This is a genomic window from Agrobacterium sp. MCAB5 (genome assembly GCF_052114365.1).
GTDB classification, from domain to species: Bacteria; Pseudomonadota; Alphaproteobacteria; order Rhizobiales; family Rhizobiaceae; genus Agrobacterium; species Agrobacterium tumefaciens.
Window position 1 is genome coordinate 1 of the sequence record NZ_JBFREP010000014.1, and the last position, 57671, is coordinate 57671.

Here is a 57671-nt window from a genome sequence, read left to right on the forward strand (position 1 = left end):
TGTCTGCGGTTTTTCCAGGGGGTGCCGCCGCATCCTGCCAATGAACCGCGCGCTTCTCAAATCGCCGCGAAGGTCGCGCATTTCACCTTTTACGCGCTGTTTTTTGCCCTGCCATTGTCGGGCATTGCGGCCTATTATTTCGGCGCGCGGGTAGCAGGAGAATTGCATTCCGGGCCGCTCAAGGGGCTGATGTGGGTGTTGATCGCTGGCCACGTCGCCGCAGTTCTGGTCCACCAGTTCTACTGGCGCACCAATGTTCTGAAGCGTATGACGCACGGCTAACGCACTCCCGCTTTTCCAAAAGCGAAGACGCTCTATCTCTCTGTCTCTTCGTATTTTCTGAAGCTAGACCCGCTCGAATTGCCATTAGCGGCGGTTTGTCACGTTCCCGGATGATTGGAAATAGTGATGATGAGCCTCGCCACACAAGGCGGCAACGAGGTTATGGGATGCGGGATAGCGAAGACATATTGCCGGGCGCGGACTGGCGGGATTGCTTTGAAGGAGAGATGGTGACGGCCGCATCGAGTTCACTCGACGTGAGCAGACTACTCCTCGATCATCCTCCGGCATGGATCAGCGGCCTTATGGCGCTTCGAAACCGTCTCGTATCGCTTTTTGGTCTCAGAACGGTCGAGCTGGCGGCGGGTACTTCGGCGGGCGGATTTCCAGTGCTGTCGTCTACTGCGGACCGGACCGTGCTCGGCTTTGACGACAACCATCTCGATTTCCGTATCGTCGTCGATGTGGAACAGGAGCTTGGTCGGCAGATCGTGAAGGTCACGACTATCGTCCGGCGCAAGAACCTGTTTGGGCGTCTCTATCTTTTCGTCGTCGGGCCGTTTCATCGTCGCATCGTGCCGGCGACGATGCGGCCGTTTTGCGCCAATGTCCGCCCCGTCAAGACCGGAGACGAGTGGATCAGTCGACCCGTGTGAGGGTAAAGCCCTGCGCACGCAGGAGTTCAATTACGCCTTCTTSGCCCGGCAGGTGCAAAGCGCCGACGGCCATGAAGACATTGCCTTTGGCAAGCTCAGGAGCCGATCGCTCCGCCATGACGTGGTTGCGATCGGTGATGATGCGTTGCTCGAAGGCGGCGTAGCCCTGGTCATTTTCAGACGCTTTCTTGGGATCGATGCTCTTCAGCATGGGCATGGTCATGCCGATATCACCGCTGACATAAAGATCGGTCATGGTCGTCATAATGTCGTCCATGCGGTCGCCCAATTCGAGCGTTTCGATCAGCGCCTGCAGATGAAATTCCATTGGCAGCTCAGACATGGCCGCAAGCTGCTCCACCATGGTCTCCAGCCCGACAAGATGCTTTCCGTCCGCGACYGCATCTTCAGCGAGCTTCTTATCAAGGAAAGACAGGCCAGTGGCCTTGCGGGCAAATTCGCAGGCGGGAAGGGCGACGAAACTCGACAGCATCCATGGCTTCATGCGCGAAACGGCACTCAGCGGAATGCCGCGCTCCTTAAGACCCTTTTCAAGGCGTGCGACATTTTCGGGTGACAGGATGTCGGTGATCGACTTGCCGTCCAGAAACATGGTGAGGTCGGGTCTTGTCAGCAGCGATGCCGCAATTTTCTTGTCATCGACGATTTCGTCCGATTCCACGATGACCGTCGCGGCTTTTTCAAACGCGGGTGTTGCGGCCGCTGGCATGCCAAGAACACGTGGATCGGTGACATGCATGGTGCCGAGAAGAAAGGACGGTGCCGTTCCAGCTTTTTCGATGCGCCAGAAGTTGCCCTTGCCGTTCGGGATAGCTGCCGCTTCCTGTTCGATCTTCGCGAAGTCCTGCGGGTCGCTCTTGCGCATCTCCACGAGAATATCGCTGCCCGTGCAGCTTATCTCCTGTTCGGCGGCTTGCGCCTCACCCAACGATAGCAACGTCGCGAAGAGGATTGCGACAGCAGTGACGTGCAGCGCGGCGAGCAACCAGAGCAGGGTGTCGCCGGTCTTGCCCATCAGGGTGGCGGTGAGATTTTGTGGCTTTATCAGGCTTTGCATAGGTACYATCCGGTTCTAGTCCACTTATAGAACGGCGGCTTGGACGTCTGATTAATGACTATGGTTAAGCATTTCCTGCTTCATGCGCGCGGGTGGGCATTATCGTAGATTTCCAGCAATCTTGCGGKATCGACGCCGGTATAGATCTGCGTGGTGGAGAGGCTGGCATGGCCGAGCAGTTCCTGAATGGTGCGCAGGTCGCCGCCGCCGGCCAGCAGATGGGTGGCGAATGAGTGGCGCAGCGCATGCGGTGTGGCGTTTTCCGGCAGGCCGAAAGCGCCACGCAACTTCTGCATCTCGCGCTGGATGATGGCAGGTTGCAGCTTGCCGCCGCGCGCGCCGAGGAATAGCGGCTGGTCGGCAGCTAGATGATAGGGGCAGAGCTTTTTGTAGGCCTCAACCGCTTCCGTTACCACCGCCAGCAAAGGCACCACCCGGGTCTTGTTGCCTTTGCCGGTGATGCGAAGGCTGCGGGCGTCGCGCGTGAAATCGGCCGGAGCCAGCCCGAGCGCCTCGGAGATGCGAAGACCGCAGCCATAAAGAAGCGAGAGAACCGCAGCGTTACGGGCGGCAATCCACGGCTCTTCATTCAATTGTGCCTCGGTGGTGGTTATTTTCAGCGCCTGCCGGTCCGTCAGCGGTTTCGGCAGAGATTTCGGCTGTTTCGGCGAGCGCATGGCGGTGGCCCCGGCCGCATTCACCAGACCTTTCTTTTGCAGATAGTGGAGAAAGGAACGCAGGCCCGCCAGATGCCGCCCCAGCGAGCGTGCGCCGGCGCCTTCCCTGCGACGACTGGCCAGAAAGGCGCGAAGATCGACCGGGCGCAGATCGGCGATATCGGCGATTGAAGCTGGCTTGCCGATGTAACCGGTGAGAAATGTCAAAAACTGGCGAGTGTCGCGCTCGTAGGCGTCGACGGTATTGTCCGCAAGGCGGCGTTCACCGGCAATCGCGGCAAGCCAGGATTGGCGCTCGTTCAAGAGATCGGGTGTGGCAAAAGTCAGAATTTCGGTCACGGGGCGCTCCATTCCTCTYCCAACGCTATGCCCTTATGGTCAGTATTTGGTTAAGGCTYGCGCCTGRGCTTCGCATCTGGCGTGGACTTTACCGGGGTCAGCCATTACATCCGGGCGGTTTCCTTTTTCATTCCGCCGGGGCATGTTCGCCACATCATGGCAAAAGATTCGTCCGATCTGTTTGGGGCTCTGTTCGACCCGCCGTCGCTCACGCGCACGGTGCCCGTTCTCGTGCCGATGCCGGCGCCGGGACCCTACAGTTATGCCGTGCCTGACGATATGGTGGTGGAGACCGGCTCCATCGTTCAGGTGCCGCTTGGACCACGGCAGGTCTTCGGCGTGGTGTGGGACGATGCAGGAGAGAAGAGCGTCGATCCGAAAAAGCTGCGGCCCATCAGCAAGAGTTTCGAGTGCCCGCCGCTGAAAGCGGAAATGCGGCGCTTCATCGACTGGGTTGCCGCCTACACGCTTTCTCCGCCCGGCCTTGTGGCGCGCATGGCCCTACGCGCSCCCGCCGCCTTCGATCCCGAGCCYATGATCGAGGGGCTGCGGCTGACCGAAGGCAGGCCGGAGCGGCTTACTCCCGCCCGCGAGAGAGTGATGGARCTGGCGGCCGAGGGCCATGGCTGGACGAAGAGTGGCCTTGCCCATGCCGCCGGCGTTTCTACCAGCGTTGTCGATGGTCTGGTCAAGCAGGGCGTATTCGAGACGGTTTTTCTGCCCGCGCCGCCCGTTGTGGCCGAGCCTGATCCTGACTATGCCGAGCCGCGACTGGAAGGCCCGCAGAAACAGGCGGCATCGGAAATTCTCGAGGATGTGCGCAAGGGTGGTTTCCATGTTTCACTGATTGATGGTGTAACCGGCTCCGGCAAAACCGAGGTCTATTTCGAGGCGGTGGCGGAAACGCTGCGACAAGGCAAGCAGGTCCTCATCCTGTTGCCGGAAATCGCGCTGACGGCGGCCTTCCTAGATCGCTTTCACGACCGCTTCGGCGCCAAGCCGGCGGAATGGCATTCTGACCTGTCGCCGCGCATGCGCGAAAAGGTCTGGCGACAGGCGGTGACAGGTGAGGTGAAGGTGGTGGCCGGCGCGCGCTCGGCGCTGTTCCTTCCCTTCGACAATCTCGGCCTCATCATCGTCGATGAGGAGCATGACCCGGCCTACAAGCAGGAAGACCGCGTCTTTTACAATGCCCGCGACATGGCGGTCGTCAGAGCCCGGATCGGGGATTTCCCGGTGGTACTGGTCTCCGCCACGCCGTCAGTGGAAAGCCAGGTCAACGGCAGTTCTGGCCGCTATAAYACCATCCATCTGCATACGCGCTTCGGCGATGCGGCGATGCCCGATCTGCATCTGATCGATATGCGTCGCCATCCGCCGGAAAGGGGAGGGTTTCTTTCGCCGGTTCTCCTGCGCGGCATCGGCAAAACCATCGAAAAGGGCGAGCAGTCCCTGCTCTTTCTCAATCGTCGCGGTTACGCGCCGCTGACGCTCTGCCGGGTCTGCGGTCACCGTTTCCAGTGCCCGCAATGTTCGAGCTGGCTGGTGGAGCACCGGTTCCGCAATCAACTGCAATGCCACCAGTGCGGTCACAACGAGCCGACGCCGGACCATTGCCCGGAATGCGGCACCTTCGATCATCTGGTGGCCTGCGGGCCGGGGGTAGAGCGGATCGCCGAGGAGGTGGAGAAACATTTTCCCGAAGCCCGCACCATCGTGCTGTCCTCTGACCTGATGGGCGTCAAGCGGCTGCGTCTGGAGTTGGAGGCGATCGTCAAGGGAGAGGCGGACATCGTCATCGGCACGCAGCTGGTTGCCAAGGGGCACAACTTCCCCCTTATGACGCTTGTCGGTATTGTCGACGCCGATCTCGGGCTTGCCAATGGCGATCCGCGCGCAGCGGAGCGAACGTTTCAGCTGCTCTCGCAGGTGACCGGTCGCGCCGGGCGAACCGGGCTGAAAAGCCACGGCCTGTTGCAAACCTACCAGCCGCAACACCCTGTCATGCAGGCAATCGTKTCCGGCGATGCATCTGCCTTTTACGAAAGGGAGATCGTGGAGCGGGAAAAAGCCGTTCTTCCGCCTTTCGGACGGCTTGCCTCAATCATCGTTTCCGCCGATACGCGTGCGGAGGCCGAAACCCATGCGCGGGGTTTAAGGGCAGCAGCACCGCAGGTTACGGGCATCATGCTGCTCGGCCCGGCGGAAGCGCCGCTGGCGCTTATCCGTGGCCGGCACCGTTTTCGCCTGCTGGTGCATGGGCGGCGCAATTCCGACATGCAATCCTTCCTTCGAACGCTTCTGGCCAATGGCCCGAAGGAACGGGGCAGCGTGCATGTGCAACTCGATATCGATCCGCAAAGTTTCCTTTGAACTTTATCAATGGGGACGTTTTCCCGCTGTCATGACCGTGTCATAACGCAGCAGGCAAAAATGATTTGGGGAACGAGATGGAGTTTTATTTTCCCGCCGAATTCGGCGAGCAGCTGGCCTTCGGCGCTGCGGTGGTGTCGGTCGTGATCGGCCTGTTTTTCATGTTTGCACCAGGCGCTACTCTGCGTGCCTTCGGTCTGCAGGCGATCGGCGAGCGCCGGGATGGTTACGCGCTTGTGCGCTCGTCGCTTGCCGGTTTTTATCTCGGCCTCGGTGCTTCCGCGCTGCTTCTGGCGCAGCCCATGGTCTATCTCGCCTTCGGTGCGGCTTTCGGTCTMAGCGTGTTCGGYGGCATTCTCTCCATTCTTTCGGATGGAGGCGCAACAGTGCGGAATTTCATACTTCTGGTTGTACACCTTCTGTTGTCTGCACTGTCGTTGAGCTACGTGTTCGGACTGGTCTGAGACGGGCTTTTTGGCTTTTGTGCCGCACCTGCGGCGCATCCTGGGCGGAATCGGAAAATTTAAACGCATTCCCCCTTGCCCAAACGGCGCTTTCCGCTATTACGCGTGTTGCGAGTCCCGGCGTCCTATGCTAGACGGACCGCGAAATTGGGAAAAGGCAGGGGGGAATTCCGGTCTTTTTCGGGGAAATTGAAACGATTTCAAGAATTTGATGCGGAGGATCCCCCTCGCTGATGTTCTTGGACGATTAGCAGGGAAAAAGTGCCCGTGGCAGATACCTCCCATGGAACATCCGGTGTAGCCGAAAGGTATGCATCGTCGCTTTTCGAGCTTGCTTTGGAAGCGGGTGCGGTCGAGGCAGTTGGAGCCGATCTGGACAGGTTCGGCGCACTTCTCGATGGAAGTGACGATTTGAAGCGTCTGGTTGCGAGCCCGGTGTTTTCCGCCGAGGATCAGTTCAAGGCAATCACCGCAATCTGCGAGAAGGCCGGTCTTGCCGGTCTTGCTGTCAATTTCCTCAAGGTCGTTGCGAATAACCGCCGTCTGTTTGCCGTTCCCGGCATGATCCGCGCCTATCGCTCCATTGCTGCTGCCCATCGCGGCGAAATTACCGCCGAGGTCACCTCGGCACATGCGCTCGACGAAGCGCAAGAAACTGAACTGAAGGCGGCGCTGAAGAGCGTTACCGGCAAGGATGTGACGGTTTCCGTTACCGTTGATCCTTCGATCCTCGGTGGCCTGATCGTCAAGGTTGGTTCTCGCCAGATCGATACGTCTCTTCGCACCAAACTTTCCACCCTTAAGCTTGCACTGAAAGAGGTTGGCTGATGGATATCCGCGCCGCGGAAATTTCCGCAATTCTGAAAGATCAAATCAAAAATTTCGGCAACGAGGCGGAAGTCTCGGAAGTCGGTCAGGTGCTTTCCGTCGGTGACGGTATCGCCCGCGTCTACGGTCTCGACAATGTTCAGGCCGGCGAAATGGTCGAGTTTCCTGGCGGCGTTCGCGGCATGGCGCTCAACCTCGAAGCCGACAACGTCGGTGTGGTTATCTTCGGTTCCGACCGTGCCATCAAGGAAGGCGACACCGTAAAGCGGACTGGCGCTATCGTTGACGTTCCGGTTGGTCCGGAACTGCTCGGCCGCGTCGTTGACGCCCTCGGCAACCCGATCGACGGCAAAGGCCCGATCAACGCCGCCAAGCGTTCGCGCGTTGACGTCAAGGCTCCCGGCATCATTCCGCGTAAGTCGGTTCATGAGCCGATGTCGACCGGCCTCAAGGCTATCGACGCCCTCATCCCGGTTGGCCGCGGCCAGCGCGAGCTCGTCATCGGCGACCGCCAGACCGGCAAGACCGCGATCATTCTCGACGCGATCCTGAACCAGAAGGCCATTCACGACAATGGTCCGGAAGGCGACAAGCTTTATTGCGTCTACGTTGCTATCGGCCAGAAGCGTTCGACCGTTGCCCAGTTCGTAAAGGTTCTGGAAGAGCGCGGCGCCCTGCAGTATTCGATCATCATTGCTGCCACGGCTTCCGACCCGGCTCCGATGCAGTACCTGGCACCGTTTGCCGGTTGCGCCATGGGCGAATACTTCCGTGATAACGGCAAGCACGCCCTCATCGGTTATGACGACCTTTCCAAGCAGGCCGTTGCTTACCGTCAGATGTCGCTTCTGCTGCGCCGTCCTCCGGGCCGCGAAGCTTATCCGGGCGACGTCTTCTATCTTCACTCCCGTCTTCTGGAGCGCGCTGCAAAACTCTCCGACGAAATGGGTGCTGGCTCTCTGACGGCTCTGCCTGTCATCGAAACCCAGGGCAACGACGTTTCKGCCTTCATTCCGACCAACGTGATCTCGATCACCGACGGCCAGATCTTCCTYGAAACCGACCTGTTCTACCAGGGTATCCGTCCGGCCGTTAACGTCGGCCTGTCGGTTTCGCGCGTTGGCTCTGCCGCCCAGATCAAGGCGATGAAGCAGGTCGCCGGTTCGATCAAGGGTGAACTTGCCCAGTATCGCGAAATGGCCGCCTTCGCCCAGTTCGGCTCGGACCTTGACGCTTCCACGCAGCGCCTGCTTAACCGCGGTGCCCGCCTGACCGAGCTTCTGAAGCAGCCGCAGTTCTCTCCGCTCAAGACGGAAGAGCAGGTCGCGGTGATCTTCGCAGGTGTCAACGGTTATCTCGACAAGATCCCGGTCGCGCAGGTCGGCAAGTTCGAGCAGGGTCTGCTCTCCTACCTCCGCTCGGAAGGCAAGGCGATCCTCGACACCATCCGCACGGAAAAGGCAATCAGCGACGATACCAAGAGCAAGCTCAAGGGCGCTCTTGATAGCTTCGCGAAGTCTTTCTCGTAATTAGGGCTCTTTTACTCGGACGGATAACGGATGCCTTCACTAAAGGATCTGAAAAACCGCATTGCCTCCGTAAAGGCGACGCAGAAGATTACCAAGGCGATGAAAATGGTCGCCGCGGCGAAGCTTCGGCGCGCCCAGGAAGCTGCGGAGGCCGCCCGGCCTTATTCGCAGCGCATGGGCGCCGTTCTTGCCAACATCGCCAAGGCGGTCGAGGCGGACGTCGCTCCGGCGCTGATGACCGGCACCGGCAAGGACAACGTGCATCTGCTCGTTGTCTGCACGGCTGAACGTGGTCTTTGCGGCGGTTTCAACTCGCAGATTTCCCGTTTTGCCCGCGATCAAGCCCGCAAGCTGATTTCCGAAGGCAAAACGGTCAAGATCATCACGGTCGGCAAGAAGGGTTACGACAGCCTTCGTCGCGAATTCGCAGCTAATATCATCGAGCGCATCGAACTGCGCGAAGTGAAGAAGGTCGGTTTCGAAAACGCCGACCAGATCGCCAAGAAGGTGATCTCCCTGTTTAATGCGGGTGAATTTGACGTCTGCACGCTGATCTACTCGGAATTCAAGTCCGTCATCAGCCAGATCCCGACCGGTCTGCAGCTTATTCCTGCCGCAGTCCCTGTTGTGGAAGAGGTTGAGGCAACGCAGAGCGCCGTCTACGAATATGAGCCTGATGCGGCTTCTATTCTGGAAGACCTTATTCCGCGCAACATTTCGGTTCAGGTTTTCCGGGCTCTGCTCGAAAACGTTGCCGGTGAAATGGGCGCCAAGATGAGCGCGATGGACAACGCAACGCGCAATGCCGGTGATATGATCAACAAGCTGACGCTTTCCTACAACCGTCAGCGTCAGGCTCAGATCACCAAGGAACTCATTGAAATCATTTCGGGCGCGGAAGCGCTCTGAGGTAAGGAAAGAGGGTAAGGATAATGGCTAAGGCAGCTACCCCCAAGAAAACCGCAGCGGTGAACGGCGCGGGCAAGGTTACCCAGGTTATCGGCGCTGTTGTCGACGTGGCGTTCGAAGGCGAACTGCCTCCGATCCTCAACGCGCTCGAAACCGATAACAACGGCAACCGCCTGGTTCTGGAAGTCGCTCAGCATCTCGGCGAAAACGTCGTACGCACGATCGCCATGGACTCGACCGAAGGTCTCGTCCGCGGTCAGGTCGTCGCTGATACGGGCGCCCCGATCGAGGTTCCTGTCGGTCTGGAAACGCTCGGCCGCATCATGAACGTCATCGGTGAGCCGGTTGACGAAGCAGGTCCGATCGTAACGGCCAAGAAGCGCGCCATCCACCAGGACGCACCGTCTTACGTCGAGCAGTCGACGGAAGGCCAGATCCTCGTTACCGGCATCAAGGTCGTTGACCTTCTGGCTCCTTACGCCAAGGGCGGCAAGATCGGCCTGTTCGGCGGCGCTGGCGTTGGCAAGACGGTTCTCATCATGGAACTGATCAACAACGTCGCCAAGGCGCACGGTGGTTACTCGGTATTCGCCGGCGTGGGTGAGCGTACCCGCGAAGGTAACGACCTCTATCACGAAATGATCGAGTCGAACGTCAACAAGCTTGGCGGCGGCGAAGGTTCCAAGGCWGCTCTCGTTTACGGCCAGATGAAYGAACCGCCGGGCGCCCGCGCTCGCGTCGCTCTGACCGGTCTGACGATCGCTGAAAACTTCCGCGACGAAGGCCAGGACGTTCTGTTCTTCGTGGACAACATCTTCCGCTTCACGCAGGCTGGTTCGGAAGTTTCGGCTCTTCTCGGCCGTATTCCTTCGGCTGTGGGCTATCAGCCAACGCTCGCAACCGACATGGGCCAGATGCAGGAACGCATCACCACCACGAACAAGGGTTCGATCACCTCGGTTCAGGCGATTTACGTTCCCGCCGACGACTTGACCGACCCTGCGCCGGCCACTTCGTTCGCGCACCTTGACGCAACGACGGTTCTGTCGCGTTCGATCGCAGAAAAGGGTATTTACCCGGCTGTTGACCCGCTCGACTCCACCTCGCGCATGCTCGACCCGATGATCGTCGGTGAAGAACACTACGAGGTTGCCCGTAAGGTTCAGTCGACCCTGCAGCGCTACAAGTCCCTTCAGGACATCATCGCMATCCTYGGCATGGACGAACTGTCGGAAGAAGACAAGCTGACGGTTGCCCGCGCCCGCAAGATCGAGCGCTTCCTGTCGCAGCCGTTCTTCGTTGCCGAAGTCTTCACCGGTTCTCCGGGCAAGCTCGTCGCACTCGAAGACACGATCAAGGGCTTCAAGGGCYTGGTCAACGGCGAATACGACAGCCTGCCGGAAGCAGCTTTCTACATGGTCGGTTCGATGGAAGAAGCCATCGAAAAGGCAAAGAAGCTGACTGCTGAAGCTGCCTGATTATGAATTGGCGGGCGCGTGGTTCGACCACGCGCCTTGCACACGATGACGGTGAAACCGGAACGGCTTTGCCGGCGTTTTAATAAACAAGTCCGTGACGCCCGCGTAATTGAAAAGAAGTGAATAGCCATGGCTGACAGTTTCAAATTCGATCTCGTTTCCCCGGAACGTCTGCTCGTTTCCGAAACGGTTACGGAAGTCGTCATTCCGGCTACGCTGGGTGAGATGACGGTTCTGGCCAATCACGCGCCCACCATGACGACGATCAAGCCGGGCCTGGTGACGGTGAAATTCGCCTCTGGCGAAACCCATAAATACGTCGTTTTTGGTGGTTTTGCCGATATTCTTCCGACAGGTTGCACGCTTCTCGCCGAATCCGCTGTTTCGGCTGACGATATGTCCCCTGACACGCTGCAGAAGCGCATCGATTTGGCCAAGGCCGAAATTCAGGAAGGCAATCATCACCACGARCATCTGACCAAGCTTGAAAAGCATCTCTACGAACTGACGAACCTGCATGAGGTTCTCGTCGCCGCTTGAAAGCACCGGGCGGGTTCGAAAGAATGACTGTCCACACAATATCCAAAACAAAAAAGCGGCCGTTTCGGTCGCTTTTTTGTTTTCGGCCACTGCCTGTTTTCTTAAGCAGGCAGAAAAATCTGAGTTCTCGTTCCAGTAAAAGCGCCTCGGTCCGCTCATTACGTTTGCGGAAATCGATTCCGATTTTCAGGGCGATAGGCTAGACATGATGGTGAAAAGTAACGTGCTGCTGCCGGTCGGGAGTAGGCGAGAAGGCGTGTTTCTTGTCATGGAGGGATGATCGCCGTGTCGATAGAAGCCAGTTATCGAAGGGTCGCAAGATCCGCGCTGCGACAGGGCGCCCTTAGCACGGGKGAGCGCGCCGTGCCGGAGGAGGTGCCGGTTGCCTTTTCTTACGGCGGCAGCACCCATGCCGTGATGATGGCTAGTCCCGCTGATCTTGTCGATTTCGCCGTCGGCTTCAGCCTGACAGAGGGCATCATTTCGGCACGCAGCGAAATCCGGGCGATAGAGGTCATTGAAGCCGGGCAGGGTTATGATGTCCAGGTGGATCTGATGGATGCCGAGGCTGATGCCCTGCGGGCGAGACGGCGGCATATGGCAGGTCCGGTTGGTTGTGGTCTGTGCGGGATCGAATCCATAGAACAGGCGGTTCGCGTGGTCCCCGATCTCAGCGGCGTGAGAATGTCGATCCACGGTGATGACATCGTTGCTGCGGTGAAAGCACTGAGCGACGCACAAAGCCTCAACCGCGAAACGAGGGCCGTTCACGGTGCGGGTTTTTATAGTCCTCAAGATGGTTTGCTTGCGGTGCGCGAAGATGTCGGTCGCCACAATGCGCTCGACAAGTTGGCCGGTGCTGTCGTGAATGCCGGTATTTCCGCCAAGACAGGCATTGTTGCCGTCACCAGTCGCCTGTCGGTGGAGATGGTTCAGAAGACAGCGATCCTTGGTAGTCCGGTTATGGCAGCAATTTCGGCTCCTACCGCGCTTGCCATCGAAACCGCCGAGAGTGCRGGCATCACGCTTGTTGCGCTGGTGCGGGGTGAAGACTTCGAAATCTTCACCCGTGCGGACCGCGTCATTTTATAATGCCAGTTGCCTGCCGGCATTGGCATCCGAGCTTCGAAGCATACTAAAACTCCGCCCATTCGGGCGCAGCATTTCCGTGAGACCTTGCCGTTGTGTATCGCGGCTGTGGTGTTGTCAGCCTCGTTATTGCAGCGGGTCTTTTATTGATCGGCTGAGCGGATGATATCTGTCCTTCGCGCGATATTYTGAACTGCCGSAGCAATTCGTGCAGGTTGTCCGCTTCATTGGCGAGGCCGTGGCTGGCGGCAGTGGTTTCTTCCACCATGGCGGCGTTTTTCTGGGTCGCCTGATCCATAACGTTGACGGCCTGGTTGATTTCTCTCAGACCGTTGGCCTGTTCGCGCGAGGCCTCGACGATGGCCGAGACGTTGGCATCGATTTCGCCCATTTGCGATTGAATATCCCGCAGCGCACCGCCGGTTCTGCCAACCAGATCGACGCCATTGGCGACCTGTTCGCGGGAGGTGTTGATGAGGGACTTGATTTCCTTGGCAGCAACTGCGGATCGTTGCGCGAGTTCCCGTACCTCTTGAGCGACCACCGCGAAACCCTTGCCCGCTTCACCGGCACGGGCAGCTTCCACGCCCGCATTCAGCGCCAGTAGATTGGTCTGGAATGCGATGTCGTCAATGACGCCGATGATGTTGGTGATTTCACCGGAGGAGCGCGAAATCGCGTCCATGGCGGAAATTGCCTGCTGAACGACTTCACCGGAATGTTCGGCATGTTCTCTCGTGCGCAACACCAGTTTCCCGGCCTCGCCGGCGCGCTGGCTGGCATCGGTCACGGTGGTGGTGATTTGCTCCAGCGCCGCTGCGGTTTCTTCCAGCGAGGCCGCCTGCTGTTCGGTTCGCTGCGAGAGTTGATCGGCGGCTATGCGGATTTCACCCGAGCCGGATGCGATTGTCGAGGCATTGTGAGCGATCGTCTGCATGGTGGACTGAAGTTTGCCGACCACGTCGTTGAAGTCCTGGCGCAATTTCTCCATGCTGGGCACGAAGCTGCTATCGAGACGCTGCACCAGGTCACCCTCGGCCAGTGCCTGCAAGGCATCGGCGAGAAGGGTGATGGCGCTCATACGCGGCGTCACGTCGGTTGCGAATTTCACAACCTTCACCACTTTGCCTGTCTCATCCAATACCGGGTTGTAAGCGGCCTGGATCCATATCTCCTTGCCGTTCTTTCCATAACGAACAAATTCGTCYGAGATGAATTCTCCGGATGCCAGCCGCGGCCAGAAATTGGCATAGGCTGGCGATGCTGCATAGGCCGGATCGCAGAACATACGGTGGTGCCGGCCTTCGATTTCCTTGAGGTCGTAGTTGACAGTGGCGCAAAAATTCGGATTGGCGGTAATGATCGTRCCATCCGGCAAAAATTCGATGGTGGCCTGGGAGCGTGAAAGCGCTTCGAGTTTGCCAGCATCTTCTACAGCCTTGATCTTCTTGGCTGTGATGTCGGTCGCTATCTTGACAACCTTATAGGGTTTGCCTGACCTGAAGACGGGGTTGTAGGAGGCCTCGATCCATATGGTCGATCCATCCTTGCGTATGCGGCGATATTCCTTGCCCTGAAATTCGCCGTGCGCAAGAGATTCCCAGAATTCCTGGTATGCGTGCGATGCGACAAATTCCCGGTCGCAGAAAATACGATGATGCTTGCCGACGATCTCCGCGAGATCATAGCCCAGCGTCACACAGAAATTGCTGTTTGCTGTAAGAATATTGCCTTTAAGGTCGAATTCTATGACTGCCTGCGATCTGGATATCGCATCGAGCATATTTCGATTGTCTGCGCTTTTCCCTAACCCCAGCATTAACGTCCCCCAAATAGCGGCCTCGGCGCGCGCTGCCGCACAGGAGGTGTGGTCGGCGCCGTATCATGTTGAACAACGAACAGGTTCTGCCGCCAAAGGCAGCAATGCAGGCACTTGCGACTTGTCAGCCTCGGTCAGGTATCGGACCCCGCGTGATGTGATGTAGGCGCGGTACTGTTCGTCGGCTTTTAATATTAGATATCTATAATATTAAAATGTTCTTATTTAATAAAAGAGACGGTCATGAAAACAAAAACCGCCGGGCAGGTGCTCCGGCGGTTTGGTTCAATGGTCAATAGTCTCGTATTTGAGCCTTTGTTCTTAGGTTGCCTAAGAACGCGAACCGGCCGTCATGCAAAGGAATTGCAACGATCAGGCGGCGAGATCTTCCGCTTCGGTTCCCTTGAACATCTTTGCAAGGTTCAGGAAGCAGATCATGCCATGTTCGTTGGCAATGATGCCTTCGGAGTAGGACTTGTCGAAAGAGGCCGAGATTTCCGGAACCGGCTGGACCTGATTTGCCGGGATCGTCAGAATGTCCGAAACGCGATCGACGAGCATGCCGATGACCATGTTGTGCACTTCGGCCACCACGATGGCGCTTCTTTCATTTGCGACGGTGCTTTTCATTCCGAGTTTGTGTGCGAGATCGATGATCGGAATAACCGAACCGCGCAGGTTCATGACGCCGATGACGTCTTTCGGCGCGTGGGGAATGGGCGTTGAAGGCGCCCAGCCGCGAATTTCGCGGATAGTCGTCGTCTTCACGCAGAATTCCTGATCATGCAGGCGGAATGCGATGATTTCGAGCGTCTCGCCGCCAAAGTTGGTAGAGTTTATCATTGCCATCAGAATTCTTCCCAATGCTCGCTGTGGAGGCCAGCGCAAGTGCACCGACACTTGCATATGCGAATTTGGCGTTCTGCCTGGTGCCTGAACAGCCGGAAACAATATTTTCCGCCTTCAATGGAAGATTCGTAGCATGAGATGGTTTCGCAAACCTAAATGCGAAGACTTCAATATTCTTTCTCGTAAAATATACCGGCTGCACCTTCGCCATTACCGCCCGCTTCACCGCGCAGCTTCACGCCGCGCCCGACATCGAGGTTGATGATGGCCTTTGCGCCGGAATCGCCGCTTTGCTGCAGTTCGAGATAGGTTCGCTCGTTGAGATATTTGCCGGCGGAAACGCGGGCCTGGCCTTCCGAATCCGTCGAGATGTCGAGATCGTCGACRCCGAGATTGCTTCGSAGCTTGTCGAACAACGATGTGGAGCGCCCGCCGGCAAGCTGGGCTGCCGCATCCGCCAGCCGCGCGATCTGCAAGGCCGAGAGCTTGGACATGGATTGGCCGAAGATCAGCTGTGCCATAACCTCATCCTGCGGCAGAGCCGGGGTTGAGGAGAAGGCGAATGTCGGGTCGTTGGCATTGCCGGAAACCGCAACGGTGATGGTGGCGGAACCAGCGGTGGACTGCGCCTCCATATCCAGAACCGGCACGAGGCCGCCGCCGAAGGTTATCTTGCCCGTATTGAAATCGAGACGGCGGGTGAGAATTTCGAGCCGTCCACGGCGCATTTCAAAACCGCCGGAGATGACGGGAACAGCTGCCGTACCGCGAATGGTCAGATTGCCGGTCAATTCTGCGTCGATGCCGCGTCCGCGCACGAAGATGCCGCTTGGTGCGTTTACCTGCAGATCAAGATTGATAGTGGATGAACTGCCACTACCACCCTGATCGTTGCCGAGTGCCTTTACCTGCGCCCGCACCTGCGGCGGGGCGTTCTTGTGCTTGACGTCGATTTCCGTCAGCGAGGCCGGAAGTTTCTCCGGGATGGTGATGGCGCTTCTGTCCAGCGTCAGCTTGCCGCCAAGCACGGGCGAATTCAGAAGCGGACCCTTCAGCGTCAGCGTGCCGCTTACGATGGTCGTCACCAGCGTGCCATCATTGTAACCGGCGCGGTCCAACGTGATCGTGATGTCGGCTGGAAAGCCCGAACCGCCCGTTATACCGACGCTACCCGTTCCCGAGATCGTTCCGCCGCCAGCAAGCTTTCCCGTCAGCCGGGAGATGATGGCGCGATCACGATCGAAGGTGACCGTTGCAGCCAGCCCGTTGACCGTGAGGTTACGGCGCACATCGGTCAGGCGCGTACCATCGGTGGTGATGCTGCCGGTAACGACAGGCGCGGAAGCGCTGCCGGAAATCTTCACATCGATGGCGGCGGTGCCGTCCACATCGAGGCCCTGTGCTGCGGTTTGTGCGGCAACGGCGGAGAAGGGCAACCTCCCGGAAAAGGCCATGGAAAGCGGACGGTTACCGGCRATGCCGAGGGAGCCGCCGCCCGAAAGCGACATGCCGCCCTGACCGGTYACATTCGTATCGATCTGCARGGTGCCGCCGGCGAAACGGCCGTTTGCCTTGATGCCGAGCGCTGCAAGCCCTGCCGCACGCGTCTGGGCAACCTCGGCATTCGTCCAGTTCAGATTATAATCGACCGCTGGGTCTGAAGCCGTGCCCTTGGCGCTGACTGTCCCGGATATACTCCCCGCCGCATCCAGCCCGGTGGCGAAGGCATTTGCGAGGTTCGCGGGAAGCGAGCGGATATTGGCGTTGATGTCGAGTGTCGAACCCGCCTTGCCGTTTACCTCGACGCGCCCGTCGCCGGTGATGATAGTCAGACCGGAGATGCGGGCCGTGCCGTTTTCGATCGCAATTGTACTCGGCTTTTCAAGCCGTACGGCAATGCCCTTGGGGGCGGCCGAGAAGGCATCGAGCCGCACGGTCATCGGCGATCCTGCGGTATTGGCACTGCCCTTTACCACGAGCGGCGCATTGTCGTAGCGTCCGTTGACATCGAAGTTGGTGGTCGTGCCGGAATGGCCAATGGTTGCATTCAGCGCCGAAATCGCCGCAGTGCCAGCATTGACGCTGTCGGCGCTGACCTTGCCGTTGATGGCGAGCGCCTGAAGGTCGTCAATGGAGATATCGGCAGTGAGCTTCGAAATAACCGTTGTGCCCTGGCGGATGCTGCCGCCATTCGCCTTTATCGTCGCGGCAATCCGGCCGTTATCGTTACTGAGTACGATGTCGCCGGCAATATCGCCATCTGCCTGTTGCGCGGCAAGTGCCGCCAGCAGGGCCAAGTCCGGGAAATTGAACGAAAGATTGCCAGATGGCAGGAATTGTTGCGAGAATTGCAGCTTCCCGTTCAAGATGTTGCGACCCACTGCCACATGAAGCTCGGGTATTGCCGTGCCGTTTTCTGTCTGCACCACATTGGCGTTGGCGTCGATCTTCTGCCGGTCGAGGCTGCCGCTGGCGGTCAGTTTTGCCTGCGGTGCGGCCGGATCGGCCTTGCCTGCGGCATTGACCTTCAGGGCTTCAAGCTTCCGTCCGGCAAGAGTGGCACTTTCGGAGCTTAAGGTGACATTGAAGTCGGGCGCGGCAAGCGCGCCGCTGGCTTCAATTGCAAAATCGGCAACGCCCTTTGCCTGTGGCGTCAGTTTTTCGAGAGCGGGAAACTTGCCCGTCAGATTGGCGCTCAACGCGTCGTCTTCGAGACTGACATCACCTGTCGCTTCAATTGTTCCGGATTTGACCACGAGGTTCTGAACGCTTGTGCGCCCGCCAATGATCAGGTCGATATCGCCCTGCAAAGCTATGGTGGTATCGAATTTTTCCGCCAGCGCTGGCGGCAGGGTGGCGGGCAACGCGAAGAGCTGCACGCTGGATGTCAGGCGATTGTTCGCGAGGTCGAAACTGCCGTTCAGCGTTCCGCCGACGCTGGCGCTCTCCAGCGTCGCGCCGTCAAAGCCGAGCGTCGAGGAGGTRAGGCTGACCGGCGCCTTGATGGTGACCGGCGCACGCACCAGCCGGTCGATATCCGGGCTGACGAAGGACGATTGTGCCACGGAGAGAATGGTGTCGATGGTGCCGCTGCGATCGGCAATGTTGAGATTGCCGCTCCTGGCCGCCAGCTTGACATCATCAAGCCTACCCTGTGGGAGGGAAAGGCTGCGCAACGATGCCGTGGTGTTGAGATGAGCGGCATCAGCGTTGCCTTTCAGGGAAAGATCAATGCCATTGATGAGGGCCTGGATCTCGCCATTGTTCAGCGGCCAGCGGAAATCCACTGRCCCGGCGGTGCCGATGAGGTTGGCACTAAGATCGTTCTGGCCGTTCGGATCCACGGTGCCCGAGGCAGTCAGCAGCAATGTGCCGGTTTCCAGCGTGCTGCTGCCGATTTCGATGCGGCCCTGTGGTGAGAGCGTGGCGTTTGCATCAAGTTTCGTCTCGCCGGCAAAAAGCTGCCGGAAAGCGGGGGGCAGAAGCAGATCGGGCTGGCCGCCGCCTGCGACCTCGATACGCCGCGTGYCGTCGTCTCCAAGTAGATGGTGGCCGGTGACGTTGAGCACGGGGTTGCCGGCGACGTTGCCGCGCAGAGTGCCGGTCCAGTCAGAAAGCGGACCTTCACCGTTCACATCGATCGCCACGGCGGGTGTGCCCGGAAGCGAGAGCAGCGTGGCCAGAAGCCCGCCCTCGGGCTCCTTCATCTCCGCTTTCAACTTCAAGACATTTTCATTCGGCAGAAACGCGATGTCCGCATTGATGGCAGCGTCCGGCGTGCTCTGCCGGTGGGCGGTGAGCGATAGCCTGATATCGTCCTGCGCGGCCTTGAGATTGCCCTCGGCGGTCAGCTCGAAGTCGCGGCCAAGAAGGGATTGTCCGAGGCTAATATCGGGGAAATCGAAACTGTCGATGTCGATTTCAATCGGCAGGGACGAACTGCCGGAGCTTTTGGTCGATGTTTGCTCAGCGGGAAGCGGTTTGCGATCGACATCAATCGATCCGGCCGACACCCGGTCGGCGTGGAAGGTTCCGGCAAGAAGCGAGAGCGGCGACCAGTCAACGGCGATCTGGTTCACGCGGGCGTAAGGTCCCTGCCGATCCGAAAGGGTGACATTGTCGAGCCGCAGGCGACCGGTCAAAAGACCGCTGGGTGGAGAGATTTCGATTGTCTGGTCGGGCGTGGAAACGAGCGATGAAATCTGCTTTGCGGCAATTCTTGCACCCATCGGGGTAAGACCGACGAACAGAACCGCAAGCAACACCAGCACCACGCCGCAAAGAGCAGCGTAGCCCAGCCATTTCAGCAATCGAATCAACGTTGTCATCAAGCGTAATCTACACTCTGTTGCTAGGGTGTTCGATGGCGGCGTTTAAAAAGACTGGCCGATGCCAGCATAAATGCCGAAATTGTTGCCACCATCATATTTTTCAAGCGGCATGGCGACATCAAGACGCAAAGGCCCAAAGGGCGTTGCGTAACGCAAACCAATACCGGCGCCAGCCCGGATATCGGAGAAATCGGGGGTTACGCTGTCGGATACCACACCCGCATCGATAAAGGGCACGATTCCGATCGTATCGGTGACCTTGATACGGGCTTCGATGGAGCCAACCACGTAAGAGCGGCCGCCAGTTGCATCACCGGCTGCATTATAGGGCGATATTTCCTGGTAGCTATAGCCGCGGACGGATCCGCCGCCGCCGGCATAAAAGCGCCTTGTGGTCGGTATGTCCTGCAGATTGCTGCCGCCGACGAGCACGCCGCCGGAAAGCTTTCCGGCCATGATCAAGCGATCTTCGGCGCCGAGTCCCTTATAACCCGAAATAGAGCCTTCAAAGGAGGAAAAGAAAGTGCCGTTCAGCGCTTCATAGCTGGGCTTGGCGGCCACCGATGCACGAAAGCCTTCAGTGGGGTTGAGCTTGTCGTCGCGCGTATCGCGAACGAATTCCAGCGGTATGGAGGTGGTCAGATATTTGTTCTTGCCGAATGCGTCTTCGGTATCTGCCCACTGCACCTCGAGACCGGCTGCTGCGGTATCGGTGTCGTTCAGCTCATAACTGAAACCGGCGGCTCCMGTTATGGTCTTGGCCTCATAGGTATCGGGATGTTCGGTCTTGGCGATCAGGCTGGTCTTGAATGTGGTGCGCGGGTTGAACATGCCGGGCTTTGTGAAGGTGATGCCCGCCGAATAGTCCATGCCTTCAACGCTCGATGCTTCGGCGATGCGTGAAACCGAACCCTCGATCCGCAGCGATTCCGCCTGCCCGAACAGGTTCCTGTGGCCCCAATACCCCTGGAGGCCAATGCCTTCCGTGGTGGAATATTGTGCGCCGACGCCGAAATAACGATGCTTGCCCTCTGACACCTCGATGGTGAGCGGAATGGAGCCATCGCGTGACAGYGTTMCTGCTTCCTTGATTGTCAGGCTGGAAAAGACGCCGAGCTGGCGTAGCCGGTCTGCGGCCTTTCGCAGTTTTTCCGGTGAGTAGGGTTCGCCGCCATTGAGGCGCGAATAACGGCGGATGAAGTCGCCGTCGACGGTTTTTTCGCCGGTGACGGTGACCGCGCCGAGCGGTGCCACGGGGCCACCTTCGGCAGCCATGGTAATATCGACCGTGTTCGTCGCGTGGTTTGCAACGGCCTCGCGTTTCGTCAGCTTCGCAAGCGGGCGGCCTTCGGCTTTCAGATCATCGATCAGCTTGTTGCCGGCGCGGATAATTGCCAGAGATCCGGCATCGCCGCCGGTGACGAGACCGTATTCTTCAAGGTTGCGGCCCGTCACATCACCCTCGAGCCTGATATTGCCGAGCGTGAAGACCGGGCCGGGGGTGACGGTTATGACCACGGGCACCGGAGCGGAGTGATCGAACACCGGATTGGGYGGCAGATCGTCCACATCCTTGCCGGCGACCGTGACCTTGACGATGCCGCCATATCGGGCGTTTTCGTAAAGCGCTGCGATCAGCCTGTCCCTGTCATCACGTGCCTTGATCAGAAGGCCGAGATCGCCGGAGGCCGGTTTGTCCTTGTCGGCCAGAAGAAGCGAGCTGTTTTCCAGGCTGCCTTTGAGAGATTTGTCTGCATCGGCAGCATTCAGCGTCACGGCATATTTGACCGGATTTATAACTTCGATCTCCGGTTCTTCCGAACCCCAGAGACGCACGCCGAACAGCTTGAAAGCAAAGGCATCGCGAGTAAACGCCGGGTACAGGGCGAACGTAACGGCAACCGCAAGAGCGGTGCCAGCTTTCCGATACGCAATACCTGTCTTCGGGTTAGTCCGTGTTCTTCGCATAAGCTGCTTTATGGTTGAGCATTTATTATGGCTCTGACCCGTTTCCTGTCCGTTAACAGTGCAGTTTAATCATAAATAAACGGCGTTGAGGACCCTTCGGACTGTGTTTTGCCCGCCTTAACGCAAAAAGCCCCGGATGACCGGGGCTTCTGTGCAACGGTATTTCGTGCAGCTATTAACGGCAACGCGCCGTGTAACGCTGACCGTACTGGTCGCGATAATAGCAATAGCCCGGTTCGGATGCATTGCCGATCAACGCGCCGCCAACGCCACCGATCGCCGCGCCCACTGCCGCACCACGAACGTTGCCCGTGATAGCGCCGCCCAGGACCGCACCGGAAACGGCACCGATCGAAGCACCCTTTTCAGTCTGCGTGCAGCTTGCAAGCGACAGGCCGACCAGCGCAAATATGATTGCCTTTTTCATGAAACTCTCTCCAACGTTACAATGAGCTCTTCGGCTCGGTAGGCGTCCCATATTTATCTGCGGCGACTGCTACCTCCGACCGCCACAGATAACTAACAATTCGATACCGTTTAGGGAAGCCTCCTCTTTCAGGCGTTCTTCCGCGCGTAAATCGATTGCGTCCCAAACAACGGCGCCGTTTGAAAAAGGTTCCAAATTTCCGGGTTTTTTGATGTGAATCAATTTTGTACTTTTCATCGGCGTCTATAAACGGTTTATTGGAATGGTTCAAAACAACGGCGAATTGACGCAGACGTGGTTAAAGCAGCTCGCAAGGGTTGACGGTCCCGGTGTCGAGGCAGAAAACGATCTGGTCAATTCTGGAGCATGGCATGGACTTCGAGGCATTTTTTACGACGGAACTGCAGAGCCTGCATTCTGAGGGACGCTATCGCGTTTTTGCGGATATCGAACGCCAGCAGGGCAATTTTCCCCGCGCGACACGGTACAACGCCAATGGCGAGCGCAAAGACGTAACCGTCTGGTGTTCCAACGATTATCTGGGCATGGGCCAGAACCCCAAAGTCATCGAAGCCATGAAAGCCGCCATCGATCACTGTGGCGCGGGTGCGGGAGGCACCCGGAACATTTCTGGGACCAACCATCATCACGTCCTGCTGGAACAGGAACTTGCCGATCTGCACGGCAAGGAATCCGCGCTGATCTTCACGTCGGGTTACGTTTCCAACTGGGCGACACTCGGCACACTTGGCCAGAAAATTCCAGGCCTCGTCATTTTCTCCGATGCGCTCAACCATGCCTCGATGATCGAAGGCATCCGTTACGGCCGTTGCGAGCGGGTGATCTGGAAACACAATGATCTCGAAGATCTCGAGGCAAAGCTCAAGGCAGCCGATCCAAGCGCGCCGAAGCTCATCGCCTTTGAATCCGTCTATTCAATGGATGGCGATATCGCCCCGATCAAGGAAATCTGCGATCTTGCCGATCGTTATGGCGCCATGACCTATCTCGACGAAGTCCATGCCGTTGGCATGTACGGACCGCGCGGCGGCGGTATTGCCGAGCGCGAAGGCCTGATGGATCGCCTGACGATCATCGAGGGAACGCTCGGCAAGGCTTTCGGCGTGATGGGCGGTTATATTGCCGGGTCCACSGCGGTCTGTGATTTTATCCGTTCTTTTGCYTCCGGTTTCATCTTCACGACGGCCCTGCCGCCGTCGCTCGCTGCCGGYGCAATCGCMTCGATCCAGCATTTGAAGGCAAGCCCCTTTGAGCGCGCCCGTCATCAGGACCGGGTGCGCAAGCTGCGGGGGCTTCTGGATGCACGCGGCATTCCGCATATGGACAATCCCAGCCATATCGTACCGGTCATGGTGGGCGATGCCGCCAAGTGCAAATGGATTTCGGATATCCTGCTCGACAATCACGGCGTCTATGTGCAGCCGATCAATTATCCAACCGTGCCGCGCAAGACCGAGCGTCTGCGTATCACGCCGACACCGCTGCACACCGATGCCGACATCGAACAGTTGGTCGGCGCGTTGCACCAGCTCTGGTCGCATTGTGCGCTGGCGCGTGCCGTGGCTTAAGGCCGCAGTTCAAACAAGAGAAAATCTGGCCGCGTTTACGCGGCCTTTTCTTTGCTGGCGATCAGTTCCCGCGCGTGATTGCGGGCTTCCCCGTCCGCCGAAAATACGTCTTCGATGCTGTTGGCTGATCGGCCGTCATGCATGCGGTCCATGACCGTTTCGACGATTTCGGCCATATCGAGAAAACCGATGCCGCCTTCGACGAAGGCGTGAAAGGCGGTTTCTTCGGCGGCATTCAGGGCCGCGCCCTGCAAGCCTCCGCGCTCCAGCGCCGTGCGCGCCAGTCGGAGTGCTGGAAACCGGGTTTCATCAGGCGCTTCGAAATCGAGCCGCGCCAGCTTGGCAAAATCCAGGCGCTCGACATTGAGATTGCCGCGCTCAGGATAGGTGAGGGCATAGGAGATGGCGGTGCGCATATCGGGCGAGCCGAGCTGGGCGATATAGGAGCCATCCGTGTAACCCACCATCGAATGTATGATCGACTGCGGATGGACGATCACTTCGACCTGCTCGGGCCTGAGATCGAAGAGATATTTCGCCTCGATCATTTCCAGCCCCTTATTGAACATCGAGGCGCTGCCGATCGATACCTTCAACCCCATCGACCAGTTGGGATGTGCGCGGGCGATATCTGCCGTGACATTGGCCATCTGCTCACGCGACCAGGTGCGAAAGGGTCCGCCGGATGCGGTGAGTACGATGCGCTCCACGGCCTGTTTGTGATCGCCCGTCAGGCACTGGAAGATCGCGCTATGTTCGCTATCGACCGGGATCAACCTGCCGCCGCCCTGTTTGACCGTGCGCAGGAAAACGTCGCCTGCGGAAACGAGGCATTCCTTGTTGGCAAGCGCTATGTCTGCGCCGCGCCGTGCGGCTGTCAATGTCGGGGCAAGACCAGGTGTTCCGGCAATCGCTGCCATTACCCAGCCGGCCTCCATAGAGGCCGCTTCTTCGAGGCCGGATTTGCCCGCCGCAACTTCAATGCCGGTGCCGGCAAGGGCCGCTTTCAGCGCTTCGTATTTGCCATCCTCGGCGGTTACCGCAAGCTGCGCGCCGAATTCACGCGCCTGTTGCGCCAGAAGATCGATGTTTCCGGCGCCGGTGAGCGCCAAAACCTCGAATTGTCTGCGACCACCCAGCTGACGGACGACATCCAGTGTGTTCGTACCGATCGAACCCGTCGAACCCAATATCGTCAGCCTGCGTGGCATTTCACTGGTATCTGTCATCTTCCGTCCGTCGGTCGTTTCCGGTTGCCCGAAACCGATGCATAGTTTCTGGCGACATGCACTAGCCTCTACTCGTGAAAACCGGTCATAACAAGGACACAGCCGGGCTATTGTTTTTGCGTATGGCAAAGCCATATGCAAGAAAAAGGATGAGAGAATATTGATGCGACGTTTTCTGGTTTCCAGCGGTTGGATTTTTGCGGCAAGCCTTGTGCTGGTTCTGGTCTTTATTCCTTTCGACCCACGCCTTTCGGAACATGCTCAAGCCCTGCCGGGAAGGATAGTTTCCTTCAATCGCTCCATTACCGATTTCGGTACGTTCAGCTGGATGCTTTATTCCACCGGCGCTCTTGCCATCCTCGCCTATGTCGGCGCGCGGGTCCTGCAGGCGCGGACCTATGCCGGCCGGCTGAGAACGGCATGGCGGCTTCTCGCTTACTTCTTTCTGACGATCGGAACGGCGAGCATATTGGTCCACACACTGAAATTCCTGATCGGGAGGGCGCGGCCGGAGCTTTTTCTGGAAATGGGTGCCTATAGCCTCACGCCTTTTACCGGTGACAATCTTTATGAGAGCTTCCCGTCAGGCCATTCGACGGCTGCCGGAGCGTTTTTCGGTGTTTTCGCCATGCTGATGCCGCGCTTCCGCTGGGCGTTCCTGCTGCTTGCGCTTGTCATTGGTGTTTCACGCGTCATCGTCGGCGCGCATTATCCAAGCGATGTGGCCGCCGGGCTGTTGCTTGGCATGTGGACGGCCATGGCCTTCGCCTTTATCTTTGCCCGGTCCGAAATGCTTTTCCGTTTCGATGCACATGGTTGGCCACAGCCGAAAAATGCAAATCTGCTGGCGGCGGATGCACGGTAGAGACGTTTAACGGACAGGGGGCGGTGATGGAAGAAGCGAAAGTCGTGCCGGAGAATGACGGCAGGGCCGTTCAGCACATCCGCACGTCCGTTGTCGTGGCCGGTGGCGGGCCRGCCGGCCTGATGCTYGGCCTTTTGCTTGCCCGCAGCGGTATAGACGTAACGGTTGTCGAGAAACATGGAGATTTTCTGCGCGATTTTCGCGGCGACACCATTCACCCMTCCACGCTTGAACTGATGGAGCAGCTGGGTTTTGCCGAGGAGTTCCTGAGCCTCCCGCATACGCGTGCGCCACGGCTGAACGCAGTCATCGGCGGCGAGCGTATCACGATCGCRGATTTTTCGCGGCTGCCGGTCCATCATCGTTTCATTGCCTTCATGCCGCAATGGGATTTTCTCAATTTCATCGTCGGCAAGGCCGGGCAATATGAGAATTTCCGGCTGCTGATGAATGCGCCGGTAACCGGCCTGATCGAACGCGACGGGCGTGTTGGTGGCCTCATGGTCAATACGCCGGAAGGCGCAATCGAGATCGCCGCTGATCTGGTGGTAGGCGCGGATGGCCGCAACTCCATCGTCCGCGAGGCGGCGGGGCTTGAAGTACAGCGCTTCGGCATCCCGACCGAGGTGCTTTGGATGCGCCTTTCGAGACAGCCGGGTGATCCGGCCGACACAATGGGCCATGCGGGTTCGCGGCAGGGTTTCGTGATGATCAACCGCGGTGACTACTGGCAATGCGGGTACGTGGTGCGCAAGGGCTTTTTCGCTGACATGAAGATTGAGGGACTTGAAGCCTTCAGGAACCGGGTTGCGGAAATCTGCCCTTTCCCGCGCGAGAGGCTCGACGAAGTTACGAGCTGGGATGACGTGCATCTGCTCACCGTCCGTATCGATCGGTTGAAGCGCTGGTGGAAGTCCGGCCTGATCTGCATCGGCGATGCGGCCCATGCCATGTCGCCCGTCGGCGGTGTCGGCATCAATCTTGCCATTCAGGATGCGGTTGCTGCGGCCAATGTTCTGGTGCCGGTATTCACATCCGGCCGGACCATTGCCGATGACGACCTTGCCGCCATAGAGAAACGGCGATCCTTTCCAACCAAGGCCACGCAATTCTTGCAGCGGATGATGCGTGTCGGTCGCAAGAAAGAGCAGGCGGAAACGGCGGAAAAGCCGAAAGGCCCACCCGCCATCGTGCGGGCGATCATGCGGTTTCCACTTTTTGCCCATCTGACTGGCAGGCTGGTGGGGTTGGGCTTTCGTCGGGAAAAGATCGAGACGGTGTGACGCGGCTTAAGCCGCGTTTACGATTTCCTTGGCATATTTCAGCCCGATAACGGCGGAACCGATCAGCCCCGGCTCGATCCGGCAAATGGCAGGCACGACGAGCGGCCTGTCGAAGCGCCTGAGAATGCGGCCCCTGACGGCTTCGTCCAGAGCTGTCACGAGTTCCCTTGAATTCGAAAGCCCGCCGCCGACGGGCACGATGGTTGCGCCGGTGACATTGATCACCATCGCCAGCGGTGAGGCGAGAATATCGATGAGTACATCGATGGTTCTTGCGGCTTGCGCATCGCCTGCCTGCCAGGCGGCAATAATATCCTCACTGGTCATATCCTGCCCGTGAAGATGCAGATGCAGCTTTTCCATGCCGCGCGCGCTGCCGATCGCGTCGACACAGCCGGTGAGGCCGCAACCGCATTCGAATCGCGGCAGCGATACCGGTGGATTGCCGGCCAATGTCGCGGCCACTGGCCCATGTCCCCATTCGCCGGCAAAACCGCCGTCGCTGTTGATGAGCTTGCCGTCAATCACCAGCCCGCCGCCGACACCTGTTCCAAGGATAACGCCGAAGACGACGCGATGTCCTTGTCCGGAGCCGATTTCCGATTCGGCGATCACGAAACAATCCGCATCGTTCGAAACGATAACGGGAAGGTTCAGGGCTTTTTCCAGATCGTCTTTTAACGTTCTGCGGTGAATGCTGGGAATATTGGCGACTGTCGCCTTTCCCGTATCAAGATCGATGACGCCCGCGATCGACAGTGATACGCAGTCGGGTGTGCCGCCGCTGTTGTCGATGACGGATTTCAGGCCGGCAGCGAAGTCTTCGAAGCTGGTTTTGGGCGTTGGTATACGCGGTACGGGGCGAATATCGTCCGGGGCATGGGCAATCGCGCCCTTGATGGTCGTTCCGCCGATATCGAAACAAACGATCATGGTTCAGACTCCGGAACGTGTGGCATCGTAGATTTTTTCTCCGCCAATCCATGTTGAATGCATCTGGAGGTCTGGTGTCAGCATCACGAAATCAGCATCGAAACCGGACAGGAGTTTTCCCTTGCCGGAGGCGCCGATTGCCTGCGCCGGATAGGCGGATGCCATTCGCAAAGCTTCTTCCAGCGGCATTTCCATCTTCTCACGCATGAAGCGGATGCAGGAGAGCATGTCTATATCCGCTCCCGCCAGCGTGCCGTCGGCCAATGTTAGCCGTCCACCGTTGCGATAGACGCGCCGGCCGTTCAGTTCGAAACCGTCATCATCCGTGCCGATGGTGGACATGGCGTCGGTGACAAGGAAGATGCGGGCCGGGCCATTCTTGGCGCGCARCGCAATGCCGATTGCGGCCGGATCGACATGGAATCCGTCGGCTATAAGCCCGCAATGCAACTTGCCGTTCGAAAGTGCGGCCCCGACCAGCCCCGGCTCGCGGTGGCCAAGCGGGCTCATGGCATTGAAGAGATGCGTTACCATGGATGCGCCTGCATCAGCATAGGCCGTCGCAACATCGAGACCGRTGTCGGTATGGCCGAGGCTGACGACGATGCCGGCGTCGCTGAGTGCTGCAACCTGCTCGACAGTAACATTTTCCGGGGCAATGGTTGTCAGCACGAAGGGGAGTTCCGCCYTGCAGCCGGTYAGGACYGCGAGGTCGTCTGTCTCCATYTTRCGGATCAACGCCGGATCATGCGTGCCCTTGCGCGCGACGGAAAGATGCGGCCCCTCGAAATGCAGGCCGAGGAAACCGGGCACATGCTCCTTGCCCGCGGCAATCCCCGCCTGCGCCGCCCTGAAAGTCACGTCCGACCGGTCGGTGATGAGCGTCACCATCAAAGCCGTCGTGCCGAACTGGGCGTGGGCGGAGCAGATGCGGGCAATGCCAGCYACATCCGGCTGGTTGTTGAACATGACGCCGCCACCGCCATTGACCTGAAGGTCGATGAAGCCCGGAGCGATCAACAGCCCATCTGTATCGATCACTTCGGCGTCGGCAGGCACGCTGTCCAGGACAGCGGCAACGCGCCCTTCGCGGATCAGGAGCACCTTGTCATGATGCCATTCGGCGCCATCGAAAATGCGGGCGCCGACAAATGCCTTTATGCCGCTCATTGGGTTTCAGTCACCTTCTTCAATGCCACGGGAGCATCCGGGTTGAAGCCTCTTGCGCGCGACAATTGCTCGATGAAGCCGTAAAACGGTGCGATAAGCAGCAATGCATCGGTCAGGGGATGGTTGGTTTCCACGAAGGGCAAGGGCTTGGCCGGGCTACCCTTGGCGGATGTGACGAAAACATTGGCGCCTTTGTGGGCAAGGCTTGCGGCAATATCCGTAACGGAGGTCTCGGCGCGGTCGCGCGCGGCAAAGGCGATTACCGGAAATTTCGGTGCGACCAGCGAAACCGGGCCGTGCATGACTTCTGCCGACGAATAGGCTTCCGCGTGCAGCTCGCAGGTTTCCTTGCATTTCAGCGCGGCTTCCGCGGCAATCGCAAGAGCGGGGCCGCGGCCCAGCATATAAAGTGAATCCTCACCCTTCACAGCCTCGCCAATATGGCTCCAGTCAAGCGCGATCGCCTTGGCGAAATTCTGCGGCAGGGTGCTGACGGCCTTCGCGAGCAGGCTGTCTTCCGTCCATTCGGCAAGGATGGCCAGACCGGCGACAATGGAGTTGACGAAGGACTTGGTTGCGGCAACTGCCTTTTCCGGTCCCGCCTGGATGTCGACGGCGTGATTGGCTGCGTCTCCAAGGGGGGAGGGCAGGGTGTTCACGAGGGAGAAGGTAAGCGCTCCGCCCTTGCGGGCACTTTCCGCCAACGCGACGATGTCAGGGCTTTTGCCCGATTGCGATACGGCGAAGGCTGCCGCCCGTTCCAGTCGCAGTTTCGTCTGGTAGATCGAGGCGAGCGAAGGGCCGAGCGAGGCGACTGGAAGCCCCGTCTGTAACTCGATCGCATATTTCAGGAAATGCGCGGCGTGATCGGACGATCCGCGGGCAATGGTGACGATAACGGCCGGGTCACGGGCTTTCAGCTTGTCTCCGGCCTGCCGGAAGTCGGCACTGGTATTGTCCAGCAGACGGGCGACGGCATCGGGAATCTCGTTGATTTCCTGGCGCATCAGGGTTGTCATCGTTTTCTGTCCTTGGTCGATGTGTTTCAGTCGGAGGTCATCGTCAGTTCGGCGACGAGGTCGTAGGCGTCGCTGCGATAAAGGGCGCGCGATATTTCCATGAGGCGGCCGCTTTCGAGATAGGCCATGCGCTGCACGGAAAGTGCGGCAGACCCGGGGGGAACCCCAAGCAGCATCGTTTCCTCATCCGTAAGGTTGCGCGCGGAGATGCGCTGGATGGCGCGGACGGGGCGAATATCGCTTTTCGCAAGCTCCTGATAAAGCGAGTTTTCCACCAGCTGTGGGTCCGGCAGAATATCGCCCGGCAGGCTCGTGACTTCGAGCGCGATCGGCTGGTCGTTGGCAAGGCGCAGTCGCGTCAACCGGGCAACCATGGCGGATTGAGAAAGGCCGAGAGCCATCATCTCGTCACCGGTCGGGTAAAACAGGCCTCTTTCAAGCCAGCGCGTGCTCGCCACCATTCCCCGGCGGCGCATATCCTCTGTAAACGAGGTAAGCTTGGTCAACGGCTGCTGCATACGGGTGATGGGTTTGACGACAAAGGTGCCCGACCCATGCCTGCGGACGAGAAGTCCGTCGCGAACGAGATCGTCCACAGCCTTGCGCACCGTGACGCGGCTGACGCAGGCGCTTTCGGCAATATCGCGCTCGGGCGGCAGGGCATCGCCATGTTTGAGGCGGCCGCCATTGATGGCGTCTTCAATCGTCTGACGCAGTTTCAGGTAAAGCGGGCCGCCGCCTCCCGATTGCAGGTCGTCCAGATTAAGCGTTGCCCCGTTCATCCATAACCTCTGTCRCAATCGATGTGGCGAATTCCGGCTATACCATATGCGTCACAATCGGCAATACCAAAATAGAACCATTAGTGGATTTGCACGACTAATCGGTGGTTTTTTCGATCATTTGCCGAATAATAAGGCCTCATGCTTGAAATTTCCGCATTAACCAAAAAAAATTTCCGGCAATTGGAATTGCTATAGACGATTGGCATTTTTTTGGTATTGTTTTTGTATCAGTGGCTGACGGCGCTCTATCTCGCGCCTGTCTCCGCTGGGGAAATCGGTCTCCGGTCCTCACTAGGATTTGCGAGATCGAATTTAACTTGACCGTTATGAAAATTAATTTCATCGTGGCGGAAAATTATCGCAGATATCAGGATAACCAGCAAAGAAATGGTTGCTTCTGCGAAAATGAATTACGAATGAACAGGGAACAAAGTTCATGAAGGTGGGAATTATCGGACTCGGATTCCGTCTCGGTTATCTGGGCTACGTTTTTCACGAGATCGACAAGGATTTCGAGATCGTCGGTTATGTCGATCCTGCCCCGGCCGGTCTGCCGGGTCTTGAGGAAAAGGGCATTTCGGCTGGCAAGGCCTATGACAGCCCCGAGGCGCTGATTGCCGGCGAGACATTCGACCTTTTGATGATCGGCTCACCGAACCATATGCATCTGGAGCATATCCGCATCGGGCTTGAAGCCGGTTGCACCATTTTCTCGGAAAAACCCATCGTCGTCAGCATCGAGGAAAGCCTCGAACTCGCCCGGTTGCTCAACAAGCATGGACATGAGCGGCTGCTGGTCGGTCTGGTCCTGCGTTACTCGCCGCTTTACCGCGATCTGCGCGCCGCGCAGGCCGAAGGCAAGCTGGGTGACGTCGTCTCCATCGAGGCTTCGGAACATATCCCGCCCTATCATGGCGCGTTCTTCATGCGCGACTGGCGGCGTTACGAGAACTATTCCGGCTCCTTCATGCTGGAAAAATGCTGCCACGACCTCGATCTCTATAACGGCGTGGTGGGTGCCCGGCCGCGTTTCGTGTCGAGCTTTGGCGGGCGCAAGAGCTTCACGCCTGCAAATGCTCCGCAAAATGACGGCATCAACGACATGGAAGTCTACCATCGCAAGCCGAGCGGCTGGATGGGTTCCGACAAGGTTTTCGACAGCGACGGTGATATCATCGACTACCAGACCGCGATCGTCGAATATGAAAACGGCGCATCGCTCGCCTTCCATACCAATCTGAACGTTCCCGACGATTTCCGCCGTTTCTGCGTCATCGGCGCCAAGGGCATGGCCGAGGGCGATTTCGTGCGCGGCTTCCTGAACGTGCACAATGCCCGCACCAACGAAAAGACCGTTGCCAAGACCTATTCGGCGGCAACCGTGCTCTCCCAGCATTATGGCGCGGATGAGCAGATGGCCGAGGACGTGATCAACCATGTCGTCAAGGGGACGCCCCTGCCGGTTTCCGCGCTCGATGCGATCGAGGCCGGTATTCTGGCGCTCGCCATGGACGAGGCGCGCCATGGCCGCAAGGTGGTCGATCTCAAGCCGGTGTGGGAGGAATATGATCTGGCACTCCACGGGCAGTTGAAGTCGCCCGCCGTGAAATCGGCTTAAGGGGGCGCTGCGATGGATGCGAAACGCAGCGCGGTCATCTTTGCCTGGCTTCTTCTTTTGCCGGCGCTTTTATACATCACTGTTATTGTTGCTTATCCGCTCGTCGATACCTTCATCCTGTCCTTCACGGACGCGTCGTTGAAAAAGACGACGAACTGGGTGGGTTTCATCAATTACGAGAAGATCTTCAACGAGACTTTCGCCGGGGTCATCACGCGGACCTTTATCTGGACCTTCTTTTCCGTCTCGATAAAGATGATCATCGGCACCTTCGGTGCGGTGTTGCTGAATTCGGCCGTTCCCGGTCGGGCCCTGTTTCGCATCCTGACGATGCCGCCATGGATCGTGCCGATGGCTATCGGCATCTTCATGTGGGGCTGGATGTATAACGGCCAGTTCGGCATGATTTCCGGTGTTCTCCAGAATCTTGGCCTGGTGGACGGTCCAGTCGCCTTCCTCGCCTATGGCAGCACGGCTTTCTGGGCGACTATCATCACCGACGTATGGATCGGCGTGCCGATGGTGACGCTTTATCTGCTGGCGGCAATTCAGGCCATTCCGCAGGATCTTTACGAGGCAGCCTGGACCGACGGCGCCAGCCGCACCTACCGCTTCCGCCGCATCACGTTGCCGCTGATGCTGCCGGCCATGATTACCATGTCGATGATCTCGCTGATTTCGACCTTCAATTCCTTCGACATCATCTGGATCCTGACACAGGGCGGACCGACGGGCCAGACGACGACCATGATCATCGACACCTACAAGACGGCGATCGGTTCCTACAAATACGGTGAGGGCGCGGCGCGTGCAGTGCTGATCTGCATCTTCCTGTCCATATTCACCTACTTCTACTTCCGCATCACCAGCCGTATCTCGCAGGAGACCAGCCGATGACCGACAAAAATGCGATGATCAACCGTTACAGATGGTATGAGATCGTCGGGATTTATTGCGGCATCGCCGTATTCCTGACCTTCGTGCTGGCGCCGTTTGTCGAAGGGTTTCTGGTTTCGCTGAAACCGCTCAGCCTGCTTTTTTCGTCACCGTATAAGTTTTGGCCAGAAAACGGCTCCTTCGAAGCTTACCGGACCATGTGGGTCAGCGTTCCCGGCTTTGCCCGCTACGTCTTCAACTCYTTCTTCATCTCGACRATATCGACSATCATCGTTCTGCTTCTGGTGGTGCCGGCGTCCTATGCTTTCGCGCGGTTCCAGTTTCGCGGTCGCGGGCAATTGCTCGGCGCGTTTCTGGCGATCAACATGTTCTCCGGTGCGGTGCTTYTGATCCCGCTTTACCGGCTGATGCGCAATATGGGCGTSCTGAACACCTATCTGGCGATGATCATTCCCGGCGCCGCCTTTTTGATCCCCACTGCCATCTGGCTTTTGCGAACCTACATGCTGCGTATTCCGCGCGAACTGGAAGAGGCGGCCTATGTGGACGGCGCGAGCTATTTCTATACCTTCCGCCGGGTGATCCTGCCGCTTGCTATGCCTGGCATYGCCGTCGTGTCCATCACCACCTTCATCGGTGCTTATGCGCAGCAGTTCATCTTCGCGCTCACCTTCAATTCCAAGACCGAATATATGCCGCTGCCCATCGGCCTGTTTGCCTATTTCGGTCGTCAGGAAGTCGTCTGGAATGAGTTGATGGCGGCCAGCTTCGTCGGCATTGCGCCGGCCATGGTCGTCATCTTCTTCATGCAACGCTATCTCGTCAGCGGGCTTACCGCCGGCGCGGTGAAATAATCAACAATAGGAACGACCACCAGAAAACGGGAGACTATCTATGGCACTGAAACATTACGGATTGGCGCTTTGCGCCTTCGCATTTGCCGGTTCCACTGCCCTTGGCACGGTGGCGGCACACGCCGCCGACAAGGAGATCAGCTGGATCTATTGCGGCGACAAGATGGACCCCATCCATGAAAAATACATCAAGGAATGGGAAGGCAAGAATGCCGGCTGGAAGGTCGTTCCGGAAGTCGTCGGCTGGGCGCAGTGCCAGGACAAGGCAACGACTCTCGCAGCCGCCGGCACTCCGGTCGCCATGGCCTATGTCGGTTCGCGCACGCTGAAGCAGTTCGCACAGAACGACCTCATCGTTCCGGTGCCGATGACCGAAGACGAAAAGAAGACCTATTATCCTAACATCGTCGACACGGTTACCTTCGAGGATACGCAGTGGGGCGTGCCCGTCGCCTTCTCGACCAAGGCGCTCTATTGGAACAAGGACCTCTTCAAGCAGGCCGGTCTCGATCCGGAAGTGCCGCCGAAGACCTGGGCTGAAGAGATCGCCTTTGCCAAGCAGATCAAGGAAAAGACCGGCGTCGCCGGTTATGGTCTGCCCGCCAAGACCTTCGACAACACCATGCACCAGTTCATGCACTGGGTTTACACCAATAACGGCAAGGTCATMGACGGCGACAAGATCACCGTCGACAGCCCGCAGGTTCTTGCAGCTCTGAAGGCCTACAAGGACATCACGCCTTACTCCGTCGAAGGTCCGACGGCCTACGAGCAGAACGAAATCCGCGCCATCTTCCTCGATGGCAAGGTTGGCATGATCCAGGCGGGATCGGGTGCYGCAACYCGCCTGCAGGAAACCAAGATCAACTGGGGTATCGCAACCCTGCCGCTCGGCCCTGAAGCCAAGGGTCCCGGCACGCTGCTCATCACCGACAGCCTCGCGATCTTCAAGGGAACCGGTGTCGAAGAAAAGGCGACCGAATTCGCCAAGTTCATCACTTCTCCCGGCCCGCAGGGCGAATACGAACTGCAGGGCGGCGCTGGCCTGACCCCGCTTCGTCCGTCGCCGAAGGTTGATGAGTTCATCGCCAAGGACCCCTTCTGGAAGCCGCTGATCGACGGTATCGCCTATGGCGGTCCCGAGCCGCTCTTCACTGACTACAAGGGCTTCCAGGACACGATGATTGAGATGGTGCAGTCTGTCGTTACCGGCAAGGCGACACCGGAAGATGCCGCAAAGAAGGCCTCTGCCGCTCTCGAGCAGTACAAGTAATCCACWTTTATACGGTTGCGGGCGCAGGTCGCCCGCAACCTCATAATTCGTTGCGAGAATACCCGCCGCTATGACGGCAGGAGCTTCTCGTGTGTTTTAACGGTTCCGATAAGRCGCGATTTTTCCGTGTCGCGGAACGTCTCTGAACGCAGCCTGATGTCGGCTGGTGACGGGAGAGGCAAGTTTTGGGTCAGCTTTATCTCAACAACGTCCGCAAGAACTATGGACATTTCGAAGTCATCAAGGGCGTTCAGCTCGACATCAGGGATGGCGAGTTCGTCGTTTTTGTCGGCCCCTCGGGATGCGGTAAATCCACATTGCTGCGCATGATCGCCGGCCTTGAGGATATTTCCGCCGGCGACATCGTCATCAACGGTGTGAAGGTCAATGACTTGCCGCCGGTTAGACGCGGCATCGCCATGGTGTTCCAGTCCTATGCGCTCTATCCGCATATGACRGTTTTTGAAAACATCGCTTTTCCCCTCCGCGTCGAAAAGATGGAAGAGGGCAAGATCAAGGAAAAGGTCGAGGCCGTCGCCAAGATCCTGCAACTCGACCAGCGCCTGCAGCAGCGTCCCGGCATGTTGTCCGGCGGCCAGCGCCAGCGTGTAGCGATCGGCCGCGCCATCGTTCGCGAGCCGAAGATATTCCTGTTCGATGAGCCGCTTTCCAACCTTGACGCCGCACTTCGCGCCGACATGCGTATCGAGCTCACCAATCTGCATCGGACGCTGAAGGCGACGATGATCTACGTGACGCATGACCAGGTGGAAGCCATGACCATGGCCGACCGCATCGTGGTGCTGAATGCGGGCGAAATCTCCCAAGTCGGGGCGCCGCTGGAACTTTACCACAAGCCCGCAAACCTGTTCGTCGCCGGTTTCATCGGCAATCCGAAAATGAATTTCCTGAAGGTCACCTGCAAATCCGTCAGCGCCGATGGTGTGACCGTGGAGTATGAGGGCCAGACAATCACCGTGCCGGTGGAGCCGCGCGCCGGTCTTGAAGGAACGCAACTGACGCTCGGCATTCGCCCGGAACACACCGGTCTCGAAACGGCCGACCTGAATATCAAGGTCGCGCCCAGCGTTATCGAGCGGCTGGGTGTGAATACGATCGCTTATGGCGTCGCGCCCACGGGTGAAAATTATTGCGCGCTTCTTTCCGGTTCTGCGCCTGTTGTCGTCGATGAAACCATCGTCACCGGTATTAAGGCGTCGGATTGCCATCTGTTTGATGAAAGCGGCACATCGCTCGAACGGCGTGTCGATCTTTCTGTCCTCAAACTGATACAATAAAGGGCGGGAACCGGGCCATGAAATCTGTCTCGCCATGCCCGGTTTTCTGCGACGCTATCGTTTTTCAGCGGCCTTCGTCCTCCAGACGAAAAAGCAACGCCGGGCTTTCGGCCCGGCGTTCAAATCGGTCTGGCAGGTCCGCTGGATCACGGCATGGGATTGGGCATGTATCCGGTGAAACCGCTGATTTTCCAGCGGCCCTCATGCAGTCGGCAATAATAGAGCGTCTGCCATTTCATGACGTCGAAGCTGCCGTCGGCCTTGCGAAGCCCGCCGTCGAACTTCTTGCGAACCAGCGCGGTCTCACCTTCCACTTCGATTTCTTCCAGCGTGGTGGTGGTGAAGATCGCATTGCGCGGGTCTTCAGCGAATTGCTGGGTCTGGAAATCCTGCGCCTGTCGCAGCCATTCGTCGCGATAGGCGTCAAGCGAGGGGAAGGACAGGCGCCAGTTGTCCGGGTTTGCATCCCGGTTGGCGTTGATGCCGAGAAAGCCGTCCTTTACGAAATCATCCGCGACTTTCGACCAGTCGGCAGTGAGGAAGGCGTCGATATCCCGCGTTACCAGCATGTCCCAGATGGAGTGGCGGGCGACGTCTGTCTCGGGAAAAGGGTTTTTGAATGGGTCGCGCATGATTCAGGTCCGTTGTTGAAATTATTTTCAAGATTTGGATATTTCTCTGGCGAATATTGTTGGCATATGCTCATCTCGCAATCAACAGAGAAAATAATTTTCAAATCAAAGGTGTCCGGCGTGTCGTCAACGGGGCGAAACATGGTCGATTCATGGGTGTGTACGGTTGACGGGCGTCTCGGATTAGGGTGCATCGGAAACGGGGCCAAGCCTTAAGTTTTGGCGGAACGGAGACCGGTGAGCATGGATATTTTCGCAAAGATTCAAGACGACAGGGGACAGTTCTCGCAATCGGAGCGGCGGATCGCCGATATCCTGGTTTCGGACTTCGAGTTTGCGGTCAATGCATCGATCATCGAGCTTGCCGCCCGCGCCGAGGTTTCCCCGCCAACTGTGACGCGGTTCTGCCGCCGTCTGGGTTGCCAGAGCTTTTCGGATTTCAAGGTCAGCCTTGCCAAGACCGCTTATGTCGGCATCCGCTACCTCACCTCGGAACCGACCAGCACGGGCCCGTCGGACGTCGCCGAGGAAGTGCTTGCCAAGGCGCAGGAGGCGCTTTTCCTGCTGCACAAGACGCTCGATCCCGCCCTAGCCGACGAAGCGGCCGTACGGATTGCCAATAGCGGCATGATCTACGCGTTTGGAGCCGGTGGTAATTCCTCGATGATCGCMTCGGAAATYCAGAACCGGCTGTTTCGCCTTGGCCTGCGAGTTTCGACCAGCGCCGATCACAGCATGCAATTGATGATGACTGCCGCTGCGCGGAAGGAAGACGTCATCATCGGATCCTCCTTTTCCGGCCGCAACATGGAATTGGTGAAGTGCTTCAGGCTGGCGCGGGAAATGGGGGTTACCACCATCGCGCTGACCCAGAGCGATACGCCCGTCGCCTTGGCCGCCGATATGGTGGTGGCCGTCAACGTGCCTGAGGGAAACAATATCTTCCGCCCAACATCATCGCGTTATGCCTATCTGGCGGCGGTTGATGTTCTGGCGACGCTAGCTGCCTATCACCACCGGCAGCGGTCGATGGTGACCCTGCGGCACATCAAGCAGCAGCTTGTGGAGCATCGTGATCCGGACGACCGGCAATTGCTGGGTGACTAGAGCATTTCCAGTGAGCCGCGTAGCGGTTTCACGCCCGGAAAATGCATAAAAACAAAGATGTAGAGCGGCTTGACCTCAAAACCCGCTCTGGAAAGCTTCGAAGGAGTAGCATGACATGCAGGACAGGAAAGACCAGGTCGCCGTCGTAACGGGCGCGGCGGGCGACATCGGCCGGGCAATTGCCGCGGCGCTTTCTGAAAGCCACGCGAAGGTGGTGTTGGTGGATATCGATCCCGACGCCCTTTCCAATGCGCTTTCCCTGCTTTCCGGTTCCGCCTTCGTTTCGAAAACCTGCGACGTCACCGATCCGAAGGATCTTGCAAGGCTGGCCTTGGAGGTTGCGGAGCTGGGTGATGTCGCGACCCTCGTCAACAATGCTGGTGCTGCAAGGGCCGTCAGCCTGCACGACACGACCGCAGAGATATGGCGCAAGGACAATGCCCTTAACTTGGAAGCACCGTTTCTCTGCTTCAGGGCTTTCGAGGACGCGCTTAAGCGCACGCAAGGGTCTGTCATCAATATCACCTCCGTCAACGGCATGGCTGTGTTCGGCCATCCCGCCTATAGCGCAGCAAAGGCAGGCTTGATCCATCTGACGAAGCTGATCGCTGTCGAATATGGAAAATTCGGCATTCGTTCCAATGCTGTTGCTCCAGGAACCGTGCGCACGCAGGCTTGGGAAGCGCGGGCGGCAGTCAACCCTCAGGTCTTCGAGGAAGCGAAGCACTGGTATCCGTTGCAGCGCATCGTGAGGCCTGAGGATGTCGCCAACGCCGTCGCTTTTCTAGTCGGGCCACAGGCAGCGGCCATCAGCGGCGTATGCCTGCCGGTGGATTGCGGCCTGACGGCAGGGCAGGCGCCGCTCGCCCGCACTTTCTCACAATCCGAACACTACTGACCGAAGTCCTCTCGGGCTTGAAGCACAATAAAGGGGAGCATCATGGCGCTCGCACAATTTCGTCTCGAAAACTCATGGCATCCGCTCGAAGATTCCGCATCGGGTGGCTTCACCTTCACCCTGTTCAATCTTTCCAGCGAGCCGGTGAAGGATTTCCGGATCGTCTATACGTCGCTGACGCGGACTATCGACAAGCCCGTCTGCGGCAATGCCGTCTATCTGCGCCGCAATGCCAATTTCCATGAATTTGCGCCGCCAACGGGTTTCGTGCTCGAAGCCGGGAAATCGTGGCGTTTTACCGTTGACGGCCTGCTCAGGCCTGCCCGCCATCGCACAGACGGTGCGAAATCCGCCTATATCAGCCTTGCCGACGGCACACATCGCGCGGTTGATGTCGCTGACCTGATGCTTGACGGGCGCCATAGCGAGCCGGCGCCAGCCCTGCTTCCCGAAGGAAAGCTCGATCTGCCCTTCGCCATCCAGCCCTGGCCTGCGGAAATCGATGCCGCGCCGGGCGAAGACTTCCCCGTCGCACTCTTCCCGACGGAAGAGGCAGGCAAGGAAGAAGTGCTTGCGGTGGAAACTGTTTCGTCGCTGTTCCGCAGGCTTTTTGCCGTTGGTCACGTGCCTTTCAGCCTCGCGCCTGTTCATGAGGGCAAACCGCTTCGTTTCAAGCAACATAGCGGTCTGGAAGCGGAAGGTTATCGCCTGTCTTTCTCTGATGACGCCGTCGTCGTGGAATATTCGGCCGCTGCAGGTCTGCAATACGGCCTGACTGTGCTYGCGCAATTGCTGCACGGCGCGCGCACCGATACCAAATTCCGTTTCCCGGTTTCMGGCACCATCGCYGATGCGCCGCGTTACAGCTGGCGCGGTTGCCATCTGGATGTCTCGCGACAATTCTATCCGACCGGTGATGTCGTGCGGCTGATCGACATTCTTGCATGGCTGCGCATGAACCGGTTCCATTGGCACCTGACGGATGACGAGGCTTGGCGTCTCGAAATCAAGGCTTACCCGCTGCTGACGACAGTCGGCGCGACGCGCGGCCCGGATGCGCCGCTTCTGCCGCAGCTCGGCAATGGGGCTGAGCCGGTTTCCGGTTATTACACGCAGGATGATGTTCGCATGGTCGTCGCGCATGCGGCGGCACTGAACATCGAAATCGTGCCGGAGGTCGATATTCCCGGCCACAGCACGGCGACTCTCGTTGCCTATCCGGAGCTGACGGATGGGCAGGAAGCGCCGGACAGCTATCGCTCCGTACAGGGCTATCCCAACAATGCGCTCAATCCCGCCATCGAGCCGACCTATGAATTCCTTGGCAAGATATTCGACGAGATGGTGGAGCTTTTCCCCTCGCGGCTGATCCATATCGGCGGCGACGAGGTAGCAGATGGCTCCTGGCTTGCCTCGCCGCTTGCCAAGTCGTTGATGGAAAAGGAAGGCCTCGACGGCACCTTCGGTATCCAGTCCTATTTCATGAAACGTATTCAGGGGATGCTGCATGAGCGCGGCCGCCAGCTTGCCGGCTGGGACGAAGTTTCGCACGGCGGCGGTGTCGATCCCTCGGGAACATTGCTGATGGCCTGGCAGAAGCCGGAAGTTGGCCTGGAGCTTGCAAAGCAGGGCTATGACGTCGTGATGACGCCGGGACAGGCCTATTATCTCGACATGGTGCAGGATGAAGCCTGGCAGGAGCCGGGCGCAAGCTGGGCCGGCACCGTTCCGCCGTCGCATACATATGCTTACGAGGCAGTGGGTGAGTTCCCCGAGGAATTGAAGGAGCGAATGAAAGGCGTTCAGGCCTGCATCTGGTCCGAGCATTTCCTCAACCGCGCCTATTTCAACCATCTGGTTTTCCCGAGACTGCCCGCCATTGCCGAGGCGGCGTGGACGCCGAAAGCGCAGAAGGACTGGCTGCGTTTCTCCGCCATCGTCCGCTTGAGCCCGGTCTATTGAGAGGAAGGCGAGATGCGTATTGCCGTTGGTGGAATTCATACCGAATGCAGCACCTATTCGCCGGTGCTGATGCGTCAGGAAGATTTTCGCGTCTTTCGCGGGACGGAGTTGCTGGAAGCCGAATATTTCAATTTCCTCGGCGAAGGCGGGGCGGAGGTGTTGCCGCTTCTGCATGCGCGGGCRGTGCCGGGTGGTCCCGTGTCGCGCRCGGCCTATGATGCGTTCAAGCAGGAATTCTTGGAGCGTCTCAAGGCTTGCCTGCCGCTCGACGGGCTTTATCTCGCCATGCATGGCGCGATGAATGTCGATGGAATGGACGATGCGGAAGGGGACTGGATTTCCAGCGCCCGCGCCGTAGTCGGACCGGATGTGATCATTTCCGCCAGCTACGACCTGCACGGCAATGTCAGCCAGTCGATCATCGACCAATTGGATATTTTCGCCGGCTACCGAACTGCGCCGCATATCGATGTGCGCGAGACGATGGTGCGGGCGTGGACGATGCTCATCAAGGCTCTGAAAACGGGCGAGAAGCCCGGTGTGGCATGGGCGAAAATCCCCGTTCTCCTGCCGGGTGAAAAAACCTCCACGGAAGATGAACCGGCCAAAAGCCTCTATGCCGTCTTGCCGGACTACGATGCGCGGCCCGGCATTTGGGATGCGAATTTCATGATCGGCTACGTCTGGGCCGATGAACCAAGGGCGACGGCCTGCGCTGTCGTGACCGGGACGGACAGGGAGGCCGCGCAGGSGGTCGCCTCGGAGATTGCGCAATCCTACTGGAATGCCCGACAGGATTTCCGTTTCGGTCCCGTGACCGAACCGCTCGAGGTCATCATGGATATTGCGGAAAAAACAACAACCGGGCCGATCATTCTGGCGGATTCCGGCGACAATCCGACCGGCGGCGGGGTGGGCGATCGCGCCGATGTTCTGGCGGCGTTGATTGCGCGCAATTGGCAGGGCGCGTTGATCGGCGGCATCACCGACAGGCCGGCGGTCGAGGCCTGTTTTGCGGCGGGCGAGGGCGCGGCGCTTTCCCTGAAGATCGGCGGCAGTCTCGATCCCGAAAGCCCTTCCATCACTGTCGAAGCCAAGGTCCTGAAACTGGACGATCCAGGTGCTTCCGATCAGCGGCARGCGGTAGTCGTCATCGATGGCATTACCGTCATTCTGGCTGCAAGGCGCAGGCCCTATCACATGATCGCGGATTTCACCCGTCTGGGCTTCGATCCGAAGGCGGTAAGGCTGCTGGTCGTCAAGTCAGGTTATCTTTCGCCGGAGCTTGCGCCCATCGCCAATCCCAATCTCATGGCGTTGACGGAGGGGGTTATCAATCAGGATATCGAAAACCTCGCCAATCGCCGCCGGGATGGCGATTTTTACCCATGGAAACCGCATTTCAACTATATCCCGAAACCCATCCTTTCGGCCCGCTGGCGATGACAGCGGTTCGATAGCATTTCATTCAGCGATCCGGCSGTGCCGGATCATCTCAGGCGAACCTTCATGCCGTCGGCTCTTTCCCTCGTTTTCAACAATCCGTCGATCCGCATCGGGGCGCTCGCCATCCTGTTCTTCGGATTTTCGAATGCCGCCACCGCCCCCTATCAGGCGGTGATCGGCATTCGCGAAATCGGGCTCAGCAACACCGTCTATTCCCTGCTGATGCTGTTTGCCGCCATCATCAATGTCAGCGCCAGCGTCCTGATGGGCATCGTTGCAGACCGGCTCGGCGAATATCGCAAACCCATGCTGCTGATCGCGCTCTTCGGCGTCAGCGGCTATYTGCTGGTTTATCTCGTTGGTAATGCCACCGCCTTCGTGACCGCRAAGCTGCTGCTCCTGCCGATTTTCGGGGCRATGAACTCTCTGATTTTCGCGCATGTGCGCGCCGATGCCCGCAATCTTTCGACGGGCGACATGATCGCCGTGAATTCGATCATGCGGGCCACGATTTCGCTTTCATGGGTGCTGGTGCCKGGTATCGTCGGTATTTTTCTGGTRAAYTCCGGCAATATGCTGCTGGCTTTCCTGTTCTCAGGCATYTGCGCGCTTATCTGCTTTCTGCTTGTCGCCTTCTGCCTGCCGCGCACGGCCACGCCGGCATCGGTGAACACGCAGGCACGCTTCGGTGTCCGCGCTTCACTTGCGGAAATCGGGGAGCGACGGGTGYTGCTGCGGATCATCGCCATCGCGCTCATCTGCTCGATGCTGCATCTCAATGATTCCATCCGCTCGCTCATCATAACGGGTCAGGCAAAGGGAACGGTCGCGGATATCGGTATCGTCGCKGGCATCGTTGCCGCGCTGGAAATCGTCTTCATYCTGCTGTGGGGCTGGATCGAAAARAAGGTGCCGCAAACGCTAACCCTTGCGGCGGGAGCGGGGCTTTATGCCATCTACCTCATCCTGCAGGGGCTCGCGACGGCACCTTGGCATATCTATGCGCAGACCTTGATCAGCGCGCTCGGCGCAGCCGCCATCATCAGTATCCCGATCACCTATCTGCAGGAACTGATTGCGGATCGGCCGGGGCTTGGCAGCTCGCTGATTGCCGTCAACATCTTCCTCGGCGCGGGTTTGGGTGCGCTGATTTTTGCCGTCGGCACGCTCGTCACGAGCTATTCAGGCACTTCAATCCTGGGAGCGGTTGTGGGTCTCGGCGGCGTTTACATGCTCTACGCGCTTGATGGGAAGGGCCGCCGCAGGTAGAGCGTCGGACCGAAAAGTGTGGGCGGTTTTCGGATAAGCCGGCGCGAAAACACGGCACATTCAAAAGAAAGAGGTTACGATGATTCTCGAGATTTGCGTGGACGACGTGGCCGGTCTGGAAGCGGCGGTCAGGGGTGGGGCCGACCGAATAGAACTTTGCGCGGCATTGTCCGGTGGCGGTGTGACGCCGTCTGCGGGTTTCATGCACCGGGCGGCGGCCTACGCCCTGCCGGTGAGCGTGATGATCAGGCCGCGCGCCGGGGATTTTGTGTTTACGCGCGACGAAGCCGATGTGATGAAACGCGATATCGATGCGGCGCGCGCGGCGGGGCTTTCCGGCGTGGTGCTCGGTGCCTCGCTTGGCGATGGCTCGCTCGATATTCCCCTGCTCGAAGAACTGCGCCGCCACGCCGACGGGCTCGATATGACGCTGCACCGGGCGATCGATGTTGTTCCCGACATGGATGAAGCCTTGGARGCCGCTATCGCGCTGGGYTTCCCGAGAATTCTGACGTCCGGGGGCGCGCGTTCKGCGCTTGAGGGCATCGAGACCTTGGCSCGATTATCCGAGCTTGCCGCCGGGCGGATTGTCATCATGCCGGGGGCCGGGGTGCGTCCACCAGTCGTGCAGACATTGCTGGACCGCTTTCCCATTACGGAGATCCACGCATCCTGTTCCGCCATTCCGTTTTACGATCCGGAAAGCCGGGTGGCGAAACTCGGTTTCACCGGCGCGGGGCGCAAGGGCACSGATGAAGAGGCCGTTCGAGAGTTAAAGGCGATCCTCACCGCTCATCAAAAAGGCGGCGTAAAGCTCTAGCCGTTCCTGCGGCGCCATCGAGATCGAGGTGGATCACATCCGGTCCCGGCAGGGCCAATGCCGCCCTGATGGCATCGGCCATGGATTGCGCAGAGATATCCTTCTCTTCCAGCACCTGTGCCAGCCCCAGCCGCGCCAGCCGTTCGGCGCGGGCGCTCTGTTCCGTTTCGCCATCGGCCGCAAACGGGATCAGAAGCGAGCGGCATTTTGCCTGTAGAATATCGCAGACGGTGTTGTAACCGGCCTGCGAAACCGAAAGCCGCGCGCCGGCAAGCAGGCTTGCGAAATCCTTGCGGAAGCGGAAGATGGACACATTTTCGGGCGCCTGCACCGAGATCGCATCGAAATCTGCCTGCGGCATGTTGGGGCCGGTTATGAGGCACCAGCTTTTGATCTCTTCCAGCAGAGGCGATGCCTCAAGTGCGGCCCGGATAAGGGCTGCACCAACGGCACCTCCGCCAGCGGAAACGACGATATCGAATTTTTCCGCCGGTTCCGGCGATGGCAGCGGCGCGACGAGGCCGGTATAGACAACGCGCTGGCTGATTTCGCCGGCAAGGGGAAAGGTCTCCTCCAGCCGGACGAAATCCGGATCTCCGTGGACCAGCACTGCGTCGAAATGTTTCTTCACCAGCGACACGGTTTCTTCGTCCCGGCCGGGTTTGGTTTTTTCCTGCAGAATATCGCGCAGCGACGTCATGACGAGCGGGCGTGGTTCACTGTCCTCGATCTCGTGCAGAAGCGGCAGCAATTCGAAACGCACCTGCCTGCGGCCGAAGGGGAAGGCCTCTATGATGACGATATCCGGCTTTGCGCCGTGATAGGCGCCGATCAGCATATCCGTTCGAAGCTTCTTGAAGTCGTCATCGACCGGTTTGCCGGAACTATCGACAAGGCCGGAAAAGCTGCCGTCGCTGACGGCGATCGGCGGCAATTCGACATGGCGGATGCCTTCGCCCGGAAAGCCGGGAACCGGGGTGCCGCCTGTCACCAGAACGACATCGAAACCATCAGCCTGAAGGGCGTTGGCAACGCGGCTGGCGCGGGCGATATGGCCGATGCCCAGAAGGTGCTGGACGTAGAAGAAAACGGAAGGGCGCTTTTCCGTATCGGTCATGGCGTTTTTTCCCACTCGGTTTCGAACAGCGTCTTCAACTCGGCAATGCTGGTGCGGTTGTCGAAGGCGGTTCGCACACGGTTTTCCGCCGCACTACCCAGACGCTCACGCAATTGCGGATCGGTAATCGCCGTGCGCAGAGCCTCGGCGAAGGCAACCGGATTTTCGGGCTCCGTCAGCAGGCCGTTTTCACAGTCCACGAAGAATTCCGGAATGCCTGATATATTGGTGGAAATGCAGGTCAGTGCCTGGCTGGCGGCCTCGACCAGCACATTGGGAAGACCGTCTCGGTCACCATCGCTGGTGATGCGGCAGGCAAGGGCGAAGAGGTCGGCCTCGCGGTAATTCTCCAGCACCTGTTTCTGGTCCATGGCGCCGGTCCAGACGATCCTGTCGGCGATGCCAAGCTCGTCGGCGAGTTTTTTCAACCCGGCAAGTTCGTCGCCGCCACCGATATGGGTGAAACGCCAATGGATGTCCTGTGGAAGCGAGGCCAAAGCCTGCAACAGAATATCGATGCCCTTTTTCTTGACGGCCCGTCCAACACTCAAAATCCTGACCGGATCATGAGCGTCCGATCCATCTCTTTGCGGACGCGGMGTGTCGAAATGCGGGAAGCGGGTGAGATCRAGACCGTGATAGCTCAAATGCACATTCTGCTTGACGCCGGAAAGGGTGCGAAGATGCTGAAAGCCGCTYGCGGTGCAGGTCACGGCCCAGCGGGCGCTTTCCAGCTTTGCGGCAAGGTCCCGGTCGCTGGAGGTCCAGATATCCTTGGCGTGAGCCGAAATCGTCCAGGGCGTGCCGGTGATAAGATGGGTATAGGCGGCGACCGAGGCGGGTGTGTGGATGAAGTGGACATGCAGCCACCCGGCATCTACGGGCCATTCGTGCGCCAGCACGGCCGCCTGCCCGAAACGGCGGAAGCGGTTGCGGCTGAGATCATGCGGCAGATCGCTGAAAAACCGACGCAGCGCCTTGGTGAAGCCTGGCTTTTTGCGGCATGCCCACAGGGCCTTCAGCACGCGGATGGGCTCGTCATGCAGATATTCCGGCAGGTAGGTCACGGGTGCGCGGATTTCATCGTGAACGGGGTGGCGTTTTTTATCCGTCGGGCGGCGCATGGACATGAGTTCCAGCGTAAGGCCAGCCTTTTCAAGCCCCAGAAGTTCCTGGGCGATGAAAGTCTCGGACAGGCGCGGATAGCCCTTGAGGAGCACCACGATTTTTTTTGTGTCGGTCACGTTGCGCGTGTCTCTTTTGAAGCGGTGGTTGTCGGGGAGCCGGTCACGCCGTCAGCGTTATTGGCACCTTGTCGCCCTCGGGCGGCAGCCATTCGGCTATCCGTTTCGAAATGTTTTCCAGACCATCGAGCTTCAGGTCCTGCGAATTGRCGGAAGGCGGCGCGCGATTCGGCAGCGCTTTAAGAGCTGCCGCCATTTTYGCCGGATTCTCGGCATCCTCAGGTAAAAGCATGTCGAAAAGGCCGAGCTCCGACGCGCGGCTTGCGCGGATAAGCTGCTCCTCCCTCGGCACCGTGCGCGGCACGACGAGGGCAGGCTTGTCGAACGACAATATCTCGCAGACGGTGTTGTAGCCGCCCATCGACACGACGGCCTGAGCGCCGGCAACGAGGTCTTCCATGCGGTTGTCGAATTCGATGATCTCGATGTACGGAATATCGGCAACACTGCTCATGAATCGCTGGCGCTGGTCTGCCGGCATGTAAGGGCCGAGCACCACSAGCGCCTTGTGCGTCAGTTCGCTATCATGACGGTAGGCGTTGATGACGTCATCGATCAATTCGCTGCCGTCACCGCCGCCGCCGGTGGTGATGAGAAGATAGTCGCCCTCCGGCCGGTGCGCCACGGTTTCCGCCTGCGTTTTGGAGCGTTGCAGGAAGCCGACGAAATCCATCTTGTCGCGAACGGTCTGGGGAACGTCGAGCCCCGTCAAGGGGTCGTGGAAGTCCGGCGGGCCATAAATCCAGACGTGGTCATAGAACTTGCCGATCTTGGTCATCACGTCATTGCGCTTCCACTCCGCTTCAAGCAGCTGCGGTGCGTCCATGACGTCACGCAGGCCAATGACAAGCTTGGTTCCCTGTCGCTTGAGATACGCGAGCGTTTCCTCCACCTCGCCACGAAGACCCATGGGCTCCTTGTCGACGATGAAGATATCCGGCTGGAAGCTTTCGGCAGTGTGATAGATGATGGAGCGGCGCATCTTCAGTGTTTCCTGAAGATCGATATGCCGGTCCATGGAGGTGTATTCGCCGTTGCGCAGCTTGATGACGCTCGGGATTTTCACGAAATCGACACGAGCGCGATAATCGAAGGCGCCGGCGATAGTCGCACCCGAAATGATAAGCACGTTGAGGCCGCGATAATCCTCCACCAGCGCGTGAGCGATCGTGCGACAGCGCCGCAGATGTCCGAGACCGAAGGAATCGTGGCTGTACATGAGGATGCGTGCGTCGTTCAGACGGGAGGTCATCGGCCACACCTCTTTTTGCCTTTCCCAAAAAAGGCGATGGCGGAAGAGCAGTTTATCAAGGCGTGTTCCATTTTATCTGAAGGGATCCGCAGCATCACGTAGTCCGTCACCGAAGAAATTAAAGGCCAGAATGACGAGAACAACCGGAATCGTCGGGATGAGAAGCCACGGATATAGCGCAATGACGCTGACGCTGCGCGCCTCCGTGAGCAGAATTCCCCAACTTGTGATCGGCGGCCTGAGGCCGAGACCAAGGAAGCTCAGCGCGGTTTCGCCGAGAATCATGCCCGGTATCGTCAGCGTCGCCGAGGCGATCAGATGTGACATGAAGCCGGGGATAAGGTGCCTGCCGATGATGCGCGGTGTGCCGGCGCCCATCAGTTGTGCAGCCAAAACATAGTCTTCCTCGCGCAATGCCAGCAATTTGGAGCGCACGGCGCGCGCCAGTCCCGTCCAGTCCAGCATGCCGAGAATGATGGTGATGCCGAGATAGACGAGGATCGGACTCCAGGTCACCGGCATGATTGCTGCGAGTGCGAGCCACAGCGGAATGCTCGGAATGGATTGCAGGACTTCGATGATACGCTGGACGATGAGATCGAAAGTGCCGCCGCGATAACCTGCAAGWCCGCCGATCACAATGCCGAGAACGAAGCTCATGGCGACACCGAGAAGGCCGATCGTCAGCGAGATGCGCGCGCCGTAGATGATTCGCGACAGCACGTCTCGTCCAAGCCGGTCGGTGCCGAGCAGGAACAATTCACCACCTTCGGCCGGACATACGAGGTGGGTTCTAGCCTCGATCATGCCCCAGAAATGATAGGTATCGCCCTTGCAGAAGAAACGCAGCGGCTGGATATCCGTCGGCACATCCCGGTAGACACGCCGCAGATTGTCCATGTCGAGCGTCATTTCCCGACCATAGACGAAAGGCCCGACAAATTTTCCGTCATTGAAAAGGTGAATGGCCTGGGGTGGGGCGTAGATATGCTCGATATTGCGKGTGTGAAGATTGTAAGGCGCGAGGAACTCGCTGATCAGGATCGAAAGATAAAGCACCACCAGAAAGGCGCCGGACCAGACGGCGATCTTGTGCTGGCGGAACTGCCACCACATGAGCCGCAGCTGCGACGCCTTGCTGAAGGCCGCCATTCCGGACGTATTGGGTTCGATGAGCGACGGGTCGAACGGCGCCGTCGAAACGTAGTGGGGCAGTGCTTCGCCGGATGTCGGGATGGATGAAGTCATTTGACGTTACCACCTCCGAAGCGGATTCTCGGGTCAAGTATGGCAAGGGCGATATCCGACACAAGAACGCCGATCACCGTGAGGAAAGCAAGGAACATCAGGAAAGAGCCGGCCAGGTACATGTCCTGGCTTTGCAGCGCCCGGATGAGCATCGGACCGGTTGTTTCGAGTGACAGCACGACTGCAGTGATTTCCGCGCCTGATATTATGGCGGGCAGGATCGAGCCGATGTCCGAGATGAAGAAGTTCAGCGCCATGCGCAGCGGGTATTTGATCAGCACTTTGAAAGGGTGAAGCCCCTTGGCGCGGGCGGTTACGACATATTGTTTCTGCAACTCGTCCAAGAGGTTGGCGCGCAGGCGGCGGATCATGCCGGCCGTGCCCGCCGTTCCGATGATGAGGACGGGTATCCAGATATGTTCGAGAATCGATTTGAACTTTGGCCAGCTCATCGCCTGGTTCAGATATTCCCGATCCATCAGATGGCCGATGGAGATGCCGAACCAGATATTGGCGAAATACATCAGGATCAGCGCCAGCATGAAGTTGGGGATGGCGATGCCAAGCAGACCGAGGAAGGTCAGGCCGTAGTCGCCCCAGCTATATTTGTGCGTGGCGGAGTAGATGCCGATCGGGAAGGCAAGAATCCAGGTGACGATGATGGTGACGAAGGACACCAGAACGGTCAACCACAGACGGTCTCCCACAACCTCGTTTACCGGCAGCTGATATTCGAAAGAATAACCGAAATCGCCAACCAGCATGCCGGTTGCCCAGCGGAAGTAACGGATCGGCGCCGGCTGGTCGAAGCCATAGCGGACGCGCAACTCCTCGATTTCGGCAAGGTTTGCGGTCTCGCCCATGGCGCGCAGTTCGGCGACGTAGCTTTCGAAATAATCGCCCGGCGGCAATTCGATGATGGTGAAGACCAGCATCGAGATCAGGATCAGCGTGGGGATCATGACGAGGATGCGCTTGAGAATATACCGCAGCATATCAGGCGTCTCCGTCATACCAGAAGGCATCCGGCATGTAGATGCCGAGATACGATGTGGGTTCAAAGCCGAAAAGCGCCTTTTCCGGCACGTTTCGCATGCGTTTGACATGGACGACGGGTTGCAGCGCGCCGTTGACGATGCCGATGGAAAATACCTGCTGCGTGTAGATACCAAGCATTTCCAGCCAGATTGCCTCRCGCTCTTCCTCGGTGACGCTTCGGCGCCATTTTTTCAGGAGATCGAGCAGATGCGCTGCTTCCGGCAGGTCAGGCTCCTTGCCCTCGCGCCCGCCGGACAGATARTGGATGCCCCAGACCGGCCATTGCAACTGGTCGTCGCCGGTGGGCGCAAGGCCCGAAGGCAGCATGTCGGGGGTCGGTACGCCATTGTCCATGCCCATCCACACCGACATCAGCACCTCGCCGCCCATGGCGCGCTTGCGGAAGACATCGCGCTGGGTCGGGCGGACCGAAACCGCAATGCCGATATGCCGCCAGTGGTCCGTGACCAGTTCCATCACGTCCGTTTCGAGCGTGCTTTCGCCTGTGGTCTCGACGATGATATAGGCTGGACGGCCGTCCGGCAGAAGCCGGTAGCCGGCGCTGTCGCGCTTATCGAGACCTGCTTCGTCAAGCAATCTGTTGGCCATCGCCCGGTCGAAGGCACTCCAGGCCTCGGCAAATTCCGGTCGGTAAAGCGGGCTTTCCGGCAAGACGGTGTCGGCGCTTTCCTTGGCCAGCCCGTAAAAGCAGACCATGTTGATTTCGTGCCGGTTTATGGCGAGCGACATTGCGCGGCGCACGCGCACGTCCTGGAAACAGCTCCGCCATACAGGATCGGCGCAGTTCAGATTGGGCAGAAGCGCAATGCGCGACCCTTGAGAGCGTTTGTAGAGGTTCACCTTCAGAGGAAAGCGCTTTTCGGCATCCTTCAGGAAGGTGTAGTCGGCGAAATCGAGGCCGAAATATTGCAGATCGCTGTCACCCGACGCCGTCTTGGCCGAGATGATGTCGGAGGAGGTGACGTTCAGCAGGAACCGGTCGAGATAGGGCAGTTGAAGGCCGTTTTCGTCGACACGGTGATAATAGGGATTGCGCTCGAAAACGAACTGTTCGGCCGGTGGCGAAGTCGTATTGCGCCAGGCGTCCAGCGTCGGCAGAGCGGGATTTTCCGGACGGACCTGCCGCGACATCTTGATATGCAGCCCGCTCCAGTCATCCGCCTTGTTCTTCTTGATGAGCTTGGCGAGGTTTTCCGCGGTCTGATATTTGATGTGGAACTGCTTCATATAGGCGGCGGGCAGGAAAAGCCGCGCGGGCGATGCTGCTGCGAGCTTCGCCAGAAAATCGGGGTTAGGGCCTTCCCAGGTATAGCGCACCGTCAGCCGGTCGATGACTTCGATCTGGGGAGGATTGTTGTTGACCAGCAGTTCGATTGGCGGGCCACCCTTGTGAATTTCCTTGTTGAGAGCGACATCCTCCCAGAAATACCGGAAATCCTCGGACGTTAAATCGCTGCCGTCGGACCATTTGTGGCCTTCTCGCAGCTTGAAGGTGAAGATGCGTTCGTCCTGAACGTCGTAGCTTTCCAGAATGTCGGGATGAAGCTCGAATTTTTCGTCGTAACCGACAAGGCGGGCATAGTTGCTGATGGGCATAAGCCGGATATCGCGCTGGCCGCCGATCAGCATGCGCACGGAACCGCCGTGTTTTCCGGGCTCCCGGCCGAGCGCCTTCATATCGATGACGCGCGGGTTTTTCGGCAAGCGCTCGGCAATATCAGGCAGCTCACCTTTTTCCCTCTTTTCCTTGAAGTAGGCGGGGTCGGTATAGGCAGCGCGCGCATAGGTCGGCAAAAAGACGGAGGCCATCAAGGCAAGGGTGGTGCGGCGCGTAATCACGAGCGAAGCTCCCTGATGTCGGCATTGCCATTTGCGAGAACGAAATGGCCATCGCCAAGATCGGCAGAGATCATTTCGCCGTCACCCTCGTCGCGGAATTGCTTGCCCCAGTCGAACTTGCCCGTCGCGCTGATCTTGCCGATGGTGCGGAAATCGAGCGGACGGTCGAGATCGGGAAAAGGCACGGCCGCCAGCAACGATTTTGTATAGGGGTGAACCGGAGAGCGCATCATGATTTCCCGCGGCGCCAGCTCGACGATGCGGCCCTCGCACATCACCGCCACGCGGTCCGCCATGTAATCCACAACTGCCAGATTGTGCGAGATGAAGAGGTAGGTAAGTCCGAGGTCCTTCTGCAAATCCTTGAGCAGGTTGAGGATTTGCGCCTGCACCGAGACATCTAGGGCAGAAACGGGTTCGTCGCAGATCAGCAGTTCGGGACCCAACGCCAGGGCTCTGGCAATGCCGATACGCTGCCTCTGGCCGCCTGAGAAACTGTGCGGATAACGGTTCAGCGCGCTTTCTCCAAGGCCGATGGCCTTGACGAGATTACGGACTTTTTCCGCGCGGTATTTCGCATCGCCCCGTCCATGGATTTCAAGCGGCTCGCTCAAAATATTGCGCACGGTCATGCGCGGTGAAAGCGATGAGATCGGGTCCTGGAAGACCATCTGTATCTTCGACCGCAATTCCTTTAGATCGCCGTCCCTAGCATTGAGGACGTCGATATCGCCCTGCGGCCGGTGAAAGGTCACGGAGCCTTCATCCGGGCGAACGGCGCGCATGAGGATTTTGCTGACGGTTGTCTTGCCGCTGCCGCTTTCGCCGACGAGGCCAAGGCATTCTCCCCGGCGGATTTCAAAACTGACGCTGTTGACCGCCTTGGTGGCATTGGCATCGCGGCGGCTGAACCAGCTGGACTTCCGGGTCGTGAAGGTCTTGCTGATATTCTCCACGGTCAAGAGCGGGCCGGGGGTCTTGTTCACTGCGGCGGTCTTCTTGCCGACAAGGCTTTCGTGGTCGACGGTGATCTCACGAAGCGCCTTCAGCCTCTCACCTGGCTTCATGTCGAAATGCGGCACGGCGGCCATCAGGCCCTTGAGATAGGGGTGGCTCGGTGCCTTGAAAATATCGTCGACCGTTCCGGCTTCCATGATCTCGCCCTGATAGATCACRGCAACCTCGTCGGCGATGTTTGCCACCACGCCGAGATCGTGGGTGATGAGCAGCATGCTCATGTTCAGCCGGCTCTGGAGATCGCGCAGGAGTTTGAGGATTTGCGCCTGTATGGTYACATCAAGAGCCGTCGTCGGTTCGTCGGCGATCAGAAGSGCGGGGCGACAGATCAGTGCCATGGCGATCATGGCGCGCTGGCGCATGCCGCCCGACAATTCGAAGGGATACATGTTCACGACCTTCTTCGGGTTGGAAAACCCTACAAGGTCGAGCGTCTCATACATTTTTTCCGCGCGCTCGGCCGGCGACAGGATGCTGTGGATTCTCAGCGCTTCGTCAATCTGGTTGCCGATCGTGTGCAACGGCGAAAAAGACGTCATGGGTTCTTGAAAAATCAGCCCGATGCGATTTCCGCGTATGGCGCGGATTTCCCGGCCGTCCTTCGGCAGTTGCAGCAGATCGACGGGGCCGGCTGCGGCATTTGCTGGATCGGTAAACAGCACGCGTCCGTTCACGCGCGCCGTCTTGGGGTGGATGCCCATGATCGTCTGGCCGATGACGGATTTTCCGGAGCCGGATTCTCCGACAAGCGCGGTCACTTTTCCCGGAAGAATGCGAAGGCTGGCACCCCTCACGGCGTCAATCGTGCCACCCATAAGAGAAAATGAGACCCGCAGATTTTCAATACGGAGCAAATCTGCGCCTGCGCTCATGCTAAAGGGTTCCTTGCCGTCTCTCTTTATCGTTGTCTTGTGACAATTTGCTCAGGAGGGCTTAAAGGCACGTTATCGTAGGGTTTGTTGTCTGTCTATGCCTCTGAAACATCGAATTGTTTAGCAAATTCAAAGCCGGCTTCCAAATTGCAATGGCTTGCCTGATGGCTTGTGTTTRGCGATATGTTAACGAACGTTCCCGGGTGAGGATCCATGTCCGACAAGAAATATTACGATGCCCAGCTGGATAGAGCCCGGCAGTTGCAAAACCAAGGACAATATGCGGAAGCGCATGCGCTTCTCTTATCGCTGGTTGCAGTAAAGGACGGTCACCTGATGGGTGAGCGGACAGTGCTCGGTCTGCCGCGCAGGCTGCATGCGGCACGGCTGCGTCTTGCCAAGGCTGAAGGCGATGTGGTCGCGAGGATCGGCTATCAATATACGCTGGTTCCGCCGCCGCAGGTGCTTGCAAAATATGCGCATTTTTCCCCGGAGGAACACCGCKCTATCAATCTGAAAAGCAGGGAGRACGTGCCGAGGCGCATCCACCAGATTTGGATCGGAGACAAGGCCCCGCCCGTATCGGTCAAGGCCTGGGCCGCCCATGCCGCCTCGCATGGTTACGAATATCGCCTCTGGCGGGAGGCCGATCTTGAGCGGGAAGGCGTGTTTTCGAATGACGTCTTCAGGACGATGCTGGAAGACGGCGATTATCCCGGCGCTGTCGATGTGGCCCGCTATGTCGTGCTGGAGCGTTTTGGTGGCATCTATCTTGATTGCGACTGGTATCCGGCGCGGGATGATGCGAGTTTCGATGCTTTCCTGCCACTGRTAGGGCTGACGGCGTTYGATGAAGAAACACCGCGCGATACCGGGCAGGGCAGCATGCTTCTTGCCAACTCTTTCATTGCGACACCTGCCGGCCATCCGGTTTTCCGCAGGATGCTGGAGGCGTTTCCGAGAATTCTCGAGGAAATGCCGCGTGCGCCAGCCTGGTGGTCGACGGGTCCGCTTATCTTTACCGTCATCGCTCGGGCTGGGAGCATCAGCCTTGCGCCGGCGGGGTTTGTTGCCGCTTCTCTCGCCGATCGCGCCGCGTTGCAGGAGGTCGAAGCTGTCAGGCGCGAACTTGCCACCAGGACGGGTGGTTTGCTGATTGCCTGGAAGTCATGGTGATATCTGGTTGATGAGTTCCGCCGAGGWACGCCAGCGCGCGGCAGGATGTTTGCCKGTAATTTCKAACAGCCGTTTCAGAAAACGCCARACGTTGTCATCATGCACGAGATGATGGGTGAGGATGCCGGTYGTGCCGCCGTGCTCCGCAGTCTGCAGGATGCGGGCGGCGGTCTCGGCGAAAAGGATGTCGTCTTCGCGCCCACCGCGGCTGCCGTGCCAGTCAATCASGTCGACATGGGTGTTCAGGCAAGGTGGCACGGCGTCTTTCTCCGGGCCGAAAACCGAAAGCGCTCGATATCCGAGGTCTGCCAGTCCCTGCACCACATTGGCATCTATGCGGTTCCACGGCGGAACGAGCATAGGCACGAAACGCCTGCCATGCAGATCGTGCAGTTTTTCCAGTCCGGATTGCAACTCGTCGAGAACGATGGACAGGTCACGGTGTGATCCGAGTTCCTGTTTCTTTTCTTTCTCGGTGGCATAGTTCGTATGGGACCAGCCATGCACGGCGACATGGGCAATGTCAGTCGTATCCAGGTGCTGCGCGAGCTTGTCCGTCGTCATCTCGGGAATAACCGCAAGCGTGACCGGCGCGGAAAAGTTGCTGCAAAGATCGAGCAGCGTGTCGAGCGCCGGTGTCGGTTCCACCGCATCGTCGTCCCTGAGCCAGAGATCGGCCGTTATGCCGCGTCGTCCACATTCATCCAGTGCCGCTACGAGTTTTTCCAGACTCATGATGTTCGTGCCTTTGCTCGCAAMAGGATATCGTTCAGTTCTCTTGCGGCGTTTTCCAGAGATCGTTCATTTTTTACGAACTGGCGGGCTGCMCTTGCCAAGTCCTCACGCCGCTTGTCATYGCCGAGCAGRGTTTCGATTGCTCCAGCATAGGCGGCTGTATCATTTTCCGGTGTCAGTAATCCGGTGGTTCCGGATTTTACCACTTCGGGGACGCCGGCCACCGCTTCGGCGATAACCGGCAGGCCCGCAGCCTGTGCCTCGAGATAGGCGAGACCATAGGCTTCGCCATGCCCCGGCCAGACGTAAACCGATGCTTTTGAAAGAAGTTCTGCGATTTCGTTTGCATTTTTTTCTCCGTGCCAGATAAGACGGCGATCGGGRAAAGAGCTGAACATGGCYTGYACGGCAGCGCGTTCCGGCCCGTCGCCRATGATATCCAATGTCCAGTTCAAATCCTGCGGCAACAGCGCAAGCGCTTCGCGAAGCGCGCGATAGCTGTCGAACTTGTCGCCCGCCCGCATCATGGCGACGGTGATGAGTTTTCCCGGTGTGGGGCGCGGAGCAATTTCAAGAAAATTACTGGCATCGATAAAGGGCGCCAACATCGCCGAGCGGAGTGCGGGAGAGGCGCGGACAAGCCCGTCGCGATCACGCGCGGTGAAGCAGATATTGATGGCGGCAGCGTTCAATGCGGCCAGTAACTCGTCCTGAACCGCCTGCCAGCCCATGCCATTGCGCTTTGGGGAATAGGAGGCCTCGGCGGTGACGTAGGGAATATCGAAACGTGTGCCCAGTTCCGGCCCGAGCAAGTCCGGGGCCTTGTAATAGGGGTGATAACAAAACCACAGATCCGGCGCGCCTTCCCGCTGCCAGCGCTCCGTGATGGTCTCGATTTCGTGCGTCGCCGCATCGGCAAGCAAGGACCTCGCCGGATCGTCAGCCTGTTTGAGAAAGCTGCGCAGCTCGGAAGCGACGGAAACATCGTGGCCGTTCATCGCCATCGCCTTCATCAGCAGGCGGGCCATCAGCCGGTCTCCGGAGGGAACGGGATGGTTGGGCGATTTGAGCGGTGAATAAAAAGCGATCCTCATCCGGATGGTTGTGCGTCGCCCATGGCTCTGGCGTCAACCGGAATTTGAGAGGGCCGAGCCTTGACAGCCTGACCATTCTTGCCCAACTGAAAGGCATCTTTTTGCACATGCGCGGAGCGYGACACGCTTTGACTTCCCCAGTCGTTTCCCAGAACCTGCTTTCCAGCATCGAAAACAAAAGCGCCAAAGCGGCGGTGATCGGCCTTGGCTATGTCGGTCTGCCGCTAGCCATCACGATCGCCAAGGCCGGTTTCAAGGTCGTCGGTTTCGATATCGATCCCGGTAAAATGGTCGCGATCGATGCCGGCCGCAGCTATATCGAGGCGGTTTCGGACGAGGTGCTGGCAAGCGTCAGGCGCGATGATGGCTTCATCGCAACGTCTGATTTTTCCAGACTGGCTGAATGCGATGTGATTGCCATTTGCGTGCCGACGC

Annotated in this window: 48 protein-coding genes (1 of these 48 running past the window's edge); 26 read left to right on the top strand and 22 right to left on the bottom strand. The window is 58.6% G+C overall.

Annotation, left to right across the window (positions count from 1 at the left end):
• Together AB4Z23_RS23935 and AB4Z23_RS23940 are read left to right on the top strand one after the other, a co-directional pair.
• On the top strand, positions 1 to 282 hold a 282-nt coding region (locus AB4Z23_RS23935; protein WP_441360858.1), incomplete at its 5' end, for a cytochrome b.
• Positions 283 to 449: 167 nt separating this feature from the next.
• Positions 450 to 938, top strand: a complete 489-nt coding sequence (locus AB4Z23_RS23940; protein WP_154962814.1) for a DUF2867 domain-containing protein — start codon at positions 450 to 452, stop codon at positions 936 to 938.
• Here the strand turns inward: AB4Z23_RS23940 and AB4Z23_RS23945 are convergent.
• Positions 922 to 2016, bottom strand: a complete 1095-nt coding sequence (locus AB4Z23_RS23945; protein WP_441360859.1) for a TraB/GumN family protein — start codon at positions 2014 to 2016, stop codon at positions 922 to 924. The two genes, AB4Z23_RS23940 and AB4Z23_RS23945, sit on opposite strands and share 17 nt — an antisense overlap.
• 80 nt (positions 2017 to 2096) lie before the next feature.
• Entirely contained in the window at positions 2097 to 3044 is a 948-nt protein-coding gene (locus AB4Z23_RS23950) for a tyrosine recombinase XerC (protein ID WP_441360860.1), read from the bottom strand.
• Between the two features lie 144 nt (positions 3045 to 3188).
• Between AB4Z23_RS23950 and AB4Z23_RS23955 the strand changes: the two genes are divergently transcribed.
• The 8 genes from AB4Z23_RS23955 (at position 3189) to fdhD (ending at position 12245) form a co-directional block, all read left to right on the top strand.
• Positions 3189 to 5405 carry a primosomal protein N' gene (locus AB4Z23_RS23955; RefSeq protein WP_421477009.1) on the top strand — a complete coding sequence of 739 codons (2217 nt, stop codon included), beginning with the start codon at positions 3189 to 3191 and terminating at the stop codon, positions 5403 to 5405.
• 77 nt (positions 5406 to 5482) lie between these two features.
• On the top strand, positions 5483 to 5869 hold the full coding sequence (locus tag AB4Z23_RS23960) for an AGROH133_08824 family phage infection protein (protein ID WP_003516743.1): 387 nt from the start codon (positions 5483 to 5485) through the stop codon (positions 5867 to 5869).
• 261 nt (positions 5870 to 6130) lie between these two features.
• Positions 6131 to 6697: a F0F1 ATP synthase subunit delta gene (locus AB4Z23_RS23965; protein ID WP_173739219.1), complete on the top strand. Its 567-nt coding sequence runs from the start codon at positions 6131 to 6133 to the stop codon at positions 6695 to 6697.
• Positions 6697 to 8226, top strand: a complete 1530-nt coding sequence (atpA, locus tag AB4Z23_RS23970; RefSeq protein WP_003516747.1) for a F0F1 ATP synthase subunit alpha — start codon at positions 6697 to 6699, stop codon at positions 8224 to 8226. The genes AB4Z23_RS23965 and atpA overlap by 1 nt, the downstream gene beginning before the upstream one ends.
• A 30-nt stretch (positions 8227 to 8256) precedes the next feature.
• Positions 8257 to 9135 (top strand): F0F1 ATP synthase subunit gamma, encoded by an 879-nt coding sequence (locus AB4Z23_RS23975; RefSeq protein WP_003516748.1) that lies wholly within the window; start codon positions 8257 to 8259, stop codon positions 9133 to 9135.
• A 23-nt stretch (positions 9136 to 9158) separates the two neighbouring features.
• Positions 9159 to 10613 carry a F0F1 ATP synthase subunit beta gene (gene atpD / locus AB4Z23_RS23980; protein WP_003516750.1) on the top strand — a complete coding sequence of 485 codons (1455 nt, stop codon included), beginning with the start codon at positions 9159 to 9161 and terminating at the stop codon, positions 10611 to 10613.
• Positions 10614 to 10742: 129 nt separating this feature from the next.
• Positions 10743 to 11153 carry a F0F1 ATP synthase subunit epsilon gene (locus tag AB4Z23_RS23985; RefSeq protein WP_003516751.1) on the top strand — a complete coding sequence of 137 codons (411 nt, stop codon included), beginning with the start codon at positions 10743 to 10745 and terminating at the stop codon, positions 11151 to 11153.
• Between the two features lie 276 nt (positions 11154 to 11429).
• Entirely contained in the window at positions 11430 to 12245 is an 816-nt protein-coding gene (gene fdhD / locus AB4Z23_RS23990) for a formate dehydrogenase accessory sulfurtransferase FdhD (RefSeq protein ID WP_081308598.1), read from the top strand.
• 43 nt (positions 12246 to 12288) lie between these two features.
• Here fdhD and AB4Z23_RS23995 read toward each other — a convergent pair whose 3' ends face one another.
• From AB4Z23_RS23995 to AB4Z23_RS24015, 5 genes are all read right to left on the bottom strand, one after another.
• Positions 12289 to 14025 (bottom strand): methyl-accepting chemotaxis protein, encoded by a 1737-nt coding sequence (locus AB4Z23_RS23995; protein WP_441360861.1) that lies wholly within the window; start codon positions 14023 to 14025, stop codon positions 12289 to 12291.
• Between the two features lie 408 nt (positions 14026 to 14433).
• The gene (locus AB4Z23_RS24000) at positions 14434 to 14910 is read right to left on the bottom strand and encodes a chemotaxis protein CheW (protein WP_003504949.1); all 477 of its coding nucleotides are present in this window, start codon (positions 14908 to 14910) and stop codon (positions 14434 to 14436) included.
• Between the two features lie 167 nt (positions 14911 to 15077).
• Positions 15078 to 19238, bottom strand: a complete 4161-nt coding sequence (locus tag AB4Z23_RS24005) for a translocation/assembly module TamB domain-containing protein (protein WP_441360862.1) — start codon at positions 19236 to 19238, stop codon at positions 15078 to 15080.
• A gap of 45 nt (positions 19239 to 19283) precedes the next feature.
• Positions 19284 to 21209, bottom strand: a complete 1926-nt coding sequence (locus AB4Z23_RS24010) for an autotransporter assembly complex protein TamA (protein WP_441360863.1) — start codon at positions 21207 to 21209, stop codon at positions 19284 to 19286.
• Between the two features lie 175 nt (positions 21210 to 21384).
• Positions 21385 to 21636, bottom strand: a complete 252-nt coding sequence (locus AB4Z23_RS24015; protein WP_003492347.1) for a YMGG-like glycine zipper-containing protein — start codon at positions 21634 to 21636, stop codon at positions 21385 to 21387.
• A 371-nt stretch (positions 21637 to 22007) separates the two neighbouring features.
• On the opposite strand from AB4Z23_RS24015, the gene hemA reads away from it, so the two are divergent.
• Positions 22008 to 23225 (top strand): 5-aminolevulinate synthase, encoded by a 1218-nt coding sequence (gene hemA / locus AB4Z23_RS24020; RefSeq protein ID WP_019566067.1) that lies wholly within the window; start codon positions 22008 to 22010, stop codon positions 23223 to 23225.
• Between the two features lie 35 nt (positions 23226 to 23260).
• Here hemA and dxr read toward each other — a convergent pair whose 3' ends face one another.
• Positions 23261 to 24454 (bottom strand): 1-deoxy-D-xylulose-5-phosphate reductoisomerase, encoded by a 1194-nt coding sequence (gene dxr, locus AB4Z23_RS24025; protein ID WP_421477013.1) that lies wholly within the window; start codon positions 24452 to 24454, stop codon positions 23261 to 23263.
• Between the two features lie 163 nt (positions 24455 to 24617).
• Here dxr and AB4Z23_RS24030 point away from each other — a divergent pair, with 163 nt between their 5' ends.
• Together AB4Z23_RS24030 and AB4Z23_RS24035 are read left to right on the top strand one after the other, a co-directional pair.
• Positions 24618 to 25319, top strand: coding sequence for a phosphatase PAP2 family protein (locus tag AB4Z23_RS24030; protein WP_421477015.1), 702 nt, complete (start codon positions 24618 to 24620; stop codon positions 25317 to 25319).
• Between the two features lie 26 nt (positions 25320 to 25345).
• Complete coding sequence (locus AB4Z23_RS24035; RefSeq protein ID WP_421477017.1) at positions 25346 to 26602, top strand: FAD-dependent oxidoreductase; 1257 nt, start codon at positions 25346 to 25348, stop codon at positions 26600 to 26602.
• A 6-nt stretch (positions 26603 to 26608) separates the two neighbouring features.
• Here the strand turns inward: AB4Z23_RS24035 and AB4Z23_RS24040 are convergent, their stop codons facing one another.
• The 4 genes from AB4Z23_RS24040 to AB4Z23_RS24055 are packed head-to-tail and all read right to left on the bottom strand — an operon-like array spanning position 26609 to position 30506.
• Positions 26609 to 27535 carry an ROK family protein gene (locus AB4Z23_RS24040; protein ID WP_065703396.1) on the bottom strand — a complete coding sequence of 309 codons (927 nt, stop codon included), beginning with the start codon at positions 27533 to 27535 and terminating at the stop codon, positions 26609 to 26611.
• A 3-nt stretch (positions 27536 to 27538) separates the two neighbouring features.
• Positions 27539 to 28705: an N-acetylglucosamine-6-phosphate deacetylase gene (gene nagA, locus AB4Z23_RS24045; RefSeq protein ID WP_441360864.1), complete on the bottom strand. Its 1167-nt coding sequence runs from the start codon at positions 28703 to 28705 to the stop codon at positions 27539 to 27541.
• Positions 28702 to 29724, bottom strand: a complete 1023-nt coding sequence (locus AB4Z23_RS24050; RefSeq protein ID WP_025594530.1) for an SIS domain-containing protein — start codon at positions 29722 to 29724, stop codon at positions 28702 to 28704. Before AB4Z23_RS24050 ends, nagA begins: the two co-directional genes overlap by 4 nt.
• 26 nt (positions 29725 to 29750) lie before the next feature.
• Positions 29751 to 30506: a GntR family transcriptional regulator gene (locus AB4Z23_RS24055; RefSeq protein ID WP_065688661.1), complete on the bottom strand. Its 756-nt coding sequence runs from the start codon at positions 30504 to 30506 to the stop codon at positions 29751 to 29753.
• A 439-nt stretch (positions 30507 to 30945) separates the two neighbouring features.
• Here AB4Z23_RS24055 and AB4Z23_RS24060 point away from each other — a divergent pair, with 439 nt between their 5' ends.
• The 5 genes from AB4Z23_RS24060 to AB4Z23_RS24080 all read left to right on the top strand — a co-directional run bounded on the left by AB4Z23_RS24060 (position 30946) and on the right by AB4Z23_RS24080 (position 36449).
• Positions 30946 to 32127: a Gfo/Idh/MocA family protein gene (locus AB4Z23_RS24060; RefSeq protein ID WP_003516769.1), complete on the top strand. Its 1182-nt coding sequence runs from the start codon at positions 30946 to 30948 to the stop codon at positions 32125 to 32127.
• Between the two features lie 12 nt (positions 32128 to 32139).
• Positions 32140 to 33024, top strand: a complete 885-nt coding sequence (locus AB4Z23_RS24065) for a carbohydrate ABC transporter permease (RefSeq protein ID WP_003516771.1) — start codon at positions 32140 to 32142, stop codon at positions 33022 to 33024.
• Entirely contained in the window at positions 33021 to 33878 is an 858-nt protein-coding gene (locus AB4Z23_RS24070; protein ID WP_003516772.1) for a carbohydrate ABC transporter permease, read from the top strand. The genes AB4Z23_RS24065 and AB4Z23_RS24070 overlap by 4 nt, the downstream gene beginning before the upstream one ends.
• A 40-nt stretch (positions 33879 to 33918) precedes the next feature.
• The gene (locus AB4Z23_RS24075; RefSeq protein ID WP_003516773.1) at positions 33919 to 35151 is read left to right on the top strand and encodes an extracellular solute-binding protein; all 1233 of its coding nucleotides are present in this window, start codon (positions 33919 to 33921) and stop codon (positions 35149 to 35151) included.
• A 185-nt stretch (positions 35152 to 35336) separates the two neighbouring features.
• Positions 35337 to 36449 (top strand): ABC transporter ATP-binding protein, encoded by a 1113-nt coding sequence (locus AB4Z23_RS24080; protein WP_003516776.1) that lies wholly within the window; start codon positions 35337 to 35339, stop codon positions 36447 to 36449.
• Between the two features lie 146 nt (positions 36450 to 36595).
• On the opposite strand, the gene AB4Z23_RS24085 is transcribed toward AB4Z23_RS24080, so the two are convergent.
• A complete protein-coding gene (locus tag AB4Z23_RS24085) occupies positions 36596 to 37081 on the bottom strand; it encodes a hypothetical protein (protein WP_013636865.1) in 486 nt (161 codons plus the stop codon).
• A gap of 243 nt (positions 37082 to 37324) precedes the next feature.
• Between AB4Z23_RS24085 and AB4Z23_RS24090 the strand changes: the two genes are divergently transcribed.
• The 6 genes from AB4Z23_RS24090 (at position 37325) to AB4Z23_RS24115 (ending at position 44583) form a co-directional block, all read left to right on the top strand.
• Complete coding sequence (locus AB4Z23_RS24090; RefSeq protein WP_003516783.1) at positions 37325 to 38188, top strand: MurR/RpiR family transcriptional regulator; 864 nt, start codon at positions 37325 to 37327, stop codon at positions 38186 to 38188.
• A gap of 115 nt (positions 38189 to 38303) precedes the next feature.
• The gene (locus AB4Z23_RS24095) at positions 38304 to 39086 is read left to right on the top strand and encodes an SDR family oxidoreductase (RefSeq protein ID WP_112153239.1); all 783 of its coding nucleotides are present in this window, start codon (positions 38304 to 38306) and stop codon (positions 39084 to 39086) included.
• A gap of 42 nt (positions 39087 to 39128) precedes the next feature.
• Positions 39129 to 41048: a beta-N-acetylhexosaminidase gene (locus AB4Z23_RS24100; protein WP_065688659.1), complete on the top strand. Its 1920-nt coding sequence runs from the start codon at positions 39129 to 39131 to the stop codon at positions 41046 to 41048.
• A gap of 12 nt (positions 41049 to 41060) precedes the next feature.
• Entirely contained in the window at positions 41061 to 42494 is a 1434-nt protein-coding gene (locus AB4Z23_RS24105) for a M81 family metallopeptidase (protein ID WP_441360865.1), read from the top strand.
• A gap of 63 nt (positions 42495 to 42557) precedes the next feature.
• Entirely contained in the window at positions 42558 to 43763 is a 1206-nt protein-coding gene (locus tag AB4Z23_RS24110; protein ID WP_173993270.1) for an MFS transporter, read from the top strand.
• A gap of 79 nt (positions 43764 to 43842) precedes the next feature.
• Positions 43843 to 44583, top strand: a complete 741-nt coding sequence (locus tag AB4Z23_RS24115) for a copper homeostasis protein CutC (RefSeq protein ID WP_003516792.1) — start codon at positions 43843 to 43845, stop codon at positions 44581 to 44583.
• Here AB4Z23_RS24115 and AB4Z23_RS24120 read toward each other — a convergent pair.
• The 7 genes from AB4Z23_RS24120 to AB4Z23_RS24150 all read right to left on the bottom strand — a co-directional run bounded on the left by AB4Z23_RS24120 (position 44549) and on the right by AB4Z23_RS24150 (position 54231).
• A complete protein-coding gene (locus AB4Z23_RS24120) occupies positions 44549 to 45700 on the bottom strand; it encodes a glycosyltransferase family protein (RefSeq protein ID WP_421477021.1) in 1152 nt (383 codons plus the stop codon). The genes AB4Z23_RS24115 and AB4Z23_RS24120 overlap by 35 nt on opposite strands.
• Positions 45697 to 46944: a glycosyltransferase gene (locus AB4Z23_RS24125; RefSeq protein WP_421477023.1), complete on the bottom strand. Its 1248-nt coding sequence runs from the start codon at positions 46942 to 46944 to the stop codon at positions 45697 to 45699. The genes AB4Z23_RS24120 and AB4Z23_RS24125 overlap by 4 nt, the downstream gene beginning before the upstream one ends.
• A gap of 43 nt (positions 46945 to 46987) precedes the next feature.
• Entirely contained in the window at positions 46988 to 48196 is a 1209-nt protein-coding gene (locus tag AB4Z23_RS24130) for a glycosyltransferase family protein (RefSeq protein WP_441360866.1), read from the bottom strand.
• Positions 48197 to 48268: 72 nt separating this feature from the next.
• Positions 48269 to 49444, bottom strand: coding sequence for an ABC transporter permease (locus AB4Z23_RS24135; protein ID WP_038492283.1), 1176 nt, complete (start codon positions 49442 to 49444; stop codon positions 48269 to 48271).
• Positions 49441 to 50439, bottom strand: coding sequence for an ABC transporter permease (locus AB4Z23_RS24140; protein ID WP_003516797.1), 999 nt, complete (start codon positions 50437 to 50439; stop codon positions 49441 to 49443). Before AB4Z23_RS24140 ends, AB4Z23_RS24135 begins: the two co-directional genes overlap by 4 nt.
• Before the next feature lies 1 nt (position 50440).
• Entirely contained in the window at positions 50441 to 52342 is a 1902-nt protein-coding gene (locus AB4Z23_RS24145; RefSeq protein ID WP_019566081.1) for an ABC transporter substrate-binding protein, read from the bottom strand.
• Positions 52339 to 54231: an ABC transporter ATP-binding protein gene (locus AB4Z23_RS24150; protein WP_025594512.1), complete on the bottom strand. Its 1893-nt coding sequence runs from the start codon at positions 54229 to 54231 to the stop codon at positions 52339 to 52341. The genes AB4Z23_RS24145 and AB4Z23_RS24150 overlap by 4 nt, the downstream gene beginning before the upstream one ends.
• Before the next feature lie 213 nt (positions 54232 to 54444).
• Between AB4Z23_RS24150 and AB4Z23_RS24155 the strand changes: the two genes are divergently transcribed.
• The gene (locus AB4Z23_RS24155; RefSeq protein ID WP_441360867.1) at positions 54445 to 55407 is read left to right on the top strand and encodes a glycosyltransferase family 32 protein; all 963 of its coding nucleotides are present in this window, start codon (positions 54445 to 54447) and stop codon (positions 55405 to 55407) included.
• Here the strand turns inward: AB4Z23_RS24155 and AB4Z23_RS24160 are convergent.
• Both AB4Z23_RS24160 and AB4Z23_RS24165 read right to left on the bottom strand, forming a co-directional pair.
• Positions 55399 to 56142, bottom strand: a complete 744-nt coding sequence (locus AB4Z23_RS24160; protein WP_441360868.1) for a polysaccharide deacetylase family protein — start codon at positions 56140 to 56142, stop codon at positions 55399 to 55401. The genes AB4Z23_RS24155 and AB4Z23_RS24160 overlap by 9 nt on opposite strands.
• Positions 56139 to 57236, bottom strand: coding sequence for a glycosyltransferase family 4 protein (locus tag AB4Z23_RS24165; protein ID WP_441360869.1), 1098 nt, complete (start codon positions 57234 to 57236; stop codon positions 56139 to 56141). Before AB4Z23_RS24165 ends, AB4Z23_RS24160 begins: the two co-directional genes overlap by 4 nt.
• A 128-nt stretch (positions 57237 to 57364) precedes the next feature.
• On the opposite strand from AB4Z23_RS24165, the gene AB4Z23_RS24170 reads away from it, so the two are divergent.
• Positions 57365 to 57671: the beginning of a nucleotide sugar dehydrogenase gene (locus AB4Z23_RS24170; protein ID WP_441360870.1), read on the top strand. The gene runs 1034 nt beyond the window's last position; the window shows 307 of its 1341 coding nt (coding positions 1–307); its start codon is at positions 57365 to 57367; the stop codon falls past the right edge of the window.

Coding starts and splice junctions, on each gene's coding strand:
- AB4Z23_RS23940 (WP_154962814.1), top strand. CDS start 450: ATGCGGGATAGCGAAGACATATTGCCGGGCGCGGACTGGCGGGATTGC.
- AB4Z23_RS23975 (WP_003516748.1), top strand. CDS start 8,257: ATGCCTTCACTAAAGGATCTGAAAAACCGCATTGCCTCCGTAAAGGCG.
- AB4Z23_RS24000 (WP_003504949.1), bottom strand. CDS start 14,910: ATGGCAATGATAAACTCTACCAACTTTGGCGGCGAGACGCTCGAAATC.
- AB4Z23_RS24015 (WP_003492347.1), bottom strand. CDS start 21,636: ATGAAAAAGGCAATCATATTTGCGCTGGTCGGCCTGTCGCTTGCAAGC.
- dxr (WP_421477013.1), bottom strand. CDS start 24,454: ATGACAGATACCAGTGAAATGCCACGCAGGCTGACGATATTGGGTTCG.
- AB4Z23_RS24030 (WP_421477015.1), top strand. CDS start 24,618: ATGCGACGTTTTCTGGTTTCCAGCGGTTGGATTTTTGCGGCAAGCCTT.
- AB4Z23_RS24040 (WP_065703396.1), bottom strand. CDS start 27,535: ATGATCGTTTGTTTCGATATCGGCGGAACGACCATCAAGGGCGCGATT.
- AB4Z23_RS24050 (WP_025594530.1), bottom strand. CDS start 29,724: ATGACAACCCTGATGCGCCAGGAAATCAACGAGATTCCCGATGCCGTC.
- AB4Z23_RS24055 (WP_065688661.1), bottom strand. CDS start 30,506: ATGAACGGGGCAACGCTTAATCTGGACGACCTGCAATCGGGAGGCGGC.
- AB4Z23_RS24060 (WP_003516769.1), top strand. CDS start 30,946: ATGAAGGTGGGAATTATCGGACTCGGATTCCGTCTCGGTTATCTGGGC.
- AB4Z23_RS24065 (WP_003516771.1), top strand. CDS start 32,140: ATGGATGCGAAACGCAGCGCGGTCATCTTTGCCTGGCTTCTTCTTTTG.
- AB4Z23_RS24085 (WP_013636865.1), bottom strand. CDS start 37,081: ATGCGCGACCCATTCAAAAACCCTTTTCCCGAGACAGACGTCGCCCGC.
- AB4Z23_RS24095 (WP_112153239.1), top strand. CDS start 38,304: ATGCAGGACAGGAAAGACCAGGTCGCCGTCGTAACGGGCGCGGCGGGC.
- AB4Z23_RS24120 (WP_421477021.1), bottom strand. CDS start 45,700: ATGACCGATACGGAAAAGCGCCCTTCCGTTTTCTTCTACGTCCAGCAC.
- AB4Z23_RS24140 (WP_003516797.1), bottom strand. CDS start 50,439: ATGCTGCGGTATATTCTCAAGCGCATCCTCGTCATGATCCCCACGCTG.